Raw genomic sequence first — 57671 nt, forward strand, 5'->3', positions numbered from 1 at the left:
GGCGGGAAGCAACAGATTGGTATCGTAATAGGAAGACAGGTAATTATGAGTGGAAAGATACCAATAAAAAAATTGCAGGTTATGAACATTTAGGTAAAAAGTATCAATTTGGAGAATCCAATAATGGACAGGACAGAATGTATTATTTGCATGCCAACGGTTCTGCTACAGCTAAGACAGGTAATAATAGTGTTACTCTTGCTCATGTTGAAAGCGGTAATTCCATCAGAACCATTAATGGGGAAAAAATTACTTCATCCGCAACAAGTGTGAGTGGTTTGGCTGCTCAGGTTTCATATAATCAAAAATTAGTAGGTCCTGTTGGGGTTACGGGAAGCGTTGGTTATGTAGCAGATTCTTACACGGGTACTTTTGGAGGGAAATTTTATTATTCTTATGGATGGTCATTGTCAAATAGTAGTGGTTTTTCAGCAGATTTTAATACAATAAAATCTACAGATCCAGATACTTTATTTAAAGTTAGTGACTTTAAAGGTTTTGGAAATAGTTTTACTTCTGGATTCGGAGGTGGTGTTTCTTGGGGGGGGGCTTCTATAACTCAAAAACCCGATGGTATAAATATGTTAGATAGTAAAGAATGGGGAAAATATCCAGGAGGATATTCTACTTTTGGGTTTTCATACGGTCTGTCAAAACCTGCATTTGGAGCTTCATTGTCAAGAACACAAACTAAATTTTTTAAAGATAAATAATGAATAGAAATAAGAGTTTATTAATAATGCTGATTATCATTGCAATAGTATTTTTATACAATCTTATTTTTTCTTCAAAAAACGGAGGCGGTTTTTTAGATGAGATGAGAGAAAAGGAAATAAAATCAATAATTAGCAAAAAGTATATTAATTATGAGAATCACAATATACCATTCTTGGTTTATGATAATAAAGACAGTATCGTGATTTACAGAGATTGGTGGGACAAGGTTTCTATTGGAGATTCAATAATAAAACCAAAAGGCTCTTTAGAATTAGTGATAAAAAATTCTAATAAAATTGAAAGATTTAATTATGAAGATAAATTTGGTTTAGAAACTCAATAGTTTTAAATTGATTAAAACCCTCGCTCCTGCACGATTGCATCGTGTGGCAAATAATAACATAAACCCACCGCATTGTGGTGGGTTATAATTCAAAATACTATTTGGAAATACAAGGTTAAGTTTTGCCAGAAACAGCGCAGGAGTTCTTGAATTAGTTGATAACAATGATTATTATCCTTTCGGAATGAATCATTTAAAATCTGGAAACGCATTTTTCGGGGCAGGTTCTTATAAAAATTACAAGTACCAAGGACAAGAGTTACAGGAGACTGGTTTTTACTCGTTTAAGTGGAGAAATTATATGCCCGATGTAGGAAGGTTCTTTAATATTGATCCGCTTGCTGAGAAATACACTTACAATTCTACCTATGCATTCCAGGAAAATAAATTGGGAATGGGTGTTGAATTGGAAGGTTTGGAATTACTGAGAAATCATACCGGATTTTTTGCAATTCATGGTAACGCAATGAGAGTTGTACGAGCTCCGGGATCGCAAGTAAGTAACGGACGAGCAACCTTCACCGCTGCTGATATTGGATTATCTACAAAAGGATATAATCCCGGTGGTGCAAGAATATCGGATGGTTCATCAGGTTTAAGGCTGAACTCGCATAAGTACAGCGGACCTACACCGAATGGTGCAACAATGGAAAACGTACAGGAAACGCCGGAAAGTATGGATAGCCAAAAGTTTACCACTACAAAAAGAGGTTTGGAAATGACCAACAAAATGATCAAGAATTATGATAAGCTCAATACTGCTGCAGGAGGAGCGCAAGAGTTGGTCGGCTTAATGGATTTAGCTTCTAATATTCCTGATGCTATAAAAAGTAATGGGAATTATGTGAATGCAACAAATGACGTTAAAGCAGTCGATTTTCAAGCTACACAAATGGGAAAAGCAATTAAATACGTTGACGGAAGCGGTATAGACATGACATCGCAAACAAGAAATGATGTGGTAAATTATGTTTTTGATGGAACTTTGCCTAATCCTGCAGCGGGATTAATACCAAATTCTTTAATTATATCCAATGGAACACAGATTATGAAAACCAATAACATTCCTATTCAGCCTCTTAATGAACAATTAAACGCTAACAAAAAAGTTTTACCGTAATGAAGCTAACAACACTATATTTAGTTTTATTTTTGTTCTGCATAAATTGTGTATCGCAAGATCAGAAAGATAAAGAACAAATAAAAGAAACAGTTTTTAAATACTGGAAATCTGTACAAGACAATAATTTACAATCGTATAATAGTCTAATTTATGATTCTGAAAATTATCCTGGAGTAACCGCCTCAGAATTATTTTTTTTGAACAAACATTATAATGAAATCAACTCTAAAAAAGATTTGTTAAAAAACATTAAAATAAAAGATACTACAGATATTTTTATTCCAAGTGTTAAAATGAAATATGTTCAGTATATTATAGTTAAAGAAAATGATCCTGATAATTTGAAAAAGGATCTTATCATAACTTTGATGTTTTATAAACCTAACGGACTTAATAAAATATATAATCCTGGGGTTTTAGAAAACCATATTGGTTGGGATAAGTAATAAGAAAAGCCCATACCCGCGCTGCACAAAGTCTCCCTCGCCCAAGACTAATTATGAAAAAAATCATTTTGTTTTTAATCGTATCATTTTTTTGTCAATGTCAACAAAGACATAATTATATTTTAAGCAAAGAAGATACAAAACCTGCTTTGACAGAACTACAAAAAAAGATAGATATAAAGGGAAATTTTATCAACATCTTTTTTGAAAGCTATTTTGATAATGAAAAAGTTTCTCTCCAATGTGACTCTAAAGAAATATTTAATAAAAGTATAACAACAGATAATACTATCAATTTAGCCGATTATTATTTACAAAAATTAAGTTGTGAAAAATTAACAGCTAACATAAGAAATCAGAAAATCCTTTTGAAAAAGAAAGATATTTTGAATTATAAATACCTCTATATTAGTAAAAAGAACGATAGTGTTAGTCTAGTGTTATCAAATGCACCACGAACATATTATTAAATAAAATTGAATATAGAGTATTTGAAACCATTATTCTATTTCATGGAATAATGGTTTCAATACGTAAATTAGAGTATTAAAAAAATTGAATTACACCCTAAAATTTGAACAAAAATTTTTGGGGTGTTTTATGAAATATTTTTATGAAAAAAATAATATTAGTGAGGTTTTTGAGATGATCGAATTTAGCGATTTAGAAGACTTTAAAAAAATTGTAAATGAAAGTAATGTAAATATTTTTATTAACGAATTTGGACAGAATCTTTTACATGAGGCTGTTACACAAGATGCTCCAGAAATATTCAATTATCTTTTATATTGTAATATTGACATTAATAAATTAGATAGAGATGGTAAAACTCCTTTACACTACAGTACCCAGCTAATGATTATTATAGAATATATTCATAAATTATGATTACAGAATTACAAAAAGCCAAAGACTTGATGGATAATGAACAATATGAATTAGCCATCAATATTTTAAATAATTTAATTGATTTGTCTCCAAAAGATGAGCGTTACAAATTATTGTTACTCTCATATTCTCTATATGAAGTTAAAAAATATAACTCGGCAATTCATATAGCCGATATATTGTTGCAAAAAAATAGTAACAATGAGTATGCTTCACAAATTAAATATCTATCCTATCACGAATTGGAAGATGATGATAATGCTTTAAATGAAATAATTAGTTTTTTATCCAATAATAAAGCTAATCTTTATAAAGTAACATTGGAAGAGTTATTAACTGATATAAAAGAAGGATTCATTAACGAAGAAGCAACAGTTTATAAAATACAAGAACTAGCATTAAAAAATAATATTAATATTTAGAAGCTTGCTTTTGAAGTTACAATTTTAGAAGTGAAATACTAAAACCACTGCAACTGCAGTGGTTTTAGTATGTATTTAAAATGATCCATCACCTCCCAGCTTGTCCAGCCCCTTTAATCCTCTCCTCAAGAACCCTCCAGTCATAAAAATGAAAAACCCTTCCATTGCTCATGGCTACGAATACACCCTTTGGAAACTTGGGTCCTAAATTCACATTCGTCACCTCTGAACCATCGCTCTCGCTGGTGGAAACCGGGATCTCTGCAATTTTTCCTTTGGCAGGATCTTCTCTCAGATACACATTGAAAGTATCTTTTTGCTGATTGGAAACCAGAATGTATCCTGTTTGGGGTGAAGTAGGATATATAGAGATTCCTTCCACATCAGACTTAAAATCACCCTTCCCGAAAACAAGAAGCTCCTCATTTCCTTTAGCCGGATCTGCATAATACTGGTGCACTCCAAACTGTTCGTCAGAGTAATAAATATAGCCTATTTCATCATCTACAGCAATGCTTTCGATTTCTTTCAGACCACTGTATTTTCCAAATTTACGGACCACTTCACCCGTTATTTTTCCATTTTTTTCAGACAGTTGATACTGCCACAGATAGCCCTCGGCCGGACCGGATTTTCTTCCCACAACAGCATAGATTTCTCCGGTTGATGGATTTTTATACATCGAAATTCCCATTGGGTCACGTTCCGTTTCACCATCAAACACGGTAAATTCACCCACTTCCTTCAGATCGGGCAGACTGTAAAACTTTACGGTATTCGTTTCCCTTTCCGTAACGGCAGCGATATCTGTTTTTTTTCCGTTTAGCATAAAGCCGTATTCAAGATCTACATTGTTCGGGCGTTTTAATCCCGGAACTTTATGGATGATTTTTCCGTTCAGATCAAAAGCGTAAAGGCCACCGTCAGTATCTTTATCGGTCCCGATAACAATGCTTTTTGAAGCATCTGCCGGATTGATCCATATGGCAGGATCATCGGTGTCATGCCCTACAGTTTCGGTAATGACAGAAGGGATTATCTTTTTTCCTAAATGTTGTGTGCTGCAGCTTCCCACAAAAGGTAAAACCGAAACAGCCAGTATAAATGGTATCTTTTTCATGCGTTTAAAAATCAAATTTCACTCCTAAAGTGAACCTCGGTCTGTAATATTCAACCTGGGCCGTTCTGCTCTGGATTCCCTGGTAATAACGTAACGGCTGATTGGTCAGATTATTGGCTTCCGCAAAAACTCTCAGCTGGCTTGTGATCTTGTACGAAGCGTTGGCATCAAGGAAAACCTGTTTGTCATAATAACGGTCTTCAAATGATTTTCCACCCAATTCATCAATATAATGAGAAGCATAATTCATAGAAACCCTTGCTGAAAAACGTTTGTTTTCCCAGGAAAGCGATCCGTTGAACATGTGTGGAGCAGCTCCCGGAAGTCCTACATCCGTTCTTTCCACACCATCTTCATTGGTGATCCCTTTTGCTTTTGACTTTGTGTAGGTATAATTAACATACACGCCAAGACCTTTCCAGAATGCTCCCGGAATAAAATCAAGCTGACGTTGAAGAGCAACCTCAAAACCGTAAATATCTACATTGTCCCCATTACGCTGCTGATTAAATCTCCAGTTATCTGCTCCCGCAGGAATAGGATTGGACTGTCCCGCAAAATCATTTGCGAAATCATCGGAGGTATAATTTCTTCTCGAATACGTATAAATAAAATCTTTCAGGTTCTTATAAAAAATACCTCCTGAAAGAATACCCACAGACTTAAAATACTTCTCCGCCATAAAATCGAAATTATAAGCATACGTTGCCTTTAAATCAGGATTTCCTGCCGCGATGGTTTCATCTGCCGAGATAACGTTAAGATAAGGAACCAGTGAATAATAATTCGGACGTGCCAAAGCCGTTGTAAAAGCCATACGGAGCACAAGATCCTGAACCGGAACATATTTAAACGATAGATTAGGAAGTACGTTGGTGTACGTATTGGTACGGTTGATCTTCCCTGCAAGATCCTCTTCATCCAACACATAATTTCCCGTATAATCAATTTTTGTTGTTTCAAAACGGGCTCCTACAATCATTGATAGCTTGTCACTGAAGTCCTGGTCCCATCTGATGTATCCTGCATAAATATTTTCTTTTGCGGTATAATTACTGGAAAGGAATTCTTCAGGTTTAGATTCCCCTTTGAATACATTAGGATTAAAAAGATCCAAGCCACCCATATAAGAAGGATTGACGAAAGTTCCCGGAACATAATTCCCAGGCTGGAAATTTTGCCCGTCGAAATGAACGGTCGGAACAGATAATAAACTTCCCATATCATGTAAAGGATCAAAAGCATAATAATCATTGTTTCGCTCCTTTTCCTTTAAGCGGACACGGATACCTGTACGGAGTCGTCCCTTTTGGTTTTCAATCACGGAAAATGGAAAACGTACATTTACCTTTGCCCCAAATTCTTTTTCCTGCGTAAAACTATTCGAATCTGAAAGGTCACTCAGCTTATAAACCCCTAAATTATCGGCCGAAAGGGGAGTGATTATCGGTCTTTCGGGATCACTCAGGTCTGAAGAGAAATTCATCTTTCCGTTTTCAAACTCTATATAGCGCTCATGAGGTTTTTTTTCACTTGCCGTTGCATAGTTCATCGACCAGTCAAGATCGATCTTCGACCCCAGAAGATGTTCTCCCCGTAAAGCATAATTCTGTACTTTCTGTCTTTCAAGACGCGTGTTGTCATTATCCGCATCTCCGCCTTTATTCTGTCTTGTAATACTTCCTTTCCAGCCTGTGATCTCAGTTTCATCATCATTATAAACCGGTTTTACTTTATACCCCAAAGCAAACCGGTTTTCCTTATCTGTTCTGAAATTGTACATCGCTGAAGCATAGATCTTGTTTTTAGAATTAAATTCATAATCCATATTCAGATCAAAACTGTGCCTGATCCGGTGTTCATCATAATAGCGAACACCCATTTTACTGATATAGGCCGTTTGAGCGGCATCCTCGGCAAGACTCCATGTCGGCTCAATATTGTCTGAGCCAAAATGGTTGTTGTTATAAGAAAAACTGAAAACAGCCCCTAATTTCTTATTTAAAAAACGGTTTCCGTAGACAAATCCCGCGGTGTAATTTCCCTTTTCACGAATCGGATTATACCCTCCGGCTAATGTTGCTGAAATTCTCTGCCCGTTAGGAGAGGCCCTCGTGATCAGATTGACAGAACCCCCGATAGCATCGGCATCCATATCAGGAGTCAGGGTTTTATTCACTTCGATGGTGGAAATCATATCCGATGGAATAAGATCCATCTGAACATTACGGTTATCCCCTTCAGCAGACGGAATTCTGTCACCGTTTAATGTTACAGAATTCAGGTTGGGTGCCAAACCTCTGATGATCAGATTCCTTGCTTCACCCTGGTCGTTTTGTATCGTGATTCCGGGAACGCGTTTCAATGCATCCCCGATATTGGCATCAGGAAAACGTCCGATCTGGTCGGAGGAGATCACATTTGTAATATTGGCGTTACTTTTTTGTTTGTTGAGCGCTCTTGCCTGGTTTTTTAATGTAGATCCGCTTACAACCACTTCTGCAATCGCTGTTTCCTTTCTGGTAAAAAGGATGTTCTGTCTCGTATTCTTTTCAGCCTCAACAGTGACGTTGTATTCACTGGTTCCATAACCCAGATAATCGACTTTCATGGTGTAATTTCCCGGAGGAACGTTCAGAAAAACGAAATTACCGTGGTCATCTGAGGTGGTATAAATATTTCCCGGAGCCAGAGAAATCTTTGCACCCGGAAGAGACAGTTTAGAATCATCATTAATATTTCCGGAAAGGGTACCGGTCTGTGCATAGAAAAATAGAGAAGCACAGAATAAAACGGACGTAAAAATTTTCTTCACTTTATTAGTTTATATAAATCGGAACAAAATTAAACGTCTGTTTGGGAAATGAACTGAAATTAAGATTACGATTGTTTTAAGGATTTATGAACAGTTTGGTCTAGCATAATAGGTAATTTAATTAAAGAGGTGAAAGTATTTTTTTTGCAGTCCAAAGTATGAAATTGAAAGACAGTGAAATGGTTATTATTTTAAATAGGCCCGATGAAATAGGCGGGCCTATTAATCAGTTTTTTTCTTTTTACTTCTGTGCTATCACAGGAACATTGCTAATGATGAGCCATTTTCCGTTTTCCTGAACACAAGTAATGAGCGAAGAGAACTTTAGTACCGAACTTTCCAGGGAAACCTGGGCATAGGCGATATTGTTTTTCTGTTCCAGGGCATGATAAATAATAGTCCTCGGTTTGCCTCCAAATACTTTATCACCAATTAATCTTATGTATTCTTCCTTAGAAATAACGAAAATTCCCGGTTGCTCAAAAAAACCATCCTGGATATTTTGGTAATTTGGATGAAGAACCTGTTCTAAAAGAAGAGTGTCCCTGGTATCTCCGCCTTTAATGAATTTTTCTATCGCCTCTCTGATCTTTTCCATAATTAATTTAAATGTTTAATAATCAATGTTTCTACTAATTCCGTTTTCTCTGAAAGCTGACCCGGAATAGCAGTTCCTTCCAATGGAAAATAAGTGATATCACGAATTCCCATAAGATTTAAAATACTGGTTAAATGAGTCTCAAGGGGATTCATCCCACCCGGTATAGAATGAATGCCACCCATAACAGAAATAATATGAGCTTTCTTATCTGAAAGAAGTCCTTTAATTCCGTTTTCAGACACAAATGTTTTCTTTGTTCTGATCACAAGGTCAAAATAAGCCTTCAAGGACGAAGAGATCCCATAGTTATACATAGGGCATGTGATGAGGATCTCACTGCTTTGATAAAGCTCTCCAATCAGTTGGTCAGACAGGAGGAGATCTTCAGAAAAAAGGTTTTCGTCCAAAAATGCATCAAAGGTCTGTTGGGTAAGGTGTGGAGTGGGCTGTCTGGTTGTATCCCTTTGGATAACTGCTCCATCAGGATGCTTGATATTCCACTGTTTCACAAAATAATCGCCTATCCGGCGTGAATGAGAATCTTCAAGTCTTAGACTGCTGTCGATTCGGAGTAGTGTGTTCATATTGCTTTTTCTTTAAAGACACACAGGTATTCGGAAATGTGACAAAAGTGAAAAAAAGTGTTTGAAAGGAGGGAAGTACCTTAAGGCAAGTGATGCAAATGAATCTCTATTTTAATCACTTTAAATTCTTTACATCGTAAGATTTTAAAATTTAATTTCTAAAACTTTCAGTAATTAAGAAGGGAAAGTTAACTTCTATCCTCAGGCTTGCCTCTTCTAAGCCTTAATACACTCTTTTCAATTTTTCCGGATCCACAATAGAATAGATCTCACGAATCAGTCCACGGTTATCAATATCTAAAATATGGCAGTTATAAACCCGTTCTCCCTGCCAGAAACACAAAGCAGGCTGGTGGTTGAAAGTTTGGAAAGTAAAACGCTTTCCTGCAAGAAACTGCTGCTGTACATAAGCAAGAAGCGATGCTGTAGCCATTTTTCCGGTTTCCACAGCTTTGATGACGCGGATGCGTTGTCCACCATCTGCAGAAAGCCTGATATCATCTATCAGAAGTTCTTCTATTTTGAAGATATTTCCTTCACTCAATGCCGTCTGATATCTATGGAGTATATCAGTATCAGCAGAATTGGCAGTGTCTGGAGCGTATTTTACATGTTGCAGCTGTTTTCTGGCACGACTCAGGATCTGGCGAGAATTATCGACAGAAATATCAAGCGTTTCAGCGATTTCCTGGTGGGAATAATCAAATGCTTCTTTTAAAATATAAATGGCTCTTTCTTTCGCATTCAGTTTTTCCAAAAGGACAAGGAGTGTGTAGCAGGCGGTTTGTTCCTTGATCAGTTTATTTTCTGCATGGTCGAAGGAAAGAGGCTCCGGAAGCCATTCGCCGTAGACTATTTTTTTGCTGTGCCTGTTTTTGAAGTTGATGGCATGATTGATTGTACTTTTGATCAGGAAATTAGCTTCATTTCTGATCTCAGATTTATCCAAAGAAATATATTTTTCTATGACATCCTGCACCAGGTCTTGTGCATCTTCATAAGATCCGGTAATATTGTAGGCGTAAGTAAGCAGTTTGTTGTAATTTTCCTGCATGATATTTCTTTTGAAGACAAACTTAATGAATAAAACGTGACAGTTTATTTCAAAAATGTGAGTTTTTTAATGAAAATAAGCCCTTGCAGTCGGGATATTTAATTTTTTTTCGGCATTTTTATACTTTCAAATTTACAGAGCACATATTAATCCATTGAAAAAGCTACTCAACCATTTAAAATTCAGATTGTACCAGATATTCAGAATATTTAACCTCGATATGAAGGTGAGTATCCCTTTTCTGCTTGTATTTGGGACCCTTATTGCTGTAAAACTACCTTCAGAGCATTATTATCCGGGACTTTTTTTCATGGCGGCACTTGTATTTCACTGCAGCAGAAAAGATATTCCTTTTTTGAAGAAGGTATTTGAAAAAAGCTGGAGAGCAGTTATTGTACTGGAATCTGCATTGATTTATACCGTTTTTCTTTTGGGAAATATTCATTATAAGCTGGAAGAAACAGGTCTGGCTTTATATATTCTAATCGCAGCCTTTGCTTTTTTCTTCCCGAAAACCAAGCTTGATCCGGCCCTGAAATGGAATTTTATACCAGATGATTTGTTTGAATGGAAAACTTTCCTGAGAAAAAATACATGGTTCTCAATGATGGGATACGTCATGATGCTGTTGTCATCCTATCATCCGGGATCTCTGATTGTAGCAGGGATTTTTCTGATAGACTTTATTTCTGATATCTATGAGCCTTACGAAAGCAAAGAAATGTTTGAAATGTACTTTAAAAAGTTAAGCTTAAAAGAAAAAATCAGGAAGAATTCTTTGTTTTTTAATGCCCTGCTGCTGCCTGTTTACACTCTTTTTCTGATTATAAATCCTTATGACAGCCTTTATCTGCTGTATTATTTTCTATTCATGAATCTGTATTTTCTATTGATCATTACCAGAAAATATAAACTCTACCATTATAAAGAAAAGAAAGGCTATTACAATATCAGCGTGTATCTGGAATACATTTTCTACAGCATGACGATAATTCCGGCTTTGCTGGTACTCAGGAATAATATAAAAAATGCGGAACAAAATATAAGAACCTATGTTGGAGATTAAAAATTTACAGGTTGAGTTCAAAAACCAAAAAGTTTTACATGGTGTGGAGCTTTCTCTGGAAGAGGGTAGTATCGTCGGAATCCTTGGAAAGAACGGAGCCGGAAAGACGACTTTGTTTGATTCTTTATATCAAAATACTCCATTTTCAGGAAATATCAGCTGGCAGGGTAAGCCCTTGAAGCGGAGTTCTGTTTCTTATCTCGAAACTGAAAATTACTTTTATCCCTACATCACGGGAGAAGAATATTTATCTTATTTTTCTGGTCAAAAGGAAATTGACAGTAAAGAATTCACTGAAAAATTCAACCTTCCACTGAAAAAATATGTACAATATTATTCCAGCGGAATGAAGAAAAAACTGGCACTGATTGGGATGCTGATGCTGGACAAGCCGGTTAATATCCTTGATGAACCTTTTAATGGAGTAGATTTTGAAGGCGTTCATATTCTCTACGATATTATCAAGCAACTTAAGTCAGAGAATAAAGTAGTGATCATCAGTTCTCACATTATTGAAACACTTTTTCATACCTGTGATACAATAGCGGTGCTGAAGGATGGCAGGATTGAAAAAATATACGAAAAGGATGAGTTCAGTGGATTGAACACTTTGAAATTTTAAAATTCTTTTTTGATCGTTATTTTTAGGTATTATTGATCATTTAACTTAAAAAAAGATGAACGAAGTATTTTCAAAAGAATTAATCGAGCTGGCTGAAAAAGATCTTTCAGTAAGGGAAAGATTGGCATCAGAAGGTCAACTTGTTGGAGGCTATCATCCTGAAATGGAACTGATCCATAGACAGAATGCAGAAAAGCTTCGGGAAATAGTTAAAGCCATTGGGTTTCCAACGGTTTCTAAAGTAGGAGCGGAGGCCAGTAATGCTGCATGGTTGATTATTCAGCATTCGATAGGTGAGCCTGAATTGATGAAAGAATACTATGAGCTGATGATAGAGAACGGCAGTGATGTCAATCCATCAAACATAGCCTATCTGCATGACAGGATTCAGGTTTTTCAGAGCAAACCACAACAGTACGGGACACAGTTGACTGTAGAAGGAATACCTTATCCTGTAGAAGATAAAAAACACTTGAATGAAGAACGGTTGAAAGTAAATTTGCCCCCTCTTTCCCAGGAAATAATCAACAGAATTCCCGGCGTGGAAGAGATTCCTGAAATCGATGGGAAAGACGCTGAATACAATGCATGGAGAATAAAAGCGGGCTGGATTTCTGTGTTTTAATATGATCAGATATTTACGGAAACTTTCAGGCAGGGAAGTGGGGTATTTTCGGTTTTTTTCAAGTTTCATGAAAATAATGATGGAAAATTTAAAAGACTGGAAGTGGTCAAGGAAAATAAGCTTGCCTTGTGAATCTTATTCTATATCAGATTATTGTGGATGCTTTCTGCATAAGGGAATTCTGGAAGCAAGCAGAGCAATTTCTCCTTCGTTTCAATTTTTTTTACAAAGAGCTGAAAAATATTTTGTCAGTTCTAAAAAACTTTATATATTTGCACCACTGAAAACGACGGTACAGCCGTTATTCAGGAGAGATGGCAGAGTGGTCGATTGCGATAGTCTTGAAAACTATTGACTGTAACAGGTCCGGGGGTTCGAATCCCTCTCTCTCCGCAAGTTGAGTAATCAAATAAAATCAAAAGTCTTTAAATCTTAGTGTTTAAAGACTTTTTTGTTGTTTCGAGGTTTCAAAATTGATCAAAAACACTCAAAAACTATATGGCAACTTCGTGGCACTTTCAAAATTCCAAAATAATTGCCACAGAAAGTGAAGTAATCGCCTGTAAACCAACGGGTAAAAAGCATTAACGACTTGGCTCAGAGATACTTTAATTCGACATTTACTAACATTTAAAAATTGTTGAATTATGCTGGAAAACAGTTATGGATTAACTTTCTTTCTGAAGACCCCAAAAAGAAAATCTGATATGATCAGATATGTGTACCTGAGAGTTACTGTTGATGGAATACCTAAAGAGACTTCTACTAAAAGAAAATGGAATCTCAAAAGATGGGATCAGGATGCAGAATGGACGATAGGTATCCAATAAGATGCGAGATGTCTTAATTTTTTCCTGGATTTATTAGTAACCAATATCAGCAACCGATATTATATATTTATTATAAATGTGATAGATGTGGTTATTTAAGAATTATATCGCATTAACAATTTGTAGCTGCACCCATTAGGGTGCAGCTACCTGTATTATTGGATGAAGCATTAACTTCTTACTATGCCACTTTTTAAAGTTATGGAAAAGGGCATCATCAAATATCTGTAATTAATAGTTTATTCTAGAAGAATAAACTATTAAGGTATAGGTGAAGCTGTAGCTTGTCCATTACCAACGCTATCAACTGTCCCTGTTTGGTCAGCTATATTGATAACCTGATTCCTATTGATAACCAAAAGATCAAATGTCCACTGGTAATCAGCACCACTGACACCTGGTGCTGCATTATTATAATCAGCATTTAAGCGCCACGTACCACCTGATTGAGAAGAACCTATATTAAGAAACGGTGTTGCAGATTCTGTAGCACTTAGAGTAGCAACACTGTTTGATATATATGAGTTACCAGATGACTTTTTAAACTGAGCAGAGGTTACAATTACAATATATTTAGCTGACGAAATCTTGGTGTCAAAATTTGATACCCAATCTTGTTGTGGTGCTGTGGTTATTACATATTTTACTGTGTAAAAAGGCTTTTCAGTACTTGTAGCTCCCATTGAAATCGTATGATTTACTGTATCCCATACTAAAGGAATAGAAGTGTTAGAATTGTAATTTCCAAGTGTTGATAGTTTAATTTTCCCTGTAACATCTAAGGATTCTGACGGGTTTGTTATACCAATACCGACTTTTCCCGTTGAGGTAACTGTAAAATCATTCAATTGTTGTGCTGCGCTTGGTATTCCTGTTGAGGGATTATCTTTGGCTCCATCAATATTGAAAATTCCTTGCGGGTTGGCTGTGTTTATTCCGACTTGGGAATAAGTAATGCATGAAATAAAAATCATGCTCAAAGGTAAAATGTATTTCTTCATAGGGTTTAATTTAAACGGTTTTTAAGGGGATTGAGTAAAGTAACCGTTGTGTTATTTGTTTGTGTTTTTAGAATATTAAATAGAGACACTGATTATTGATTTCAATTATAAAATTGCTTTTTCCACTTTGCAATTGTATTTCTGCTCATTTTAAAATGTATTGCTAATTGAGCGTTACTTAAGATATTTTTCTTCTGATAATCAAGTATTTTAATCATTGTGTTTTTATTATAAGATCGAAGTTTTTGATTGAAGATTTGCACAGAATGATCTCGATCTCCAAATATTTTTTGATTAATCTCTATTACATCTACTGATGAGAAGTCTTTTTTATCTAAAAGAGATTTTAATTCATTTAATTTCTTTGGAAACTTTTTTGTGATAATGTCGGTATATATCTGTTTGTAATTTACAGGGGTATATTCTTTCATAAAAAAAATGATTAAGTTATTTATTGATTTTCTTCATTTTAATTATTTAGTATGGCAGCAATAATTTCTCTATCATACATTGTATAAAAACGAAGAAATATTGATTTTAAAGTAGAGAAATATTGAGGCTATATTCTAATGATTAGCTGCCGAATTTACTAATCCATTTATACAAGGTGGTTTTAGGAATTTTATATTGCTCAATTATCTCTAATTTAGATTTCTCCCCTGTTTTTATTTGCTCTAAAATAAAATCAATGATCTCTATCGTATATATATTTTTGCGGAACTGTGGCATTTGAGTACTTTTGTTCACAACAATTTTACTATACCCTACAGAGGCTGGGGGAGCATATAAGATGAGATGTTGGGTGTAAAATCTAAAAAAATCATATTCCAGCAGTTTGCTCCAGCGTAATAGAACAATTGTATGTAAACTCTCTTCTGTATACATCTTACTAATCTCGTCTTCGGTCTGGTCCATGAAATTGCATATTCTGCTAATATCAATAGAAGATTCTTTGACGCATTTGAGAATTAAACTGCCAATATGTATAGTTTTGAAATCCATTTGCATATAATTTAATTACTTATTTTATCTAATGTAATAACCAATTCTTCAAATTTTAACCTAAAATAGGGGTGATACTATTACTTGTCTATTTATACCACTATTAACCTAATTTTCATCTTTTAAGATTTTCAGAATCTATTGGCAAATATGCGGTTGAGTTGAATGGAAAATCAAAAATTAAGATGTTACAATGGTATTACATTTTTTATATAGCTGATAATTAATAATTTAAGAGTATAGTGCTATTCAAAGTATTTAAGAATATTACTGATGTGGGATATCTCTATCCCACATTTTGTAACAGCCATACTGACTAAAATACTATGTGGATCCTTTTGAAACCATACATTATTTCTATAATTATTTTTGGTGAGTATGAATACTTATCGTGTTGTTTTGAGATTACAGTACTTTCAATTAGTATAATTTACTAAAGTATTATTCAAACTTAAATTCAGTTTTTAATATCTTTAAAAAAAGCATTTATAATGGAGTGTAAGTGATAAAAATACTCGAATTTGGTCCTGTAGTGTAACTAGGGCTACTAGGTCGATTACATAAAGTATAAATAGAAATTTCTTCATTTGTGTTTAGAATAACAGTTTTTGTTACATTAGCCGTTCCAGCACCATTTAGCCATCGGTCTCCAATCAACTGAACTGCATTATTAGGGCCTCCTGGTGCTACTCTAAGCGTGCACCCGGCCCTACTATCAGTAGTACTTTCAGGAACGTTAGAAAATTGCGTCCAAACTTCAATAGTGTATAATCCATATTTTAGTGCTTTAAAAGTATTTTGGTATCCTGTGGTAGATATATAGCCATTATTTACTTTAGCGACATTATTGAAATTTAAATTATTAGCCAAATTGTTTGCTGAGTGACTTTCTGAATTGGTTGTTGTAGCAAATAATCCTAAAGTAGGTAACCCAACATCTACTTTTTTCAAAGTACCATCGTTTGCTATAGCTAAGTAATTATCTGTAGAATTTACGTTACCATCTGGTACACTTCTGAATCTGGCATTACCATCTACATCTAATCTTTGAGAAGGTGTTACATTTCCTATACTTACCAATCCATTATTTGTAATTCTCATTTTTTCTGCATTATCAGTACCATAAGCAAGGAAAACAGCCTTGGTGGCGTCTTGATTTTGTACCTGAAGTCCTCCAGCGTATTCTGCGAGATCTCCTATATTTATTATACCTCCTATAACATTCAATTTTGAAATTGGAGATCGAGTACCAATTCCAAGGTTTCCGTTATTTTTTAATACGGCTTTAAAAATATTATCAGTACCAACAAAAGTGGCAATATTTTCTGAGGTTACATTATTTTTGATACTTAGAGCGCTGCCATTAGTCAAGTCAGTTCCTACCATCATTTTTTCTCTGATTCTAGCGGTACCGTCCACGTCTAGCTTTTCGGTTGGTGTTACATTTCCTATACTTACCAATCCATTATTTGTAATTTTCATTTTTTCTGCATTATCAGTACCATAAGCAAGGAAAATAGGCTTGTTACCGTCTTGATTTTGTACCTGAAGTCCTCCAGCGTATTCTGTAATATTTCCTATATTTATTGTACCTCCCGTGACATTCAATTTTGAAATTGGAGATCCAGTGCCGATTCCGATCCTCCCAGTCCCAGAAAATGTAGTATTGTAACCCGCCGTAGCTATTTCGGTATTTTTTAAAAGAGTACCGCCAAGCTGTATATTATCTGATGTTTTAGTAATACCATTGTTTGCGGTTACTGTAGAACCCATATTCCCTGATACAATTTTCATCCAAACCAAGCCATCGAAGTAATAATAGCCTTCAGAAGCTATGTTAATTGTCTTAGGAGTCGCTGGGCTTGCAGGAGCTGTTGCGTAAATTAGATTACCTTTTAATTCATTGGTGTATAATGCATCTTTTGCTTTAAGCTGATTACCAGTCAATCTCGGTGCTAAAAAACCATCTGTTTTTGTAGGGTCATTGGGGGAAGCTGCAACATCAAGTGTTACTTTAGCTTGATCGATATTGATACCTACTTGAGAAAAAGCTGCAGTTGAAATGAATAAAGTAGATAGTGCGAATAATTTTTTTTTCATCTTATATTTTTATCGAATTAATAATTAAACTTTAAAGTCTAATTTATTTTGTTATTGAATTTATTGATCTCTTTATCGTTTTTCGCTATACATAAAAGTCTTAATAGTAGTTGCTTACTATTAAGACTAGGGAAGTAATTCGGTCTTATGTTTTTTTTCATCTGTTTTTTGTCTTTAGAAACCATAAGGCAAATTTCTACTTTATCTTATGTTATTCGTTAAGTACAGATGTTACATTGTTATTACATGTTTTATTTTTCTGATTTTCAAGTGTTTAAATTCAATATGTAACATTAGGTATTACATAATTTTATTAAAAAATAAAATTATCTTTGATAATATTTATTATACCTAAAACTGACGTATTTACCACTTATGAAACAGCTGGTTATTATTTTCTATTTTTTATCAATTCTATCATATTCTCAGAAAAGAGAAGTGGTTAGGATAGATTCTTTACTTCAATTGGATTCTAAATATGAAGTTTCAGATACCTATAAATCTTTAACATATGCTAAACAAGCGTGCGATATTTCCAAAAAAATAAATAATAATAATTCTATATTTGAGGCATATCTTCAAATAGCGTTTTGTCTTTACACTTTAAACCTACATGACAAAAGCTTACAATATCTTTTAAAAGCTAACAAAGTCCTGCCGTCTAAAACTAAGGTTCAAAAAGCTAGGATGTATGAAATAAAGTTGAAAAACTTTGCTGCAATAAAGATGGAAAAACTGGAATTACTAACAATCAATGATATTTTAGCGATACTTTCTGATGAACATTCAAATGAATCAAAAGAAATACAAGCGAGAACATTTGCATATTTAGCTGATTACTATGAATATAAAGGGGATTATGAAAAAGCAAATCAATTTATAAATAAAACAATAACCCTTAATAAAGAAATTCTGCATCCAAAAAAGATTGATACTTATATCCAGAAGGCAGATGTATTGATGCAAACAAAACAAATGGATTCAGCTTTTATTTATCTAAATAAAGCTTTTTATGAGAGTAATCTCAAAAAGGCTTCAAACTACAATACTTTTTGGGCATTGGGAGACTATTATATTTTGTTGAATAATGATAAGAAAGCCTTGGAAAGCTATAGAAAAGCTTTGGAGGATATGGATAAATTTAATATTGTTGATATTGAATCTACAATGTGGATAACAGAAAGCATGAGTAAAATTTATGCACATCTAGGAGATGAGATAAACATGCAAAAATATGCTAAAGAATCTCAAAAAAAATTTAATATATATAATGAAAGCAATAATAAAGGACTTACTGAAACAATAAATTTGATATTGGATGAAAAGGAGACAGAAAGTAAAATTCAAAAGTCAAAATTAAGCAAACTGTTCATCATATTAAGCGTTATTTTTATAATTTTCATAATCTTTTTATATTTTAGATATAAAAAATTGAGGAAAAATAAATTACTGGTTTTAAACCAAAAAAACATTTTAATTTTAGAGAATCAAGATTTAGAAGCAGAAAAAGTTATTCTCAATAAAAAAGCAGAAGAAAATCAGTTTACTGAATTGATTTTGTTGGCTAAAAATAATAATCCGGAATTTTTAATTCTTTTTGAAGAATTATACCCGAATTTTGTAAAGAATTTAAAAGCGATTAATCCAAAAATTAAAAATCCTGAAATTTATTTCTGTGCACTTGCATTTATTAATCTTTCAACGAAAGAGATTTCCCAATATACTTTTGTTTCTGTAGCAGCAGTTCAGCTACGCAAACATCGAATTCGGAAAAAATATAATATCCCTTCAGAAAAGGATTTTAATACAGTAATGAGGGAATTAAATAGGACGGGGCCAATTGTCTAGTCCTGAAAATCCGATACAGATTATAAGACAAAAATAATTAATTAAACCAAAGCAAAAACGTTTTTGCTTTGGTTTTTTGTTTTGTAGATTTTCATTTTGATTTCAGACTGGTTGTGCATTTGGCGTGGAGTGAGGTGATGATTTGAAAAATGAGGACGCAATTCATTATAAATTCTAATTGATTCACAAGTGAGTGATAGTGAGTTTTAATACAGGTGATTCATGGAACGATTTGACATCCTGAAAGAGCAAGTGACATCCAATCAATCCAGATTTATAGAGATTGACGGAGAGGTACTGCTTGACAATCAGGATGTATTGCAACTCCTGAAAATCAGTTCAAGATCACTGCAAGGGTAACGAACGGACAAGAAGCTACTATACCATCAGTTTTCATAAGTAATGCAAATGTAAAATGTTTTCAATAAATCTAAGTCTCAACATGAAAACTAAAATTTGGATTCACAGATGCTATTCAAAAATATCAAAAGTGATATTAAGAGTTCGGTTGAAGCACCTCTCTTCGCTAAAAAGCAAGAGTAAAATTCAAAAAATGCTACTAAGGTTTTTTTTGGGTAAATCAGCAATATATTGTATCTGTAGTCTATATAGTGCTGCTTATGTAGCATCTATGTAGCACCTGTGTATTATGTTTTTTTTCTAACATTCTTTATTTAAGGAGTAAGTTTGCATCGAAAAATTAATTTTAAATAAAACACCTTGCATGAAAAAATCTTTTCTATTTATTGTTACAGTTGGGCTATCAATATTTTCAATAAAGACAAATGCGCAGGTTGGTTTAAACACTATGGCTCCTGAAACTACACTGGATATTACAGCAAAAAATGCGAGAGGCACTACAATAAATGTAGAGGGTCTATTAATTCCCCGTGTAGATAGGCAGAGGCCCCAAAGCATGACCTCTGTTCCTACTTCTTTTACTATGATATATGTAAATAGTGTTGCTACAGGAGCGCAAACTGGAACCGCTGTAAATATAGACACTCCAGGATATTATTATAGCACTGCTTGGGTAAACTCAGCAGCGCTGCTGCCAACATCTTGTATAATAGGGTAATAATAGCTAAAGATTTTTAGAAAGAATATATCATTCCTTTCTTTGGTTTAGAATCTAAATAGTTTTTTAAGAGAAATTAGCATAAAATTAAAATTTATTAATCAAAAAATATAAACAGTACAATTATGACAAAAAACATTTTACTTGCAGCAACATGTGCAGCTTTATTTTTAACATCTTGTAATAAAGAAAAAAATACACCGGAAACTGTTACTGCAAATGCAGACTCACTTTTTCAACCTGCAGCTTCTCCCGCTGCTACCACTAAAGATGATATAGTAAAAAGTACAGCGAAAGACAGTAATGGAAAAACACTGGATATGAGTTTCAACAGAACCAATGAAACGGCTACTTTAGTCTTCAATGGTGAAACTATAGAGTTGACCCATACACCATCTGGATCAGGATATTCGTACACAAATGATCATTATGAGTTACGAGGAAAGGGTAGTGGAGAAAAAGAATATGTAGAATTAACTAAAGATGGTAAAACAGTGTTTAAAAAAGACACTTTCTTCAAATAAACCATTTTAATGTTTAAGGCTTAAAACGCAAGCGGAAAAAATCATCATTTTTTCCGCTTCTTTTTTACCTTTTTGAAGTATGATATTTATTACTTATAATGTCAACGGAATCAGATCGGCTTTTACCAAATATTTTTTTTGTGTTACAAACTTCTGACCCTTATATGATTTGTATTCAGGAAGTAAAGCCGGTAACGATCAGATAGATATTGATAGTCTCGAAAAAATTGGCTATTACAGCTATTGGCATTTTGCATTATCTCGGGAGATTTTAATATCTGTCATCAGCCTATTGATATTTATGATCCTATACGGCTAAAGAATGTTTCAGGTTTTCTACCAATGGAAAGATGAATGGGTGGCCAATTTTATCGAAGAATGCGAATTGATTGATGGCTTCAGATGGTTATGGCCAACAACTGTTTCCTGGCTGTGAATGTCATTAGAAATCCTACGTATATGGCCGTCCAATGAAGCATTGGCTTTGGTGAAACAGATTCTACCAAAAATAAAATTTACGAAAAGCTTAAGAAAAAGTGGGGAAATAAATAGTAATGAAAAAGAGACCATCTGCAAAAGAAGACGGTCTCTTTGTTTGAAAAATAGAATTAATTAATAGGAGAGGCGTAAAACCAACGTTCTAAATATTGACTTCCAAACGCATTTCGCCATCTGAATGAAGATGGGACTGTACCAAATGCTAATGATTGAACCCATAAGTAGTATGTTTTATTTGAAGTACTTGTGTTATTGATCGCAATAGTACCACTGATTGTTGATATGTGATCTCCTCTACTATGAGATCCTGCAACTTGACTACCGGAAATTGTTGTCATAATGTCAGAACTTACTGTATATGAGGAATTTGAATTAGAAATCGAAGCGATATTCCAAAGCTGCCCGTCAGTATTAAGAGGAGCAGGAGATGATCCAAGTGGGGTAGTGCTCAGTGTGGTTCCCATATTAAGAAGCCATTTTCCGGGCGGAAGTGTTATGCTGATGTTTGTATTAAACCAGGTGTTCAAACTAGTTACATCAACTCCTGCTGATGGCAGGTCGACGGCTATTGGTGCTTTTGTTGCTGAGCTACTGGTCCATCTTGCATTTCCATTCGCATCTGAGGTAAGAACTTTATCAGTTCCCTGTGTTCCATCTTCCAATCTAAAGGAAGGATTAGTCCCTTGTATGTGCAAAGTAGCAGAAGGATTCTCTGTTCCTATGCCTATTTTTCCTGAAGATTTTATAATTAACCGGGAAGCGTAATTGGAAGCATTTCTTGTAAAAAAGCTCAATCCTGAAAAATTATTGGTTATATCTCTGTCAATGCCCTGAATAGACGCTCCTGATAAATTATCAGAATTATTGCTGGGTACAAAATCAATGGAACCAAAGCTGTATCCTGAAGTATTTTCGTTAAATAATACTATACTTCTGGATACTCCCTGTCCACATGGTATTCCACAATTGGAAATACCAGAAACAAATGTATTGGATGTTACGCCTCCCTGGTTCTGAACATGCAATAAGGACGCAGGAGCTATAGTTCCAATACCCACTTTATTATTGGCCGCATCTACGGAAAAAGCATTATTAACGGAGAAAGCGTTTACTGAATTTGCTTTGAAAGACAGTTTATTTGCTCCCTGAGTTACTGTTCTATTACCGGCAAGACTTCCATCGGAATTATAAATATTAGTACCTGAGAATACTGTAGAATTATCAAGTATTTTTTGCCATAAAGAACCGTCAAAATAATAATATCCTAATGAATTTACATTGACTCTTTGTCCGGCATTGTTTCCTCCGGAAATATCTGTAATATAAATGAGGGCTCCTTTTTGATCACCTCCATAAAGATTATCACCCTTATTGGTGAGAAGAGTACGAGTCAATCGGGGAGCTTGCAATCCGTCTGTATCATTCGTTCCGCTTTTTGCAGTTACATCCAATGTGGATTTAGGTGTTGGTGTGTTGATGCCGACCTGTGCGCAGAGCGGGATTCCTATAAATAGGAAATAAATAGTTTTTCTCATTGTGTGTTTAAAAAAAAAGATAATTTTTACATGATATATTTAATACTTTAGCGAAGTTTCAACATTTGTTAAATGCTTCTATAGATTAAATATTGTTTTTTTAGATTTCTTTAGGGTGTAGTTTTCTTTATCTTTAATAAGTGTGAGTCCTCCTTTTTTATAAACACTTGTGCTTTTATATGACGTTGTTCTGGAAAGTATTACACTTCCTGTAGATGAAGGAAGAAATATTTCGGCTTTTTTATCATCCTCACTGAAAACTATAGCTGCGCTTAATGCATAACTTCCTTTAGGGTCAGTTTCTTTAAGCAGTATTTTTTGTTCAAAAAGTCTGATACAGTCTTTTTTGACTTGTGAGTATGTGTAGCCTGCCGAACCTATGCATCCATGCTTATCTCTATCCGAGCCTAATGCTTTTGGACGAATTTCTTGACCATAACTAACAGAAGCAAATAAGATTGTCATTACTAAAATTTGTTTTTTCATACATTTGAATTTAAAAATTATTGATATTGTAAAAGTTTCTAATTATAAGGTATTCAATTAATATTCGAGGCAGCTCAAAAACGATTTCATAGATATTCATGTTTTCAGAATCTCTTTAAGAATTCGGGAGTTATTATTGGAATTTAGCTAATGATAACTACACTGTAAGTTCTAATCAGTATTGTAATGGATCATTATTATAATAGACCTGTGTTTTTAGTGATGCAAAGGTATTTTTATAGACAAATATTGCAAAAAAAAAGTATACAACATAAGTACAACACAAATACATCGACCCTTATTCAGCGCGGTATAGGCTTTGTTTTACAAATATTTCATATAGCGGTCACATCTTTTATCCTATCATTTTAGATCAATGACTTCTTTCATTAAATATTGGGGATCTGGTTATTCTGATAAATAAATAACTACATGTTTATTCATTGATGAAAGCTTATTTGCGGTCAAAAAGAGAAGTCTTCAATTTCATGTTTTATGATTTTTTTTACTAATTTAAAACCTCTGATGGTTTATGATATCAGTCTGGTCCATTGAGGAAGATATTTGAATAGTTCTGATTTTTGGACATTAAAGTTTAGGGGTATTGTTATACATGCCAATGTATATACACGTATAAATATTGTAATAAAAATGTACGACAGGGATTTAATAAAAATGCATCAATGTTCAAAATGCTTTGGGAATTATAGTAAATTCAATTTGAAGCATCTTGGGTAGATTTTAAATCTATCTACTTCAAATTAATTCTATGGATGAAATAGAATCGTTTAATAAAACGATTATGCTATCTAGCCGTAAAGCAGACTAGATATTTTTCGCTTATTAATTATTGAGTAGCTTGTAAATTCTACTTCGGTTTCTATGTAAATTATTAAGTGGATGTTGTCATATTTCGACAGTGATTCTCAAAATATGCAAGACCTGTTTATCATAAAATATCAGATAAACTAGCTTAAAGTTTTAAAGAAATTATATAAATTGACGTCAGAAGAAATATTGAGCTTTTTTCTTAATCTTCCTTTCTTAATTTGTACTGATCGATGTTGTATAAATGAAAAATCAGCAATATCTTTTGAAGAAAGGCCAAGTAGGATCATCCCACATAATGATAATTCGGATCTTGTCAGTTCAGAGTTATGTTTGAAAAGGTTTTGAAAGAAAGTAGGATGTGTCTCCTCAAATCTATTGAGAAATTTAATGTCATTATTTTTTGCTAAACTAAGTAACTCGGCAAAATATTCATTAGGTATTGTGCTTCTGAGTTCTGGTTGTTTTTCTTCCAATGTAGGAATAGAAGAATCTTTATTTTTTTGTTTTTTTGTGTATTTGAAGAATAAAATAACAAGTACTCCCAGAATTGAAAGAAAGATAATCAGATAAAGTACTGTGTATTTAGTAACCGAATAGTCATTCTTTTCTATAGCTTCGCTTACTGAAATGTCTATTGCTTCATTTCCAGATCTTTTTAAGCTGTCGCTCAATTGATTATATTTTATTAAATATTCATTCTCCTTTTCAAATTGATTAAGTTCTTTATATGCTAGTGCAGTTTTTTGATACACTTCAGGCAGCTTATTTATTCTTCTTGTTTTCTTTAAAATTACAAGAGATTTCTCATAAAACTCTAAAGCTTTGGTATAATCTTTTTGTTTAAAACATAATTCAGCATAATAAAAGTATATAGTACCAGGTCTTATTGTTAAATTATCCCTCTTTTTTAATAAGATGAGCGCATTATTAATATAGAATGAAGCGGAGTCCAGATTATTGGTCTGTCGTAGATGATAATTGCCTATTAAGGCACTGTTAAGAGCAGAAGGATCTACATCAAAACCTTTATGATAATAATGGAGGGCAGAATCTTTATTGGTATTAAGCAGAAAATCAGCTCTCTGTTCATAGATATTCCCTAACAACCATCCTTTTTCATCTAATTTGTTACCATAATAGATTGCTTTAGAATTGTATTTTAAAGCAGTAGATGTCAATCCTATGACATAGTTCATTTGCCCATATTCATGGTATAATCTTGTGTAGACAAAGTTGTCATTGATTCCGGACGCTATTTTTTCAGCTAATTTTAAGAAATGTTGGCTTAATTTATAATTTCCAATGGTCCCAAATATATTAGAAAGATTGATATAAGCTAAAGCTTCCCCTTTTTTATAATTTTCTTCTTTTGAAAGTTTGATTATTTCATTATTAAGAGATATAACCTCTTCCTTTTTTCCCTCTAACCTAAGTCTATCACTTTTGTTTAAGGCAAGGTTTATATCAGTAATATTATTCTTTTCATTACATCCGTTCAGAAATACTAAAACTATTAAAAGCCCCAGGAATAATCTCTTATATTTTAACTTTAATAGTAGACACATGTTATAATTTTAATATTTCTTATGATTTTTTATCATAAAATTGCAAAAATGAAGCCAACTAAATTCATTGTCAGCCTTATTGGAGACGATATTTGACAACAGCTTCGTTGAACCATACTCCTGGCTTTTCCCGCATCATGGATGAAATTGGTGACCTGATCTACCAAAGATAACCCACCTTCCTGTGATGCCAGGCTATCAAATAGAGTATAGCGCTTGTTTCTCTAATCGTCTTTCCCTTTCAAGTATTTTTGACGGCTAATTCCGTTTCTTCATCAATTGTATTCTGTTGACAGTACCTGCATTTTTATTAATTTTCAATAACATGCCTCATAAAACTACGATATATCGTAGTTTATTTTTATTTGGCATGTATTTAAATTTTTGATTTTCAATGTTTTATATTTCTAGTGTACTTCTTGTAATTAATTTTCGTGAATTTAATTATCAATCAAAAATAATCTACAACAATGAGTACACTAAAATTAAAAGACGGAACAGAAATTTTCTACAAAGATTTTGGAACAGGACAGCCTGTTATGTTTCACCATGGGTGGCCTTTATCATCTGATGACTGGGATGCGCAGATCATGTTCTTTTTGCAAAAAGGATATCGGGTAATCGCTTTCGACAGAAGAGGACATGGCCGTTCAGGTCAGACCACTACCGGGCATGAGATGGAAACATATGCTGCTGATGTAGCCGAATTAACTGAATATCTGGATTTAAAAGATGCGATCCATGTTGGACACTCAACCGGTGGAGGTGAGGTGATCCGTTACGTAAACAAATATGGTAAAGACAGAGTTGCCAAAGCAGTTTTAATCAGTGCTGTTCCACCGGTAATGGTAAAAAGTGAAAACAATCCTGATGGTGTTCCCATGGAAGTTTTCGATGATATCAGAACCCAAACTCTTACCAACAGACAGCAGTTTTATATTGATTTAACATTTCCTTTTTACGGCTACAACAGAGAAGGAGCTGTGGTAAAAGAAGGAGTGCAGAGAAACTGGTGGAGACAGGGAATGATGGGAAGTATCCTTGCCCATTATGAATGTATAAAAGCATTCTCAGAAACCGATTTTACAGAAGATTTAAAAGCTGTTGATATTCCTGTTTTAGTATTACACGGAGAAGATGACCAAATTGTTCCTTATCAAAATGCAGGTGTAAAATCTGCCAAATTACTGAAAAACGGGACACTGATTACTTATCCGGGATTTCCCCATGGAATGCCGACTACGCAAGCGGAAACTATTAACAATGATATCCTTGAATTTATAAAAAAGTAAAAGGTTTTATTCAGTATGTGTGTGAAATAGTGATTTATTCTAACCCAGAAAGTTTTATGGAAAATTCAAATACAAAACAAGCAGCATTTAATCCTGAAGATTTTTCAATTGTACCGGCCCGCAGTTTTGATGAACTGGCAGTGGGTGATGTATTCAGGGCTCCAAGCAGAACATTGACAGACGCTCATGCTTCAGCTTTTCAAACCGTATCATGTGATAACCACCCCATACATTATGATGCGGAATATGCCAAAAGATATGGGCACGAGGCGCCGGTGGTTCATGGTTTACAGGTTTTGGCCTTTACCGCACCGGGAGCAACCTTGCTGCCACATTATTTTGGAAAGGTTTTCATCAGCTTTTTAGAACTTTCATGTAATTTCCTGAAAGAGGTTCATTCCGGAGACACTTTATATTCTTCGCTCACGATTACAGATTTGAGTCCGCAGGGAGATCGAGGGATTGTGACGACAAAAGTAACGGTATACAACCAAAAATCAGAACTTGTACTGGAAGGCCAGCATAAATACTTATTGAAGAGATAAATTACAACCTATGACAACAGTTAATATCTGATGTTCTTTTTGAATTCTCTGCCTCATCCTTCCAAAAGAAATCATCTTTCGAATATGGGGCAGCGGATTGAAAAAATCTCTGTCAATCACCACAATACGCATGAGTCGGATGTGACTTTTTAAATAATCTCTAAATACTTTATATCATGAAAATTAAATCAATGATCAGTGCTGTCATTTTATTAACGACACTATTCGTTTCGTGCACTATGAAAGATAAATCTGGAAAAAGCACTGAAAAAACAGCCACAGCAAGAGCAGAATATATAGAAGTTGAACCTAATGTAAGGCTGCATATTACCGATCTGGGCGAAGGAAAACCAGTTGTTTTGATCCACGGATATCCTTTGAGTGACGCTTCCTGGGAATATCAATACCATGCTCTGGTAAAAGAAGGCTATCGGGTAATCGGAATTACTTTGAGAGGTTTCGGACAGTCTGATAAACCTTATGGAAAATACAATTACGATCAATTTGCTGCTGACATCAAAACGGTTCTTGATCAATTAAACATTCAGGATGCCACACTGGGCGGGCATTCCATGGGAGGTGCAATTGCCTTGCACTATGTCGCAAAATATAACAGTGCACACGTCAGCAAATTGGCCTTATTTTCAGCTGCCGCCCCTTGCCACACTAAAAAAACTGATTATCCTTATCCGTTTTTTACCAAAGAAGACATCTCAAAATGGATTGAATTAAACAACACAGACAGACCTGCATTATTGGCAGCCATAGGTGAAAAATTTGTGTATTCTCCAACCTCTGTTTCTCCTGGAATTGGAGCCTGGCTGGGCAGTATCGAGATGCAGTCCTCTCCATATGCAATGGAACAGGCATTAATTGCTTTAAGAGATGAAGACCTGCGTGGCGATCTTCCAAAAATTAAAATACCCACTTTAATTCTGCACGCGAAAGAAGACAAAATTGTGTCTTTTGCCTTAGCGGAACAAATGCATAAAGCGATTTCAGGATCTCAATTGGTTCCTTTTGACAAAAGCGGACACGCTTCATTCCTGGAAGAAAAAGATAAGTTTAATGCAGAATTCATCAAATTTTTGAAACAATAAATACGGCCAATACTTATAGTCTTTAACCAGAAAATATACATAATAACAAACAAATAAATTTATGAAACCATCAACTAAACTACTTTCTCCGGATAATCATGCGCTTGTATTGATCGATTTTGAAGGTCAAATGGCATTTGCAACCAAAAGTATCTCAATGAACGAACTCCGTAATAATGTCGCTGTACTCTGCGGAGCTTCCAAAATATTTAATGTGCCTACGATTGTAACCACCGTTGCCGAAGAAAGTTTCTCAGGACCTGTTTTCCCTGAAATTGAAGAAGCATATCCTATCGCAACTTCAAGGTATATCGACAGAACAACCATGAATACCTGGGAAGATGAGGCCGCTTATAAAGCCATCGTAGCCACTCAGAAACAGAAGTTGGTTTTCGCAGGATTATGGACGGGTGTGTGCATCGTAGGCCCTGCATTATCCGCACTTGAAGAAAATTATGATGTGTACGTAATTACCGATGCCTGCGGTGATGTAAGTGATGAAGCGCATGAAAGAGCCATTCAGAGAATGATTCATTCAGGAGTAAAACCGATGACTTCCATCCAGTATATTTTAGAACTTCAAAGAGATTGGGCACGTCAGGAAACCTATGTTCCTGTGACTGATTTAATGAAAAAATATGGGGGTTCTTATGGGTTGGGAATTCACTATGCTCACCACATGCTGAACCATTAATAGATATATGAAATTTTCAAGGTTGAGATCTGCACATTACATATTGTCTGTAAAAACAATCATCTTTCTGCTCTTTTTATTTTCTGAAAACTTATCTGCCCAGAGTTTCAAGCTCCTGCGTTACGATGAGAATTATGAATATTTAAAAGATTCTTCAGATATTTTTTATAACAGTGTAAAATTTCTTCCCCTTAATGAAAAGAAAGATATCTATCTGTCTTTTGGAGGAGAAGCACGCTATGAATATGCAGATTTCAACAATGAAGATTGGGGAAGACTGAATATCGGCCACAATAACTTTTTTCTACAGCGGTATGATCTTCATGGAGATTTGCATTTAGGAAAAAACATCAGAGTGTTTTCACAAATCAGAAGTGCTTTACAGAACGGAAGGAAAAACGGCTCACGGGGGATTGATGAAGATCAGTTGAGCGTTCAAAATCTTTTTATTGACGCTAATCTGGTTAATAAAACAGATCAGAAATTAACCTTCAGGCTGGGACGTCAGGAACTTGATTACGGTTCGGGAAGATTAATCTCTGTAAGAGAAGGCCCCAATGCAAGACTTTCTTTTACCGGAGCTAAAGTGATGTATTCCCATAAAAATGTTTCTGTGGATGCTTTCGCCATGATGGCAGATAGTATCAATGCCGGAGTTTTCGATAATAAGATTTCAAAACAGCTCAATCTTTGGGGTGTTTATTCTAAAATCATTTTTCCACAAGCCGGAAATCTCGATCTGTATTATATCGGAACACGAAGAGACGAATCCGTTTTTGAATCCGGGACAGCAAAAGAAAAACGCCATACGATCGGAGGGAGATTTTGGAAATATGGCGGCGGATTGATCTATAATCTTGAAGCAGCGTATCAGTTTGGAAGTTTTGGAGACCAGCGTATCAGTGCCTGGACAGCTTCTGTAGATATTGGCTATCTGTTTGAAAATATACCATTCAGACCCAGTATAAATCTTAGGAACGATTATATTTCCGGAGACCAGTCAAAAGATGATGGAAAGCTTCAGACATTTAATCCTCTCTATCCAAAAGGCGGTTATTTCGGGTTCAGCCCACAGATCGGACCGGTCAATCTTATTGATATTCATCCTTATGCAACATTGGACTTAACGTCTAAACTCAAAATGCAGATGGATGTTGTTTTCAACTGGCGGTATTCTCTTCAGGATGGAGTTTACAGACCAAGCGGAGTACTCAATCGTCCGGGTAGCAGTTCACATAAAAGATATATCGGAACAGCATATTTAACCAATTTCACTTACAGCTTTAATCGTTATTTCTCTCTGGTGAGCGGAATTCAGTACTTCAGAAAGGGAGTTTTTATTGAAGAGATTATCCCCAATGCTAAAAGCGGTGTCTTTTACAATATCCGTTTGGGATTCAAATTTTAATCATTACTAAAATCATTTATTATGCAAAATTCAATGTCAAAATATTTTAATTGGTCCAAAGCGATTTTTGTCGCATTGATTCTGACAAGTTCAGCAACCCAGTTCATTTCAGCGCAAACCGTGACTGAAACAAAAGCAACGGTAGGAACAACTACAACATGGGGAAAAGTAGACGGGGTTTCTGTGGTGGGTCTTGTACAGGGACCTTCTGCAGCAGTAGCAGACCTTCAGATTGCCTGTGTTTTTGAATATACGGAGGGAGATATTTTCAATCCACCCGCACTTCCTGCCGAACTGAACGGAATGGTTCACTTGGATGAAGCATTAAAAGGAATCATTACAGAAGTCAGAAAAAAAGGTCAGTTCAAAGGATATGCTTTGGAAACATTACTGATAACCCCACCGAAAGGAAGTTTAGCCTCTAAAAAACTGTTGTTGATAGGGTTGGGCGACAGAAATTCTTTCGATGCCGGATTAATGAAAAAAGTAGGAAGCGTTGCAATGAGAGAAGCTTTAAAACTGAACGTAAAAACCGTTTCTTTTGCCAGCGATATTAAAGATGCCGGAATAGACTCTCCCACGGCATTGGTTGCAGGAAATGTGGTTTTAGGAGCGTTTGATGCTTACCGTACACAATCATACCTGAATATTCAGCATTTATCGGGAAAAATGGAGCTGCAGAAACTGATATTGCTTGCAGGTCCGTCATTTTTCAGTGTTGCAGGAGGCGGAATTAAAGATGCTATTTCAAAACTGAACACCAAATAATTCTTATGAAAGCAGATCTTATTTTATATAACGGGAAGATTCACAGCTTCAGTAAAGAAATTTCTGATATTTCAGCTGTTGCCATGAGTGAAGGTAAAATTATCGCGCTGGGAAATGACGGATTGGTAGACCAGTTTGCAGATGCAGCCACAGAGATTATCGATCTTAAAAAGAAAAGAGTTGTTCCGGGAATTAATGATTCTCATATTCACCTGATCCGGGGAGGATTAAATTATAATCTCGAATTAAGATGGGACGGTGTTCCTTCGTTAGCCGACGCTCTCCGCATGCTTAAAGAACAGGTTGACCGTACACCTTCACCTCAATGGGTACGTGTTGTCGGTGGATGGTCAGAGTTTCAGTTTGCGGAAAGAAGAATGCCTACCTTAGAAGAAATCAATGCGATTGCTCCGGAAACCCCCGTTTTTATCCTGCATTTGTACGACAGAGCATTGATGAACAGAGCGGCATTAAAAGCAGTGGGGTATACCAAAAATACTCCGGCTCCTCCCGGCGGGCAGATTGAAAGAGATTCAAATGGCGAACCAACAGGACTTATTATTGCGACACCCAATGCAATGATCTTATATTCAACATTGGCAAAAGGTCCAAAACTATCATACGAGCATCAGGTAAATTCTACCAGGCATTTTATGAAAGAGCTGAACCGGTTTGGAATCACAAGTGTAATAGACGCGGGCGGTGGTTTCCAAAACTTCCCCGATGATTATCAGGTGGTGAATGAACTGAATGAAAAAAAACAGCTAACGGTACGCATTGCCTATAATCTGTTTACTCAAAAACCAAAAAATGAGTTTGAGGATTTCAGCGAATGGATTGACACGGTGAAGCTTTACCAGGGCGATGATATGTACCGTCATAACGGAGCCGGAGAAATGCTGGTTTTCTCTGCCGCAGATTTCGAAGATTTCTTGCAGCCGAGACCGGACCTTCCGGAAAATATGGAAGCTGATCTCGAAAAAGTTGTCCGTTTATTAGTTGAAAACAGATGGCCTTTCAGACTTCATGCGACTTATAATGAAAGCATCACAAGATTCTTAAATGTTTTCGAAAAGGTAAATCAGGATATTCCTTTCAATGGGCTTCCGTGGATTTTTGATCATGCTGAAACCATTGATGAAAGAAATATTGAAAGAGTAAAAATGCTCGGCGGCGGAATTGCCATCCAAAGCAGAATGGCGTACCAGGGAGAATATTTTACAGACCGGTATGGTTCAACAGCAGCTGAAAATACGCCGCCCATAAAGAAAATGCTTGAAATGGAAGTGCCTGTTGGTGGTGGCTCAGACGCTACCAGAGTCAGCAGTTACAATCCCTGGGTGTCTATGTACTGGCTTACGGTCGGGAAAACGGTTGGCGGACTTCAGTTGTATCACGAAACGAGGCTGGATAGAGCAGTTGCCCTGGAATTGTATACCAAAGGAAGTGCGTGGTTTTCTCAGGAACAGCAGAAAAAAGGAGATATCCAGATAGGAATGTTGGCTGATCTGGCAGTTCTTGATAAAGATTATTTCACAATTGACGATGAAGAAATCAAAAATATAGAATCAGAAATGACCATCGTTAACGGTAAAATTGTCTACGCAAAAGGAGAATTTTCATCATTCGCGCCACCATCCATTCCAGTTCTTCCGGACTGGTCGCCTACTAATTTATACAATGGTTATTATCCTGCGGGCGGACATTTGCAGAAAGAGATTGAAAAAAATGTAAAAGTACCTTTAACTTCACAGGTACACAGCTGTGCCGGAAGCTGCGACATACATCATCACAGTCACGATGCGGCAAGAATGAGTTCTGTCCCGGTTAATAATTATCATTCATTCTGGGGTGCATTGGGATGCTCCTGTTTCGCCTTTTAAACATTAAAAATTATGGAAATTTTAAAACAGATCTTTGAGTCGGATTTAGGATCGTCCTATAATGATTTTGCTTTTCTGATCTTTCGCGTACTCTTTGCCTTTCAGTTATTCAGAGTTCACGGACTGAAAAAATTCAGGCTTGAAAACGGGCAGAAAGAAATCATTCCGAATCCTCTCGGACTTCCGGAAAAAATGAATGCTTTGGTGGCTTCGTTGGCTGATTTGGTGGTTCCTTTTCTCATTATTTTAGGTTTGGGAACAAGGCTCGCGGTATTGCCTACAATTGGCGTAACGGCGATCGGCTATTTCATCGTTCACAGAAAAGATTCTCTGGAAGTACGGGATGTACCTTATATGTACACGTTGTCTTTACTATTAATTCTTGCTTTAGGAGCAGGGAAATATTCACTCGATTATTATTTATTAAATATACTTTAAAATGAAAACCTCAATAGGAATAAAAAATGAAAACTTGGCGAAAGTCGCTGAAGTATTGGTTCAGACATTGGCAGATGAATTTGTGCTCTACACCAAAACAAAAAAAGCCCACTGGAATGTGGAAGGTGCAGATTTCTATAACAAACATCTGTTTTTTGAAGCGCAATACGGGCAGTTGGATGCGATCATTGATGACCTTGCGGAAAGAATCAGAACATTAGGTCATTATGCGCCGGCTACATTAAGAGAATATCTTGCCCTGACTCATTTGTCTGAGCATCACTTAGAATCCAATGACAGCCTTACATATATGAAAGAACTTCTTTCTGATCACGAAAGTATTTTGATCCATCTTCGTGGACACATTGAAAATTTTGCTGTTGAATTTCATGATGCAGGAACCAGCGATTATATCACCGGATTATTGGAAACCCACGAAAAAATGGCTTGGATGCTCCGTTCACATTTAAAATAAAAATATGGAACTAAAGAATAATATAGGTTTTGTCACCTTACTCTTAACCATGATCGCGGGATATTGTGATACGGTAACATTTGTATCGGCGGATGCTGTTTTTTCAGCGCATGTTACGGGAAACTTTATTGTATTTGCCTATCAGTTTGTCAAAGGTTCTGATGTTCACGCATGGGTAAAGCTGCTTACTTTTCCTGTTTTTATTCTGGCAGTCATTACAGGAGGACGAATTGCTAACAGGGTTACGAATCATTATACCATTCTATTTTGCGAAGGATTCTTGCTCTTATTAAGTGGAATTACCGTAGCTATATTGAGTTATGCCGGTATTTTTACGGAATGGATGATGTATGCCGTTGCCATGGTTGCTGTTTTTGCGATGGGACTTCAGAATGCTTTCGGTAAATTGTATGCTAAAGAAACACACGGACCCACTACCATGATGACCGGAAATGTTACCCAGGCATCACTGGATTTTGGAACATTGCTGAAGAATAGCTTTAATGATGCTGATGCAATGACGAGTTTAAAGAAACAGCTTATTTTAATTATAGGATTTCTAACTGGATGTTTTTTAGGAGCTTTTGCAGGAAAACAGTTCGGTCTTGTAACGCTGGTTTTACCGGGTTTGGCGATGATCATCTGCTATCTGTATCACCGTAAAATCCAGTAATAAAAGCTGGCAAATAATTGGATAATGAATTATCTTTAAAAAATGAATTTCACCCTTTATTTTATTAATCAAAATCCACTAAAGGTATTTTATTTTTCACTGGTTTTGTTGTTTTTAAGTATCACATTAAAAGCGCAGACCAGGGAAAATCCTGTCCTGTTGAGAAAGCAGATCTCTTCTTCTAAAAATAACACACAGAAAACAGCTTTATTGCTGAGGTTGAGTGATTATTATATAACCAAACAGGGAGAAGTGAAAAAAGATCTCGACAGTGCAGCAATCCTTACCAAAGAAGCACATCTGCTGAGTGTGAAAACAGGAGATAAGCTGAACAAAGGGAAATCAATGTTTCTGGATGCGAAAATTGATAAAGAAAGAGGAAATAAAACGGCCGCCTTTTCAAAAATGAAACAGGCTGTCAATTATTTTGAAACCAATAAAATGAAGGAACAGACGGGAGAAGGATACGAAGAGCTTTCTTTTATGTATGATAATGATCCCAAAAATAGGGATGCTAAAATAAAGCTTAAAGAAAAAGCTCTTGCGCTCTATGAAAATTCAGGGGCAAAATTAAAGCAGGGTTCGGTTCTGAAAGATCTGGGGGAACTTTATAATATAATGGAAAATCCGGATAAGTCCATACCATTGCTTAAAGAAGCTTTATCCGTGTATCAATCGGTTAAGTTTAAAGAACTGCAGGGGGTTTATAATTTCCTTTCTCAGGCTGAGGTTCAGAAAGCAGATTACGAGGAGGCTTTACGTTACGGACTTTTAGCAGAAAAAACAGCGGAAAGTCTCAATGATAACTCTTTACAGATGAGTTCCATATACAATCATACAGGAATGGTTTACTATTATCTGCGTCAAAATGACGATGCTATAAAATATTGGAAAAAAGCATTAGCCATTGCAAAAAAGAACAGCGATAATTCATACATACGCACAGTAGCCAACAATATTTCTACGATGTTGATCAGGCAAAGGAAATTCGAGGAAGCGATTGCCATGATTAAAGAGTACAAAGCCCGGTATCCGATTACAGACCAGGAATTTGAAATGACTGAAAATTATATTCTCTTCAGTACCTATACCATTCTTAAAAAATTAAATAATGCTGAATTTTATTATAAGATACTGGTGAATTATTATGGTGAAAACGGAGAAAAAAATAACAAGCAGATTTCACTGTTGAGGAGCTTTGTTTTTTATCATTATCAGACCAGAAATTACAATGCCATGTATCGGGAGGCAAAGCTTTTTGATTCAATAGCCAGGAAAAACGGGAATGACATGCTTCGTTCTGAAAACCATTTGATTTGGTTTAAAGCAGATTCTACCCGGGGAAAATATCTTGATGCGATTGGGCATTACCAAATGTATAAAAAACTCTCTGATTCTGTTTTTAACGGCGAAAAAAGCAAGCAGATCAACAGTTTGAAAATCCAGTTTGAAACAGATCAGAAAGATAAAAATATCCAATTGCTTACCCAAAAAGGGAAAGTTCAGGAAATTCAGATTACCAATGATACTTTTGTAAAATACATTTTTATAGGAAGTATTCTGGTACTGATTATTTTTGCCGCCTTGCTTTACAACCGCTCAAGACTGAAAAGTAATGCCAATAAAAAGCTTGAACTGAAACGTAAGCAGATTGATGAACAGAATGAACAGCTGAAAAAACTGCTGGCCGAAAAAGAATGGCTGCTGAAGGAAATTCATCACCGGGTAAAGAACAATCTGCAGATCGTGATCAGTCTTTTGAATACACAGTCAGCGTATCTGGAGAATGAAGATGCTTTAATGGCTATTCAGAACAGCCAGCACAGGATGCACGCCATGTCTTTGATTCATCAGAAATTGTATCAGTCGGATAATCTGTCAATGATAGATATGTCGTGGTATATTTATGAATTAATCAGTTACATCAGGGAATGCTATTCATCAGAAAAGAAGGTCAGCTTTACGATGGATATTGACAAGGTTTTTCTGGATGTTTCGCAGGCTGTACCCATGGGACTTATTGTGAACGAAGCTATAAACAATACCGTGAAATACGCATTTCCTGAAAACCGGAAAGGAGAGGTTATCGTCACTTTTAAAAGTGTTGGAAAAGACGATTTCGAATTGATAGTTTCCGATAATGGAGTAGGACTACCGGAAGGGTTTAACATTGATGAAACCGAATCTCTAGGTATGAATCTTATGAGAGGATTAACCGACCAGCTCGACGGAACTTTTCTCCTGGAAAATAAAAGCGGTTTAAAGATCATCATCACATTTAGGAAAAAAACAGAAATTGATATTTCAAAATAAGAGATTGAAATTTAAATCAAAATGAAAGAAAAAATTTTAATTGTAGAAGACGAATTCATCGTAGCCAATGATCTCAAGATCATGCTGATAAAAGCGGGTTACCAGATCACAGGGATTGCCTCTTCAGTCGTTCAGGCCAGAAAATTAATGGCAGAAAATAAACCCGATTGGGTCCTTCTTGATATTATGCTGAAAGGCGATCTTACAGGAATAGATCTTGCCTGGGAACTACGGGAAATCAGCCTGCCTTTTCTTTATATTTCAGCCAACACCAACCAGTCAACGCTGGAAGCCGTCAAAGAAACCCAGCCTTATGGATTTATGGTTAAACCTTTCCGTGAGCGTGACCTGATCGTCATGCTTGATATTGCCAAATACCGTTTCGATATTGAGAAAGGCAATGAATTGGTGAAAACCATTGATAATGATATCATCGAAGGAATTATCGGAAAAAGCAGCAGCCTTCAGGATGTTGTTGAAAAAATAAGAGTAGTTGCCCCTACCGATACTTCCGTGCTTGTGGTGGGAGAAAGCGGAACCGGAAAAGAAAAAGTGGCGCATTCTGTACACGAGCTTTCGGAACGAAAGGCTCAGCCTATTGTTGTGGTAAACTGTGCTGCATTACCTCATTCTCTCATTGAATCTGAACTTTTTGGTCACGAGAAAGGAAGTTTTACAGGTGCCAATACCATGAGAATCGGAAAATTTGAACAGGCAGACGGAGGAACCGTTTTTCTGGATGAAATTGGTGAATTACCATTGGACTCCCAGGTAAAACTTCTGCGAGTACTGCAGGAAAAGGAAATCGAAAGGTTGGGCGGAAATAAAACCATCAAAGTCAATGTAAGGATTGTTGCAGCGACCAACCGTTCTTTAGAAAAAGAAGTAGCTGAAGGAAGATTCAGACTGGATTTATATTACCGGTTAAATGTTTTCCCTATCGAACTGCCGCCATTAAGAGAAAGAAAAGAAGATATTGAATTGTTAGCTCATTTTTTCCTGACCAAGTATGCATCAGCTTCAAGACGGAATATTACTTCTATAAGTGCAAAAGCTTCAGATCAGCTGCATAGCTACCACTGGCCGGGAAATATAAGAGAACTGGAGCATCTCATTGAAAGAAGTGTTCTCCTGGCAAAGACAACAGAAATTGAAAACTTTGATCTTCCCAACATCACAGAAAAACCTTCTGATCAACCTCAGGGCCAATTAAAGTCGATGGAGGAAATGGAAAGAGATCATATTCTGAATGCCCTGCAAAACTCCAACGGGAAAGTTTCAGGAATAGGAGGAGCCGCTGAATTATTGAAAATCCAGCCCCAGACGCTTTATTCTAAAATGAAAAAACTGGGAATCGATAAGGGATATAAATAAACCTGGATAAAGAAAAATAATTTACACGTTTAATGTTGCTGAAGTCACTTATGGATAAGTGATGCATTTTTCATGCAATTTTCACCCCAATTTAGTTAAAAAATAGTCAACAATTATGGAAAAAGAAACCGTCAGAATAGAGGGATTTAGTGATGCTGTTTTTGCAATTGCGGTAACACTTTTGGTTTTGGATCTTCACTTACCGGAAGAACATTTGATAAAAAACGGAAATGATCTTTTTATCTTCATGAAGAGTCAATGGCCTGTATTTTTAGCCTTTATCCTTTCTTTTTTCAGCATTTTTATAATGTGGGTCAATCATCACAAGATTTTCAAACAGATCTACAGCCGTAATTCAGCCATTATGTTTGCCAACGGACTGATTCTCTTTTTAGTTTCTGCAGTTTCTTATCCTACCGCCTTATTGGCCAGATATTTCAACGGAGAAGCGTCTTCTATGGTTGTGGCTATGTATACGGGAATTTTTGTTCTGATCAATTTTGCCTATAACTTACTTTGGTTTTTAGCCAGCCGCAATAAAAAACTTTTACGTCCGGGAATTACCGATGCCGCCATTAAAAAAATCCGGAACAATTACCTGTATGGTTTCCCGATCTATCTTATTGCATTGATTTTCTCTTTTTGGATTCCTGCGGTCTCTCTAATGATCATTTTAGGGTTGTGGATTTTCTGGGCCTTATCTTCCGGGAAAATTGAAATGAGTATAAATGAATCGGAATGATTAACGGCTTCACAGCAGTTTTTAGGGTTCATTCCTTTTATTGAAATAATGCTCCTTCTGTATTCCTAGTTTTTGCATTTTAGAAATCAGTGTGGTAGCCGGTACTCCTAATAATAAAGCTGCTCCCTGCGGCCCGAAAATTCGTCCGTTGCATTTTTCAACAGTTTTTAGAATATGTTCTTTCTCCACCTCATGTAATGTTTTACTTAGAAAAGGCGGATCAGCTGTTTTTTGCTCAAAAATTTTCGGTAAATCCATTTCTCTGATCGTGCTGTCTTTTGCCGTAAGAATGCTTCTTTCAATCATGTTTTCCAGCTCACGGATATTTCCCGGCCACGTATTTTTACTCATGGCATGGATTACTTTTTGGGAAAAGCCACTGATCTTTTTACCTGTTTTCAGGTTGATTTTTTTTAGAAAATAATGGGCCAGTAACGGGATGTCATCTTTTCTGTCGCGCAATGCAGGTAAGTGAATGGGGAAAACATTAAGTCGGTAGAACAGGTCGCTTCTGAATCTTCCTTCAGCAACCTCTTTTTCCAGAATACGGTTGGTGGCAGCAATAATTCGCACATTAACTTTGATCGTTTTATTTCCTCCGATTCTTTCAATTTCTTTCTCCTGCAAAACCCTCAGTAATCTTCCCTGAAGAGCTAAAGGCAGTTCCCCAATTTCATCCAGAAAAATAGTGCTGTTATTAGCCTGTTCAAATTTCCCTTTACGCTGTTCCGTAGCACCCGTAAAACTGCCTTTCTCATGCCCGAAAAGCTCACTTTCTATAAGATTGGCAGGAATAGAGGCACAATTAATTCTGATCATTGGGTGATGAGACGAAGAAGAAAGCTCATGGATAGCCAGTGCTATCAGTTCTTTTCCGGTTCCTGTTTCTCCATAGATGATCACATTGGATGGTGAAGAGGCTACCTGAGAAATTTGCTGATAAATCTGCTGTATGCTTTCACTGTCCCCAATGATTCCGTTAAACCCTTCTTTATTTTTTCTATCATCTTTTCTAACAGGCTTCATCTCTTTTTGAGGATCGGTTGCAGAGATATGAAAAGCATCCATCTTTTCCGAGAAAAGAATATTTCTGATCGTGATTGACAGCTGTGTAGAGATACCTCCCAATAGCCTTTCTAGCCGTCCATTGAATTCAGTGAAATTTTTATACAAAAGGAAAATCACGTTTTTATGATCTCCGACAGATGGTAAGCAAAATCCCACTGCCGTAAGCATTCCCAGTTTTTTTGCACGGGTAAAGTAAGGTATTGATACTTTCTTTTCAGAGAAGTCCTTAAGGTAAAAAGAAACAGGTTCCGGTGATTGTATGCATTGCTCGAAACACATATCCAGTGAATCGGAATGGGTATCATTCTCTTCAGTGATGAAAGAGCTGTAGAAAATCTGCTGTTTATGATCCTTTGCAGTAAGGATCACCACTTCATTAAACAGAAATTCCTTTTTAAAGGATTGATGCAAAACAAGACTGATATGTTTTTTATCTAAAACTTTCGCAAAGGCAGTATTAATAGATGAAATTACCAGATGATCCTTCTGCATTTCCTGAAGCCGGGTCATTAAATCAATGTTTTGATCAGACTGTTTATTCATAGGGATCTATTGTTGAAAGGCTAAAGGTAGGGAAAACGGAACTATTTTGGAATAACAAGAGATAGGTTATGTGGCCTGCTCTGTCGGATTCACACGTTTTCTTTACTTATAAATTGTTTTTTAGATTTGGAAAATAAAAGAAGCATACATAAAGCATTTACAAAAAGGATTCGAATCCCTTTCTCCATAGAAAAGCCCTGGGAATCTTTGATTCCCAGGGCTTTTTATTTCTAAATGATAAGTATTATTTTTGTAATTCTTAGCTTAATACATCACACGGTACGATACAGATCACCCAGGGGCATCTTTTTATTCCCGGAGGTGGACAACATGCTTCGGAACAACTCAATGCTCCGCCATTGATACTTTTCAACTGATCTCTTGAAATTTTCTTATAATTTTTCATAATAAAGTAATTGGGTTAACATTAAAATTTAGGGCTGGTTTCCGCCGCCACATCCGTCGTATGGCCTGCATTGCCACTTTCCGCCGATCAGGCATAGCTGACCACCCGTGCAGTTGATACCCCCTTTAATGGTTTTCATTTCCTGTCTGTTGATTTTTTTTAAATTTTTCATAAAAATAAGGTTTAGTTCTATTCGAAATTAATAAATTTTCCTCAACTAAGTGAAATAATTCTGAAAATATTGATCCTTTATAGTATTAAAAAATCTTAAAAGACGTAATAGATGCTCCATTATAATTCCTATGTTTCTGGAGAAAGATCCATATCATTTGATTTTCCATATCTTGTCATACCAATCTTTTTTGCTGTTGATAGCCAGCTCAAAATCGGGCTCAATGGGCATTGTTTGTATTTTTTTGAAAGCATAGTTCCCAATTTCTGTTAAGGCAGGTTTTAACTGGGACCAGCATCTTCCTCCCTTTTCATACGCCCAGTTTATTGGGATATCAGGATGATGGGTTTCATCGAAATCTCGGAGTTCAAAATCGGCAGGATTACAGTTTCGCTGTATCCATGTTTCCGGTTTAAATAATTGGGCACTATCGAAATCTCCTTCTGCGATAAACTCTTCATATTGTTGTTGATCAAATTCATTTGACTGCCGTACTTGCAGCACTGAATTCTGTTGGCTGTCGAAACTGATAGCACTTGCAGCTGCATTGGGATCTGTCCAGATGCTGACAGTATAAATGACAAATTCCGGTTTTTCTGCTTTCAGCCTTTCTATTGCTTTATCCACCATAGATTTCATTTCGGTCAGGTAATTTTCTTTGTCAAAGGTCATGTCAGATGTTTTTTGTTTTATAAAATTACATAAAGATTCAATGCCGATTTGAAAATACAATTTCGTCTGGCATTAATATAAAAAAGAGGACCAAAATTAGCCCTCTTTTATTTTTCCATAAAATATGGTATCTAATAAAATATTTTAGTTACGTAAAAACTGACCAATATCTGAAGAGTCAAAAGTAAAAGCCGATTGATTTTCAGATTTGTCTAACTTTTTACTGATCGTCAGCGCCCATAAAACCAATTCTTTGCAGAAATTTTGATCTTCTACGCTTAATTCTGAAGTATTTTCTTCCACGACGGTAACTAAAGGAGTTATGCTGTTGAGTTTAGCATAGAATTCCTCATCTGTATCGGTGTAATTCAGTTCAAGGTGGTTTTTGTTAAACCATTTGATGATGTCGGTGTACGGTGTTTTGATACCTTCTTTTTCCAGTTTGGAGATACGGGGGAATAAACTTTCAAATTGGATCATCACTGCCTGGTCTATTAATATTTTCGCTACATAATCTGCCCCTTCCTGCTCACCCTCATACACCAATTCAATTTTTCCTGTGATAGATGGAATAATCGACATAAAATCTAGCAGGCGAACCGTAGTTTTTTCAACATCTGATTCTATCAGACGTAATTTTGCTGCAGCCACTAAATTTTCCATGGCGCTAATGGTAAGGCGTGCACTTACGCCACTTTTCGCATCTACATATTCGCTGGTACGGGCTGCAAAAGCTACTTCTTCCAAAAGATCTTTTGCCAAACCGGGAATGTGGATCTGTGATTGATCTTCAGCTGAAATCATAGCTTCCTGTTCTGTAATCTGTCTGGCAAGCGCAATAGTTTTTGGATAGTGTGTGAAAATTTGCGACCCGATTCTATCCTTCAGCGGGGTTACAATACTTCCACGATTGGTATAATCTTCAGGATTGGCAGTAAAGACAAACTGGATGTCAAGAGGCATTCTCAGCTGAAATCCACGAATCTGAATATCACCTTCCTGCAAAATATTAAATAAGGAAACCTGAATTCTCGCCTGTAGATCCGGTAGCTCATTCAGAACAAAAATAGAACGGTTGGCACGGGGAATCATTCCGTAATGTAAAACACGCTCATCAGAATATGGCAGTTTTAAAGTCGCTGCTTTTATGGGATCTATATCGCCAATTAAATCCGCAACATTCACATCAGGTGTAGCCAGTTTTTCAAAGAAACGGTTCGAGCGGTGTACCCACGAAATCGGAGTTTCATCACCATGCTCAGCAATAAGATCCCTGGCGTATTTTGAGATAGGCTGAAATGGGCTGTCATTGATCTCAGAGCCTTTTACGATAGGCATATATTCATCAAGAAGGTTCACCATACTTCTCGCAATTCTGGTTTTGGCCTGTCCCCGCAACCCCAGCAGATTGATGTGATGACCGGCAAGAATAGCTTTTTTCAACTGAGGAATTACCGTATCTTCATATCCCCAAAGACCTTCAAATACAGGTTCTTTAGCTTTGATTCTGGCAATTAAATTCGCCTGAATTTCCTGATTAATCGTTTGATCTGTATATCCTGAATTTTTTAATTCTTTGAATGTAATATCGTTTTTCATTTTCTTTTTAAGTAATAATAATTATGTAATGAGAATTTTTTAATTGTAACACCTAGATTGTAAATTTGGCATCTAGCACTAATTATATTCTCTTTATTCTATTTTTCTCGTAATCTTCAAAAATCATTTGTCCTAAACCTGACAGACCTGTTAAAAAGGCTTTTCCTTTATTTTGGGCTGTAAATGCTTCCACAAATTTACGCAGATAAGGATCCTGGGCGATCATAAATGTAGTGATGGGGATTTTCAGTTTTCTGGCTTGTGCAGCTCTGTTAAGGCATTGGGAAACAATCATTTCATCAAGGCCGTTGCTGTTCATATAAAATTCTCCGGTGGGCAACTGGATGCAGCTTGGCTTTCCATCCGTAATCATGAAAATCTGTTTGTTCGTATTTCTTTTTCTGCGGAGAATATCCATCGCCAGTTCTAATCCGGCAACTGTATTGGTATGGTAAGGCCCAACCTTTAAATAGGGGAGATCTTTGATTTTAATGGGCCAGGCTTCATTCCCGAAAACAATAATATCGATGGAGTCTTTCGGATATTTCCGCTTAATTAATTCCACCAGGGCCATTGCCACTTTTTTGGCAGGGGTGATGCGGTCTTCTCCGTATAAAACCATGGAGTGGCTGATGTCTATCATCAACACAGTACTCATTTGCGCTTTGTGCTTGGTTTCTTCTACAATAAGGTCATCCTCCGTTAGTCGTAAATCTGAAATTCCGTTGTTGATCTGTGCATTTTTTAAGCTTTCGGTCATATTCACGGTGGATAGATCATCTCCATATTGAAAAGAACGGTTTTCACCATCCCGTTCGTCACCAACTCCGGTTTTTGTGGTCCGGTGATTTCCTGCACCACTTTTTTTCAGTTTTCCGAAAATTTGGTCAAGGGCATACTCACGTAAAGCTGCCTCCAGTTTAGCCGTCAATATATTTTTGCCTTTTCCCGTTCCGGAATTACCTTCTTTAGGATCATCTTCCTCCTTGATGTATCCTCGTTTTTTTAAATCCTCTTCAAAATCCTGAAGCGTATATTCGTCGCTAAAAATGTCATATTCTTTATCAAGCATATCAAGCCATTCGAAGGCTTCCTCAATATCACCGGAAGTATGGGTAAGCAAATCTTTGAAAACATCAAAGACCCGGTCAAAATGCGAAATATCTTCCGGGATGTGTTTACTGAACGTAAATCCTTTTTGATAGTTAAAATCTTTATTCTTCATAAGATGCTGCTGCTGTTTTCAGGTACCTGTTTTAAACCTTTAGATAGAAGGCTGGAGCTTAAAAATTACCTGCAGGTATTCTGTATTTCTTTACTTTATTTAAGCATACAAGTTAGGGAAATATCACATCATGAACACCTTATGAAAAATAGAAAATACTAATAACAGCGATACGAAATGAGATATAGCTTTAATGAAAAATTTAATTATCAGCCGTTATTAATTTATTCTACATAGTGATGAATAGTATTATAAAGAAAATTTCTGGGGTTGATTCTTGTAATCAGCTCGAGCTCATTGTCGGTCAGTCTTCCCGCGGTATCCGCCCACATCTGTTTATCACTTTTCTGGCTGCGTACTACATAAAAGTCACTGCCATACAGGATGCGGTCGCTAATACCACTGTCCTTCTTTAAAAGCGATTTTAACATAGGAAATATGCGGTCATCATGAAGAATATAGCTGATGTCTGCATACACATTAGGATACTGTAGCATCATGCTGTAAATAATGGCAAACCACGTATTATGCCTCCATGAGTTTTCCAATGCCGTAGGAATGAAATTGATCCCCTTACCTTGTGGAGTTGTAAAACCGTTTTCAGAGAGGTATCGGTCGCGTTCCATATATTTTGCCCATTCCTCCTCTCCGCCGAAATGTCCAAAGCAAATTTTAAGCTCACTGAGGTTCTTCTTAAGGGGCTGATCGCTGGTAGTATAACCAAATAGTGAATACAGTGCCTGATCATTATAATGTTCCAGCAACAGTTTCAGATAGTATTCATCCAGCAGGCAAAGGTAGTTCAGGGGATGGGTGAAGTTCGTAGAGAAGTCACTGTTGTTGAGTTCGTAGAGCCTTAAAGGTTCCTGCTTTCCTTTTTCTCCGGTCGACTGTGAAAATACGGGGTGAGTGTTCCATTCCTTTTTCTTGTTCCCACGGTAGTAGATGGTACCTTTAATACAGTGATTGAGTACCGGAATCTGGTTTTCACAGGCCCATAACATCAATGGAAGTATGTCTCTGTCAAAAGGATAATAGCCAAGGGCAGGATAGGTTTTAATTCCTCTGAATCCCTCGTTGGTTATACAGTTCCTGATCTCGTCAAAATAAGTATGATCATCTCTTATTCTCCTTGGATCAGCAAAGACAAAAGGAAGACAGGTTTTAGATTTGATGCGCTTGAGTGCCTTTAGCTCATCAAGCTGTTTCATATAGTTAGATTGAGGAATACCAGCTTCCATATAATCCATATCCATTGGAAGAACAACGAAGCGCCCGTCTGAAGGGTATTGCTTTTCCAGCATCCGGAATATGGTCATTTGTTTTTTATGGAAGGCAAATCGGCCAATACTGATATACCGTTTCAGATAAGCTGATGTTTCTGATCCCGGCAGGAATCTTAGAAACTGAAACAGACCTTTGGAAATAAAAACGACGAGATTCCGTCCCGATTTGTTGAGGACAAAGAGCAGCAGTACAATCAAAAATCTTAAGGTTACCTGTTGAGGGGGTGGTAAAAGAAAAATCTGCTGCATGAAACTATTTAAACCTTCCACATATCCAAACCAGGCCTGGTCATGAAATTTTCCGGATAGAGTTCCAAAGAAGAGTATAAAAAGGGTGTCTAAAGTTAGAATCACCCCAATAGGAAAGGTCAGATAGGGAACTTTCTGAAGGAACCAGCTAATGTGGAAACGTAGCGATTGCCAGAGTTTGTACGGACGCTGGTACCTCCATTTTGCCGGAACCCTATAGTACCATCGGAAGTAGCCGACAATAAGTTTTATAGTTAGTACAAATCCAAGTCCCAGGGGCAGGAGTTTTTTACCTAAAAATGGCGGAATATGCTCTCCGGTAAAGGTGTGGGTATGACAGTTAATGAAAGGTGGCCTTTTATCGGCAAGTGAATCCTGCGCTTGTATTGGCGCAAGTGGCGTAGGGGGAGTATTCATTATTCAGGGGGTTCGTTTTCGGCACAATTTACAAACAAATAGTGAATCTGAATCCCTTTTTTAACAGACGTTATTGTGTTGCTTAATTACACTGCTTTTTTTTGAGGAATAATAAAACTGTTTGGCGAATTCATGGTAGTTTTTCTCATTAGAATACGATATAATGATAAGGTTGTTAAAACAAAACGGATCTTTCCCCTTTGGAATTCAGGGCTTCTTTTAATTAGAGAAGCTCTTTTCTAAATTTCAATAAGACCGTGATAACCATTATTTATTGGCAGCTGGTATATAATCAGGAATGTAGGCATGCTCATTTCTCAGGATCTGAATAAAATCTTTGGAATATACCTGTAAGCGAATATCAGTAATATTTGTGATTTTCGAATTTTTATTTCCTGAAAGGTCATACGATAGGATCTCTTCTTCCTGTCCGTCTTCTTTAGACAGGACGTAATAAAAATCTTTATTTTCCCAACAGCTTATCTCGTCTGAGGAATTATCTTCAATAGTAACACGGGTGAAATTTTTCTGCAGGAAACTCAGAAGATTTGAAGTGTCATTTTTATTTTTTGAAGTTTTATGGGCATTTAAGTAAACAAATTCTCCTTTATTGTTTTCTGTCATGTCCAAAGCAGGAAATGCCACCTTATTTAAAATGGCTAAAGTATCCTTTGCCTCATCGTACGCAACCGTGTGATATTTGTACCCAAAATATTTGACGGGTTTCTCTTTTCTGGACATCCAGTCATTAGTTGATTCCAGATAGAATTCGGTTGGTAATCTTCCATTCGATTGATAAAAAGCAAGCGTATCTTTTGCAAACATAGCTGTTTGAAGAGCTTTTTTCGCTGCCTTTTTATCCAACTTTTTTATGTCAGTGGATAAAAGCTCATCCGTTTTCTGCAACCTGGGTTTAAAAAAGCCCGAAACATCAAATGTTTTGTCCAGTTTCTCAATTAAAACAACGTTGGAATCCTGAGACTGACACGAATAAAAAAGATTCAGTAAGATAATTGAAGCAATTATTTTTTTAACCATAATCCAAATATAAAAAATAAAGTCATTGAAATATAGGTCGAAAGGAGTTCTCATCTTTTTTACACCATTCGTAGGGCTCAGGTTGATGGCTTTAGAATTAATTTCTTTAGAATTTCCCCTGCACTTTCGACTTCAAAATTCCTTTTATTAATTTGATGTGATTATCAAGGGTTTATGTTTGTGTAATATCTATGTCATATGTTTTACTTAGTTCAACTTCAACTCTTTTTGTAATGTTGTATAAGCAATTAATGGAATCCAGAATAGGATTCATATTTCATAAAATAGATTTAGAAATTATAAAATAAACTATTTAGTTGCAGATATGAATGAACATTTTTTAATAGTTTTATAGATTGACCGTAGTTCATTTTTCTTGTATTGATCTTGGAAGAATTAAAATAGGAGAAAGGTGATCATTAGGTTAATCGAGAGTAGATGGTCTTTAGTTATTATTTTACTATTGCAATAATGAGGAAGTTGGCTTACTAAGATATAATAGGGTGACTGCGATCATATTGCAATAGTATTTTTTAATTTGAAGAGGATTTTTACTGATTATTTCTGAGGTTTCCAGATCCTGTACAACTTCAATATAGATCTTAAAAATCACCCATATTGCAGTATTCTTTTCTTTTCTCGTCATAGAAGGTATTTCTGCTTATATTCAAGACCCCTCACATAGCTTTTCGACAGAAACACGAGATTTATACTTTCTCCTTCTGATAGGCATGTAAAAGTTAATATAGATTACAGTTTTTAATTTATAATATGACTCCAGGTGAAGAATACAAAAAGAAACTCCTCAGGATTAATCTGAGGAGTCTTTCAAAATATCTTATAAAGGTTATTTGTGTGTTTAGAATCGTAAAAAATAAAAAAATGAGGGGGTTGAAATTGAGATTATCCTTACTAAGCTTGACCTCCTTTAATTATTATACACTAATACCTGCATTTTAGTAAGCATCGCTTCTGTGTCTCCATTGTATCCGGAGAAAGTGGAGGGAACTACATTCACTCTGGCGGTCCCTGCCCAAGCAACATACTGAACCTTAAAAGCATATGTTCCTGCAGTTAGAGTGACAGATTTTAGAAAGGTTACAGGCACAGGCATATTGACTAATCCTCCCGTGCTACGAGGTATAGGAAAAGTATAATTATTATTAAAGGCAGGAATATTAACAGTAACAGATAAATCTGATTGAGCATTATTAGGAAAGATACCCGCTTTTGAGACATACGCTGAGGAAATTTTAGTTCCATTTTGCAGAAGCGTAAAAACCCCCTGAGATGATACCCCGGTACCGATATCTAATGCATATCCTAAAATAGTAAACAAAAGGGTTTGGGTTTTACCAGCAGGAACAGTTACATTAAGAGTGACTCCCGGTACATCAATTGTCTGTCCTGCTGTAGCTGTAGCTTCGGTAGTTCCCTGGACATACCTAGCACTATTTACAGTTCCACTTACCGTATTCAAGGTCTGCCATGCGGGCGCAACACTTGGTCCCTGAGAAGTCAGGATTTGTCCGGATGTTCCTGCCGAACCAGCTGTACTAGCATCACCCCCAACGTTCAATTCATTAACGACCTGAAGCGAACCGTTAACATGTAATGCTTTTTGAGGAGTAGTAGTATTAACCCCTACCTGGGAATGGGCGGATATAGACGCCATGAGAATTAAAGAAAAGATTAATTTTTTCATTTGAGTGTAGATTTATAAATTATAGGATTGATTTGAAATGTGAACTATTGTTTGAGAATCTATAAAATTTGATAGAGCAATATTACATCAGAAAATAATATTTTTTCAAAATCTCGCCTATTACATGGGTATTACATCGTTTTAAGTAATTGATAATTAGTTTTTTAATTTATTTTTTTAAAAAAACCTGCCCGATGAATTTTAACCTAGTCACATGGTTTTGTTGTAAAAAACAAAAAACACACTATTATTTTAATAATATTTTCTGTTCGGTTGGAGGATATTTAGATTATTTTTTTAGTTCTCAGTAAAGTTGATCCGGAAATGGAGCAGGATGATTATCAGAAATGGGATTTTACTTGTATATGACACATTTATTGTATGTATTATTAGAAGAAAATACAGACTATTTATTTAATCCGATGAAGGTAACGTATTGTGGTTTGAATATACAGAGAAACCCCATAGATTCTAAGATGTAATATCTGTGTAATATGCTTTAGTAGGGACTTATACAATATAAATTTTTATTATTGCCCGAATTAAATCGTTAATGGAATTTTATTTTAACAGATGATATCAATAGCTGATGTTTTAAAAAATCTATAGAAACAATTTAAAAATATTGCAAAATAGTGTTGTGATATTATTAATTTAGTATAGTAATTTAAATTTCAATTATGATTTAATAGTATTTTAATTTTATGCTTATAATATAATTAACACATGATGAAATTTTTTATTATTTTTTTTTCCATTTTATTGTCCGGCCAGCAACGGATTTCCACGAAATATATTGATTCAGGGTTTGCGAAAACTGAGGTTTTAGCCAGAGAAGGGAAGTATGATGAGTACATAAAAAAAACGATGCTACTGCTGAAAAATTCTAAAGCAATCAATTATTCTAAAGGAATTGCATTAGCTTATTTAAATCTTTCTTGTGGCTATTCCTACGCAAGTGATTATAAAAAGGGACTGGAATATTTAAGACTGGCAAAAAATCAAGAATATGCTCAAAATGATTTCGACTTTCAGATTTTGATTAAAAATTATTCAGGGTTTAATTATTATAATATGGGACTTTATCAGGAGGCAATCGCTGAATTTAAAGAAATCACCATACTGTCAGACGAAATTTCTACTGATTCATTAAGAATATTTCATAAATCTTATGCCTACTGTGAAATAGGAGCTGTGTATAAAGCTAAAAATCAGCTGGATTCATCTAAATTCTACATAAAAAAGGGAATTAATATTTTGCGACGTGAGAAAAAAATGACAGCCAGATCAAAATCAATGTTATTATGGTATTCTTTAGGATTAATAGAAATCAATATTGATGAAAAAAAGATTGATTCAGCGGAAATCAACCTTAAACCGCTGGAAGCTCAATCAAAAAGAATATTGGGAAACAGTAATTCCAAATTGTATAAGATAAAAGGTTTGATTAATGAACATAAAAAAGAATATGATTCTGCAATTGTTAATTATCAAAAGTCTATTCAGCTGGCTAAAAAAGGGAGAAATATTGTTGAAGTACAATGGCTGTATAATGCTGTTTCTAAAGTTTATAAGCAAGTTGGGAACGAAGAATCTGCCAGAGAATACCTCCAGAAATATACTTCTGTTAGAGATAGTTTAACAAATGCCAAGCAGTCTGCTATTGAAAGCACAGTAAAAGAATTAGTAGTACAAAAAGAAAATAAAATAAAAAACAGTAATAAATTTTTATTTTACGGAATATGTACCGGAGCTCTTGGTTTATTTATCCTGATTTTTCTTATTGTAAGAAGATTACACAAAAACAATACAATACTGAATAGAAAAGAGCAGGAAACCAGATTATTAAGTCAAAAGCTCAATGTTGCTTTTGAGGAGGTGGTACAGTTGGCAAAAAATAATGATTCCGAGTTTCTTACCCGGTTTCAGGAGGTTTATCCCGAATTTTTCCCAAAACTACTGGAGATCGAGCCTCAGCTGCTCAACACTGAATTAAAGTTTTGTGCACTATTGTTTCTCAACTTTTCTACGAAGGATATAGCCACTTATACATTTGTACAACCTCAGTCCATACAGACCAGAAAAAACAGGTTGAGGAAAAAGTTGAAAATATCCTCTGACGAAGATATTTATGTCTGGATGAAAAATGTTAATAAGACATTTAATATTTTAAAATCTGTTTCATAGACTGTTTATCTATGTTTTTTTATTGTCATATCTAAGTAATATCTCTTTTTTTTGAAAAACACACAGGATAAAGCAAATTTGTGGTCTGAAAAATAGTATTATGATCAATTTAAAAGACATCCACATTGGAAATTTAGTTGAAAAAAAATGGCAAGAATTGGATATTCCTTTAGACAGGGTATGTAATTTCTTTAGATGTGATGAACAAGAGATCAAAAATATGTTTCAACAAAAGGAACTTGATACAGGAAATCTTCTAAGATGGTCCAAATTATTGGAATATGATTTTTTTAGATTATACTCTCAGCATTTGATTTTCTATTCACCTCCTGCAGTTAACAATAAAAATGAAAAACAAATACCCTGTTCACTTCCTGTTTTCAGGAAAAGTCTCTATACACAAGAGCTTATTGACTTTATCATAGAGCTTATTAATATAGGAGAAAAAACAAAGCAAGAGGTCATCACTGATTATAAAATCCCTAAAACAACACTCTATAAATGGATTAGCAAATACAGAAGCTACGAAAGAGAATAATAAAAGCATATGGAAAAATCATACCCGGATTATAAAAGAATTTATAATGATATTATTACAAAGAGATATCCTCAGAAAAAAAAAATATGTAGGGGTATTTTAGAAAAAGAGGAATTATCCGCTCTGGATGTAATAAAACTGAATTCATTAATATTTGAGACAAAAAATAAAGAAGCTACCATCTTTAATCAGCAGCACCGTTCTTATGATAAATCTGCCATCTTGGATATTTTAAATTATCAAAAAAAGAATAAATTAAATAATACCCAAATAGCTCTTCATTTTAAACTGAGCAGGAATTCAATCGCCAAATGGAAGAAAATGGCAGAGTTTGATAAAAGTTTATAAATAGAATGATCTCAATTAAATCAGATACCAATAGTTAAAAGAGAAGCAACATCTAAAATCAGCGATCAAAGTAGGGATTTTGCCAGATGCCGGATAATTAGAGTCTAAAATTGAAGGAGAACTAAAAAATTAGACTCCTGCCTGGAACAGGCAGGAGTCTAACCGTCTAAATTGATATTGCCACAAGATCATCAGATAATAAAATAACCATCTTTTATTGAATAGTGTCCTACTAATTTTTGCTCTTCAGCAGGTCAATTAATTTTTGAGCAACGGCTATCGATGATCCTGGGTTTTGTCCTGTAATTAAATGTCCATCCTGTAAAACGTAGCTGTGCCAGTCTTCCGTTTTACTGTAAATTCCACCTAGTTTTTTCAATTCATCTTCCACCAGGTACGGAACTATTTCGGTCAATTGCACAGCCTCTTCTTCTGTATTGGCAAACCCGGTCACTTGTTTTCCTTGTACCAATGGAGAACCGTCTTCATTTTTCACAAATCTGAATACTCCGGGAGCATGGCAAACGGCTGCTACAGGTTTACCTTTTCTGTAAAATGCTTCAATCAGCGCAATAGAATTTTGATCATTGGTAAGGTCCCAAAGAGGGCCATGACCTCCGGGGTAGAATACGGCATCGTAATCCTCCTCTTTCACTTCGCTAAGCTTCAGGGTGTGGGAAAGTTTTTCCTGTAAGGCTTCATCCGCATCAAAACGTCTGGTTGCTTCTGTCTGGAAGTCTGGAAGTTCACTTTTAGGATCGAGTGGGGGTCTGCCACCAAGTGGTGAAGCCAAAGTTACTTCCGCACCTCCTTCAGTAAGGGAGTAATAGGGAGCTGCAAACTCTTCTGACCAAAAACCTGTTTTAAGTCCGGTGTCCCCTAACTGATCATGTGATGTAAGCACAATAAGTACTTTAAAATCTGTTGTGTTCATTATTTTGAATTTTAAAATTTATAAATTATTATGAGGTATAAAAGACAGAATTTAAAGCAGGGAATACCATAAAACGCAACCTTCTGTTTCAATTAGGGCGTCTGAACCATTTAAATTGGTGGTATTGATTTCGTATGCCTCCATTTTTACTGTCTTTAAATAACAATACGAATTTGGGGCAAAAAGAGAAGATGATGGTGTGACCTACATCACTTTACGGGAAAAAACTGTTTTTTGTGATATAGATCACTTTACTAAGGTTGATACAGACGGCTCAGGGTCTCTCTTGAAACACCGAGGTATGCTGCTATTAACTGTTTGGGTACGAGATTGTACAATTCGGGATGTTGCATCATTAATTCTTCGTATCGGCTACGTGCATTATTATTTAAAAGAGAGAGGATTCGTTTTTGTAATCCAACATAGCCCCTGTTTGAGCGCCAGCGGAGAAAATGTTCCACTTCATGGATTTCCCGGCATGCTTTTTCCCGGTCTTCACTGTAAAGGCAAAGGGTGTGAGCATCTGCGACACAATCAATACTGAACGTGGCTTTTTCATTGTTGTACAACGCATTATAGTCCGAAGCCCACCACATGCTTGTTGCAAACTGAAGAATGTGCATTTTAAGGCTGTCGTTGGTATAAAATGTTTTTAAGCAACCATCGAGAACGAAATATTCATGATCAACTTCATCGCCTTCGGTAATTAGGGTTTCACCTTTTTTAAAAGATTTAGGTTTAAATAACGAAAAGAAATAATCAAACTGTTCATCCGTAAGATCAACCACTTTACTCATATGTGTTCTCAGAATTTCTTTTGCATTCATAACGTAATACTATGATGCAAATATACTTTATGTTGGCATGTTCTGAACAAATTTTCGGGGGGATAACAAAAAATTTTGGTAAGGAATTTGTTAATAATCAGGCTGGAATTTAAAATATCATATTAAAAATACATACACTGAGTGAAATCCTCAATTTTTATGAAGTTTTTTGATGTAAAGTGAAATTAAATTCTCTTGGTTTTATCATGTATTTACTGTTATAAAAAGACAAAAATTACTTTAACTTTGCTAAACGAATGATATACCTGCACTACCTGATTTCTGGTCGTGCTGTTATATCCTTTAAAACTAATACCGGAAAGACTTAAATAATCAGAAAATTAATTTAGCTGATAAACAGATATGAAAAATAAATTCTTAAATTTTAAATTGAGGAAAATTGTTCATTACTCATTGATCGCCTGTATTCTATTGATACAGGTCATTATCGCCGTTTTTTTTTATAACGAATTTGTGAATGAAAAGAAACTGAAGTTTATCAAGGACCAACTGGAGGAAAGCAGAGCTTTGGGTGGGCTGACGGATGATTCGCGAAAAGATTTCATGGATGCGCAGAACTACCTTCAAAAGTATATGGTCAGCCAGGATGACAAAGATCTGAAATTATATTTTCAGTCCCTTAGAAAACTGAAGGGCAATTTTGATAAAATAGGAGCGTATGAAAGCATAAAGCCGAGATTGAAAAACAATCTAACCCTGCAGAAAAAAGATACGCTGCAGATTAAAAGGCTGAAAACATTAATAGATTCCGCTTATCAGTCTTCTCTGAACCCTCCTGAAAAAGTTGAGGATACACCCTATGAGCTGAAAAAGTATAAGAATAATTTCGATAATCTGAATATCGAAACGCGTACCTATTCTGATACCATCAAGAAGAAAGGCTTTATGGGACGTTTAAAAGATGCCATATCCGGAAAGGTGGAGGTTCAGAAAGAAAGCACGGTCATTACAATGACGAACAATAAAGCACTAGACCTTTCTAACATAAAATCAGAAATGGATAATGCCATAAAATCTATGGATAAGCATTATTCGGATGAGGTGAAAAAGGTTCAGTTGCATGTCGCTAAAAATCAACGGGATAATGCTCATTTTTACAGCAATTTCAGTAAGCTATTGGTGTATAGCAACGGGCTGATCAAGGTGTACGAAAATGCCATTAAAGACTTTAAATCAGAATTAGAAAAAGAATATAACAAGCAAAGCTCCGATAATAGTAAAATCAGAACCTATCTGGTACTGGGATTAATGGTTTTAATGTTTATTGTATCCATTCTGATCATGTACTTTACAAGAATGGCATTCATCTATGAACTGAAACTGAATGCAGCGAATGACGAGATTAAAAAGAGTCTTACTTTCAAAAACAGAATTCTGGGAATGTTGAGCCACGAATTAATGTCTCCGCTTAAAATTGTTAATATTTTTATCGATAAGATCAACAGAACGACCAAGGATGAAACTACAAAAGACTATCTGAAGTCCATTAAGTTTACCAACAGTACCTTGCTGATACAGTCTAAACAGATCCTTGAATATACGAAGAATCAGGAAGCTGAAAACAAACTGACAAAAACGGTCTTTAATCTTAAGGATGAAATTAATTCTATTGTAAAAGCTATTACGCCCTATATCGAAACCAGAAATAATAAATTTTTGGTGACGGACAGGATACCTGAAAACCTTGTGGTGAATTCAGACCCTATAAAAATCAACCAGGTTTTTATGAATATTCTGGGAAATGCCAACAAGTTTACAGAAAACGGTCAGATTGATCTTACCATGGCAACGGAACAGATAGATGACAACAGAATTTCCCTCATCACAACAGTAGGGGATACTGGGGTGGGAATATCTGATTCTGACCTGGCGAAAATTTTTGAACCCTATTATCAGGGAATGATATCTGATGAAATTGATAATTTTGGTGCAGGATTGGGACTAAGCTTGTGTAAGGAAATTATAGAACTTTTCAATGGTGAAATATCTGTTTCAAGTAAGCTGCATAAAGGAACAAAAGTAACATTCAGTATTAATTTAAATATCAGTAATAATGGGAATGCCAATGGAAAATAAAGAGATTGTATTCCTTTTAGCGGATGATCATAGTATCGTAAGACAGGGAATGGAGATCCTTATCGATGAAATTGTGCCCAATGCTAAGGTATATCACACTTCATCTTTACTACAGATTGTAGAACTGATACAATCAAAGGAAATTGAAATCGCCATCATTGATGCTCACTTTCCGGACGGAAACAGTCTGCATGTTTTGCCAAAGATGAGAATCGCCAATCCCAATATTAAAATTTTAGTCTTCACCGGTCTGGAAGAAGATCTGCATGTGCTCAAATTTATAAAAGCCGGCGCTAATGGATATGTAAGTAAATTAAGTGAAGAGGATGAGATAAGACAGGCGATCTCAGATATCGTACACAAAGGCGAATATTTTTCTGCTCTTTCCAGGAACTTAATGGTGCAGTTTGTTCACAATCCGGATTTAATCAATCCTCTCAGCCGCTTATCGAATAGGGAGTTACAAATTGCCGAAATGTATGCGGAAGGACTTGGCAACCTGGAAATCGCCAATCATCTGGATATCAAACAGAATACAGTCAGCACGATCAAGAAAAATATTTTCGATAAATTGAAAATTGAAAATCTCGTTGAGCTGATTGATATCGTCAAAACCCATCATAAAATGTAGGATTTCCAAAATCCGTTTTTTACTTCCAGACTGTCCCAATCTTTTGCCAATAAAGATCTAGGTGTTTATCGATATATATCGGTGTCTATTGTAGGATATTTTATTCTGCGATGTTGTTACTTTGTACCAGAGAAAAAAACCAAATGAGAAATGTATCTGAACAGAAAATGCTATTTAGCCTTTGAAGTTCTGTACAAACATACAAATGATGGTAACTGTAAAAATAACACGTTATGGTTGCACAAAAACAAATGATGAAATTAAAATAAGTGTATGCATAACCTTGGCCTGACTTCTTGA

At 35.6% G+C, this 57671-nt stretch carries 55 protein-coding genes, 1 tRNA gene and 1 pseudogene (1 of these 57 only partly in view); 34 read left to right on the forward strand and 23 right to left on the reverse strand.

Features of this window, described 5'->3' with window-relative positions:
• The 7 genes from NZD88_RS17170 to NZD88_RS17200 all read left to right on the forward strand — a co-directional run.
• Positions 1-713 carry the 3' portion of an RHS repeat-associated core domain-containing protein gene (locus NZD88_RS17170; RefSeq protein ID WP_259830758.1) on the forward strand. It extends 313 nt beyond the left edge of the window, so 713 of the gene's 1026 nt are visible here — the last part of the coding sequence; its start codon lies beyond the left edge, outside the window; it ends in the stop codon at positions 711-713.
• Positions 713-1060 carry a hypothetical protein gene (locus NZD88_RS17175; RefSeq protein WP_259830759.1) on the forward strand — a complete coding sequence of 116 codons (348 nt, stop codon included), beginning with the start codon at positions 713-715 and terminating at the stop codon, positions 1058-1060. The genes NZD88_RS17170 and NZD88_RS17175 overlap by 1 nt, the downstream gene beginning before the upstream one ends.
• Positions 1061-1154: 94 nt before the next feature.
• Positions 1155-2180 (forward strand): RHS repeat domain-containing protein, encoded by a 1026-nt coding sequence (locus tag NZD88_RS17180; RefSeq protein ID WP_259830954.1) that lies wholly within the window; start codon positions 1155-1157, stop codon positions 2178-2180.
• Positions 2180-2629, forward strand: coding sequence for a hypothetical protein (locus tag NZD88_RS17185; RefSeq protein WP_259830761.1), 450 nt, complete (start codon positions 2180-2182; stop codon positions 2627-2629). Before NZD88_RS17180 ends, NZD88_RS17185 begins: the two co-directional genes overlap by 1 nt.
• A gap of 53 nt (positions 2630-2682) precedes the next feature.
• Positions 2683-3099 (forward strand): hypothetical protein, encoded by a 417-nt coding sequence (locus tag NZD88_RS17190; protein ID WP_259830763.1) that lies wholly within the window; start codon positions 2683-2685, stop codon positions 3097-3099.
• Positions 3100-3229: 130 nt separating this feature from the next.
• On the forward strand, positions 3230-3517 hold the full coding sequence (locus NZD88_RS17195; protein ID WP_259830765.1) for an ankyrin repeat domain-containing protein: 288 nt from the start codon (positions 3230-3232) through the stop codon (positions 3515-3517).
• A complete protein-coding gene (locus tag NZD88_RS17200; RefSeq protein WP_259830767.1) occupies positions 3514-3939 on the forward strand; it encodes a hypothetical protein in 426 nt (141 codons plus the stop codon). The genes NZD88_RS17195 and NZD88_RS17200 overlap by 4 nt, the downstream gene beginning before the upstream one ends.
• Positions 3940-4027: 88 nt before the next feature.
• On the opposite strand, the gene NZD88_RS17205 is transcribed toward NZD88_RS17200, so the two are convergent.
• From NZD88_RS17205 to NZD88_RS17225, 5 genes are all read right to left on the reverse strand, one after another.
• Positions 4028-5059: a phytase gene (locus NZD88_RS17205; RefSeq protein ID WP_259830769.1), complete on the reverse strand. Its 1032-nt coding sequence runs from the start codon at positions 5057-5059 to the stop codon at positions 4028-4030.
• A 4-nt stretch (positions 5060-5063) separates the two neighbouring features.
• A complete protein-coding gene (locus NZD88_RS17210; protein ID WP_259830770.1) occupies positions 5064-7874 on the reverse strand; it encodes a TonB-dependent receptor in 2811 nt (936 codons plus the stop codon).
• A 241-nt stretch (positions 7875-8115) separates the two neighbouring features.
• Entirely contained in the window at positions 8116-8472 is a 357-nt protein-coding gene (locus NZD88_RS17215) for a nuclear transport factor 2 family protein (protein WP_259830771.1), read from the reverse strand.
• Positions 8473-8474: 2 nt separating this feature from the next.
• Positions 8475-9059, reverse strand: coding sequence for an FMN-dependent NADH-azoreductase (locus NZD88_RS17220; protein ID WP_259830772.1), 585 nt, complete (start codon positions 9057-9059; stop codon positions 8475-8477).
• A gap of 223 nt (positions 9060-9282) precedes the next feature.
• Complete coding sequence (locus NZD88_RS17225; protein ID WP_259830773.1) at positions 9283-10113, reverse strand: sigma-70 family RNA polymerase sigma factor; 831 nt, start codon at positions 10111-10113, stop codon at positions 9283-9285.
• Positions 10114-10267: 154 nt separating this feature from the next.
• On the opposite strand from NZD88_RS17225, the gene NZD88_RS17230 reads away from it, so the two are divergent.
• From NZD88_RS17230 to NZD88_RS17250, 5 genes are all read left to right on the forward strand, one after another.
• Positions 10268-11179 carry a hypothetical protein gene (locus NZD88_RS17230; RefSeq protein ID WP_259830774.1) on the forward strand — a complete coding sequence of 304 codons (912 nt, stop codon included), beginning with the start codon at positions 10268-10270 and terminating at the stop codon, positions 11177-11179.
• On the forward strand, positions 11166-11801 hold the full coding sequence (locus NZD88_RS17235) for an ABC transporter ATP-binding protein (protein ID WP_259830775.1): 636 nt from the start codon (positions 11166-11168) through the stop codon (positions 11799-11801). The genes NZD88_RS17230 and NZD88_RS17235 overlap by 14 nt, the downstream gene beginning before the upstream one ends.
• Positions 11802-11856: 55 nt before the next feature.
• A complete protein-coding gene (locus tag NZD88_RS17240) occupies positions 11857-12426 on the forward strand; it encodes a DUF6624 domain-containing protein (RefSeq protein ID WP_259830776.1) in 570 nt (189 codons plus the stop codon).
• A 308-nt stretch (positions 12427-12734) separates the two neighbouring features.
• Positions 12735-12819 (forward strand) — tRNA-Ser (locus NZD88_RS17245).
• A 254-nt stretch (positions 12820-13073) separates the two neighbouring features.
• Positions 13074-13256 (forward strand): hypothetical protein, encoded by a 183-nt coding sequence (locus NZD88_RS17250; RefSeq protein ID WP_259830777.1) that lies wholly within the window; start codon positions 13074-13076, stop codon positions 13254-13256.
• Positions 13257-13516: 260 nt separating this feature from the next.
• On the opposite strand, the gene NZD88_RS17255 is transcribed toward NZD88_RS17250, so the two are convergent.
• The 4 genes from NZD88_RS17255 to NZD88_RS17270 all read right to left on the reverse strand — a co-directional run bounded on the left by NZD88_RS17255 (position 13517) and on the right by NZD88_RS17270 (position 17359).
• Positions 13517-14257, reverse strand: a complete 741-nt coding sequence (locus NZD88_RS17255; protein WP_259830778.1) for a hypothetical protein — start codon at positions 14255-14257, stop codon at positions 13517-13519.
• Between the two features lie 101 nt (positions 14258-14358).
• Positions 14359-14688: a helix-turn-helix domain-containing protein gene (locus NZD88_RS17260; protein ID WP_259830780.1), complete on the reverse strand. Its 330-nt coding sequence runs from the start codon at positions 14686-14688 to the stop codon at positions 14359-14361.
• A 142-nt stretch (positions 14689-14830) separates the two neighbouring features.
• Complete coding sequence (locus NZD88_RS17265) at positions 14831-15172, reverse strand: hypothetical protein (protein ID WP_341483026.1); 342 nt, start codon at positions 15170-15172, stop codon at positions 14831-14833.
• A 573-nt stretch (positions 15173-15745) separates the two neighbouring features.
• Positions 15746-17359 (reverse strand): hypothetical protein, encoded by a 1614-nt coding sequence (locus NZD88_RS17270; protein ID WP_259830782.1) that lies wholly within the window; start codon positions 17357-17359, stop codon positions 15746-15748.
• 375 nt (positions 17360-17734) lie between these two features.
• Between NZD88_RS17270 and NZD88_RS17275 the strand changes: the two genes are divergently transcribed.
• The 4 genes and pseudogenes from NZD88_RS17275 (at position 17735) to NZD88_RS17290 (ending at position 20809) form a co-directional block, all read left to right on the forward strand.
• Positions 17735-19207, forward strand: a complete 1473-nt coding sequence (locus tag NZD88_RS17275) for a tetratricopeptide repeat protein (RefSeq protein WP_259830783.1) — start codon at positions 17735-17737, stop codon at positions 19205-19207.
• A gap of 222 nt (positions 19208-19429) precedes the next feature.
• Positions 19430-19564, forward strand: a pseudogene (locus NZD88_RS17280) (helix-turn-helix domain-containing protein); the annotation flags it as partial.
• Between the two features lie 367 nt (positions 19565-19931).
• Positions 19932-20285 (forward strand): hypothetical protein, encoded by a 354-nt coding sequence (locus NZD88_RS17285; RefSeq protein ID WP_259830785.1) that lies wholly within the window; start codon positions 19932-19934, stop codon positions 20283-20285.
• 125 nt (positions 20286-20410) lie between these two features.
• Complete coding sequence (locus tag NZD88_RS17290; protein ID WP_259830786.1) at positions 20411-20809, forward strand: MliC family protein; 399 nt, start codon at positions 20411-20413, stop codon at positions 20807-20809.
• A 608-nt stretch (positions 20810-21417) separates the two neighbouring features.
• On the opposite strand, the gene NZD88_RS17295 is transcribed toward NZD88_RS17290, so the two are convergent.
• The 3 genes from NZD88_RS17295 to NZD88_RS17305 all read right to left on the reverse strand — a co-directional run bounded on the left by NZD88_RS17295 (position 21418) and on the right by NZD88_RS17305 (position 25724).
• Positions 21418-22842, reverse strand: a complete 1425-nt coding sequence (locus NZD88_RS17295; RefSeq protein WP_259830787.1) for a hypothetical protein — start codon at positions 22840-22842, stop codon at positions 21418-21420.
• 78 nt (positions 22843-22920) lie between these two features.
• Positions 22921-23328 (reverse strand): hypothetical protein, encoded by a 408-nt coding sequence (locus NZD88_RS17300; RefSeq protein ID WP_259830789.1) that lies wholly within the window; start codon positions 23326-23328, stop codon positions 22921-22923.
• 968 nt (positions 23329-24296) lie between these two features.
• Positions 24297-25724, reverse strand: a complete 1428-nt coding sequence (locus NZD88_RS17305; RefSeq protein WP_259830790.1) for a LuxR C-terminal-related transcriptional regulator — start codon at positions 25722-25724, stop codon at positions 24297-24299.
• A 470-nt stretch (positions 25725-26194) separates the two neighbouring features.
• On the opposite strand from NZD88_RS17305, the gene NZD88_RS17310 reads away from it, so the two are divergent.
• The 13 genes from NZD88_RS17310 (at position 26195) to NZD88_RS17370 (ending at position 39429) form a co-directional block, all read left to right on the forward strand.
• A complete protein-coding gene (locus NZD88_RS17310) occupies positions 26195-27016 on the forward strand; it encodes an alpha/beta fold hydrolase (RefSeq protein WP_259830793.1) in 822 nt (273 codons plus the stop codon).
• A 56-nt stretch (positions 27017-27072) separates the two neighbouring features.
• Positions 27073-27561 carry a MaoC family dehydratase gene (locus tag NZD88_RS17315; RefSeq protein ID WP_259830794.1) on the forward strand — a complete coding sequence of 163 codons (489 nt, stop codon included), beginning with the start codon at positions 27073-27075 and terminating at the stop codon, positions 27559-27561.
• 176 nt (positions 27562-27737) lie between these two features.
• Positions 27738-28661, forward strand: a complete 924-nt coding sequence (locus NZD88_RS17320; RefSeq protein WP_259830796.1) for an alpha/beta fold hydrolase — start codon at positions 27738-27740, stop codon at positions 28659-28661.
• Positions 28662-28722: 61 nt separating this feature from the next.
• Positions 28723-29355, forward strand: a complete 633-nt coding sequence (locus NZD88_RS17325) for a hydrolase (RefSeq protein ID WP_259830798.1) — start codon at positions 28723-28725, stop codon at positions 29353-29355.
• Between the two features lie 7 nt (positions 29356-29362).
• Positions 29363-30763, forward strand: coding sequence for an alginate export family protein (locus NZD88_RS17330; RefSeq protein WP_259830800.1), 1401 nt, complete (start codon positions 29363-29365; stop codon positions 30761-30763).
• A 21-nt stretch (positions 30764-30784) separates the two neighbouring features.
• Positions 30785-31531, forward strand: a complete 747-nt coding sequence (locus NZD88_RS17335) for a M17 family peptidase N-terminal domain-containing protein (protein ID WP_259830802.1) — start codon at positions 30785-30787, stop codon at positions 31529-31531.
• Positions 31532-31536: 5 nt separating this feature from the next.
• A complete protein-coding gene (locus NZD88_RS17340) occupies positions 31537-33414 on the forward strand; it encodes an amidohydrolase (RefSeq protein ID WP_259830804.1) in 1878 nt (625 codons plus the stop codon).
• A gap of 12 nt (positions 33415-33426) precedes the next feature.
• Positions 33427-33852, forward strand: coding sequence for a DoxX family protein (locus tag NZD88_RS17345; RefSeq protein ID WP_259830805.1), 426 nt, complete (start codon positions 33427-33429; stop codon positions 33850-33852).
• 1 nt (position 33853) lies between these two features.
• On the forward strand, positions 33854-34327 hold the full coding sequence (locus NZD88_RS17350; RefSeq protein ID WP_259830806.1) for a Dps family protein: 474 nt from the start codon (positions 33854-33856) through the stop codon (positions 34325-34327).
• A 4-nt stretch (positions 34328-34331) separates the two neighbouring features.
• Positions 34332-35000: a YoaK family protein gene (locus tag NZD88_RS17355; protein WP_259830807.1), complete on the forward strand. Its 669-nt coding sequence runs from the start codon at positions 34332-34334 to the stop codon at positions 34998-35000.
• A 42-nt stretch (positions 35001-35042) separates the two neighbouring features.
• Entirely contained in the window at positions 35043-37313 is a 2271-nt protein-coding gene (locus tag NZD88_RS17360; protein WP_259830808.1) for a tetratricopeptide repeat-containing sensor histidine kinase, read from the forward strand.
• Positions 37314-37334: 21 nt separating this feature from the next.
• A complete protein-coding gene (locus NZD88_RS17365; RefSeq protein ID WP_259830809.1) occupies positions 37335-38687 on the forward strand; it encodes a sigma-54-dependent transcriptional regulator in 1353 nt (450 codons plus the stop codon).
• 115 nt (positions 38688-38802) lie between these two features.
• The gene (locus NZD88_RS17370; protein WP_259830810.1) at positions 38803-39429 is read left to right on the forward strand and encodes a TMEM175 family protein; all 627 of its coding nucleotides are present in this window, start codon (positions 38803-38805) and stop codon (positions 39427-39429) included.
• Between the two features lie 21 nt (positions 39430-39450).
• On the opposite strand, the gene NZD88_RS17375 is transcribed toward NZD88_RS17370, so the two are convergent.
• From NZD88_RS17375 to NZD88_RS17410, 9 genes are all read right to left on the reverse strand, one after another.
• Positions 39451-41040 (reverse strand): sigma-54 interaction domain-containing protein, encoded by a 1590-nt coding sequence (locus tag NZD88_RS17375; protein ID WP_259830811.1) that lies wholly within the window; start codon positions 41038-41040, stop codon positions 39451-39453.
• Between the two features lie 259 nt (positions 41041-41299).
• Complete coding sequence (locus NZD88_RS21385; RefSeq protein WP_423738669.1) at positions 41300-41446, reverse strand: bacteriocin-like protein; 147 nt, start codon at positions 41444-41446, stop codon at positions 41300-41302.
• A 28-nt stretch (positions 41447-41474) separates the two neighbouring features.
• Positions 41475-41618 (reverse strand): bacteriocin-like protein, encoded by a 144-nt coding sequence (locus tag NZD88_RS17380; protein ID WP_259830812.1) that lies wholly within the window; start codon positions 41616-41618, stop codon positions 41475-41477.
• 153 nt (positions 41619-41771) lie between these two features.
• The gene (locus tag NZD88_RS17385; RefSeq protein WP_259830813.1) at positions 41772-42290 is read right to left on the reverse strand and encodes a hypothetical protein; all 519 of its coding nucleotides are present in this window, start codon (positions 42288-42290) and stop codon (positions 41772-41774) included.
• 144 nt (positions 42291-42434) lie between these two features.
• On the reverse strand, positions 42435-43889 hold the full coding sequence (locus tag NZD88_RS17390; RefSeq protein ID WP_259830814.1) for a sigma 54-interacting transcriptional regulator: 1455 nt from the start codon (positions 43887-43889) through the stop codon (positions 42435-42437).
• Positions 43890-43971: 82 nt separating this feature from the next.
• A complete protein-coding gene (locus tag NZD88_RS17395) occupies positions 43972-45114 on the reverse strand; it encodes a vWA domain-containing protein (RefSeq protein ID WP_259830815.1) in 1143 nt (380 codons plus the stop codon).
• Between the two features lie 224 nt (positions 45115-45338).
• Positions 45339-47066, reverse strand: coding sequence for an amidohydrolase family protein (locus NZD88_RS17400; protein ID WP_259830820.1), 1728 nt, complete (start codon positions 47064-47066; stop codon positions 45339-45341).
• A 267-nt stretch (positions 47067-47333) separates the two neighbouring features.
• Complete coding sequence (locus NZD88_RS17405; protein WP_259830822.1) at positions 47334-48104, reverse strand: hypothetical protein; 771 nt, start codon at positions 48102-48104, stop codon at positions 47334-47336.
• 928 nt (positions 48105-49032) lie between these two features.
• Positions 49033-49809: a hypothetical protein gene (locus NZD88_RS17410; RefSeq protein WP_259830824.1), complete on the reverse strand. Its 777-nt coding sequence runs from the start codon at positions 49807-49809 to the stop codon at positions 49033-49035.
• A gap of 726 nt (positions 49810-50535) precedes the next feature.
• On the opposite strand from NZD88_RS17410, the gene NZD88_RS17415 reads away from it, so the two are divergent.
• The 3 genes from NZD88_RS17415 to NZD88_RS17425 all read left to right on the forward strand — a co-directional run bounded on the left by NZD88_RS17415 (position 50536) and on the right by NZD88_RS17425 (position 52882).
• Positions 50536-51996, forward strand: coding sequence for a hypothetical protein (locus NZD88_RS17415; RefSeq protein ID WP_259830826.1), 1461 nt, complete (start codon positions 50536-50538; stop codon positions 51994-51996).
• Between the two features lie 100 nt (positions 51997-52096).
• On the forward strand, positions 52097-52534 hold the full coding sequence (locus tag NZD88_RS17420; RefSeq protein WP_259830829.1) for a transposase: 438 nt from the start codon (positions 52097-52099) through the stop codon (positions 52532-52534).
• Between the two features lie 9 nt (positions 52535-52543).
• Positions 52544-52882, forward strand: a complete 339-nt coding sequence (locus NZD88_RS17425) for a helix-turn-helix domain-containing protein (RefSeq protein ID WP_259830831.1) — start codon at positions 52544-52546, stop codon at positions 52880-52882.
• Positions 52883-53114: 232 nt separating this feature from the next.
• Here NZD88_RS17425 and NZD88_RS17430 read toward each other — a convergent pair whose 3' ends face one another.
• Positions 53115-53816: a type 1 glutamine amidotransferase domain-containing protein gene (locus tag NZD88_RS17430; protein WP_259830832.1), complete on the reverse strand. Its 702-nt coding sequence runs from the start codon at positions 53814-53816 to the stop codon at positions 53115-53117.
• A gap of 254 nt (positions 53817-54070) precedes the next feature.
• Positions 54071-54643, reverse strand: coding sequence for a Crp/Fnr family transcriptional regulator (locus tag NZD88_RS17435; RefSeq protein WP_259830834.1), 573 nt, complete (start codon positions 54641-54643; stop codon positions 54071-54073).
• Between the two features lie 363 nt (positions 54644-55006).
• Here NZD88_RS17435 and NZD88_RS17440 point away from each other — a divergent pair, with 363 nt between their 5' ends.
• Entirely contained in the window at positions 55007-56740 is a 1734-nt protein-coding gene (locus tag NZD88_RS17440) for a sensor histidine kinase (RefSeq protein WP_259830836.1), read from the forward strand.
• Entirely contained in the window at positions 56730-57371 is a 642-nt protein-coding gene (locus NZD88_RS17445) for a response regulator transcription factor (protein ID WP_259830838.1), read from the forward strand. Before NZD88_RS17440 ends, NZD88_RS17445 begins: the two co-directional genes overlap by 11 nt.
• The last annotated feature ends 300 nt before the right edge of the window (positions 57372-57671 follow it).

It is taken from the genome of Chryseobacterium pyrolae (assembly GCF_025153485.1).
GTDB lineage: Bacteria > Bacteroidota > Bacteroidia > Flavobacteriales > Weeksellaceae > Chryseobacterium > Chryseobacterium antibioticum.

What these genes read in the sequence shown, in the direction of transcription:
- NZD88_RS17175 (WP_259830759.1), top strand. Translation starts at nt 713, where the DNA reads ATGAATAGAAATAAGAGTTTATTAATAATGCTGATTATCATTGCAATA.
- NZD88_RS17185 (WP_259830761.1), top strand. Translation starts at nt 2,180, where the DNA reads ATGAAGCTAACAACACTATATTTAGTTTTATTTTTGTTCTGCATAAAT.
- NZD88_RS17190 (WP_259830763.1), top strand. Translation starts at nt 2,683, where the DNA reads ATGAAAAAAATCATTTTGTTTTTAATCGTATCATTTTTTTGTCAATGT.
- NZD88_RS17195 (WP_259830765.1), top strand. Translation starts at nt 3,230, where the DNA reads ATGAAATATTTTTATGAAAAAAATAATATTAGTGAGGTTTTTGAGATG.
- NZD88_RS17200 (WP_259830767.1), top strand. Translation starts at nt 3,514, where the DNA reads ATGATTACAGAATTACAAAAAGCCAAAGACTTGATGGATAATGAACAA.
- NZD88_RS17205 (WP_259830769.1), bottom strand. Translation starts at nt 5,059, where the DNA reads ATGAAAAAGATACCATTTATACTGGCTGTTTCGGTTTTACCTTTTGTG.
- NZD88_RS17215 (WP_259830771.1), bottom strand. Translation starts at nt 8,472, where the DNA reads ATGGAAAAGATCAGAGAGGCGATAGAAAAATTCATTAAAGGCGGAGAT.
- NZD88_RS17220 (WP_259830772.1), bottom strand. Translation starts at nt 9,059, where the DNA reads ATGAACACACTACTCCGAATCGACAGCAGTCTAAGACTTGAAGATTCT.
- NZD88_RS17225 (WP_259830773.1), bottom strand. Translation starts at nt 10,113, where the DNA reads ATGCAGGAAAATTACAACAAACTGCTTACTTACGCCTACAATATTACC.
- NZD88_RS17235 (WP_259830775.1), top strand. Translation starts at nt 11,166, where the DNA reads ATGTTGGAGATTAAAAATTTACAGGTTGAGTTCAAAAACCAAAAAGTT.
- NZD88_RS17240 (WP_259830776.1), top strand. Translation starts at nt 11,857, where the DNA reads ATGAACGAAGTATTTTCAAAAGAATTAATCGAGCTGGCTGAAAAAGAT.
- NZD88_RS17250 (WP_259830777.1), top strand. Translation starts at nt 13,074, where the DNA reads ATGCTGGAAAACAGTTATGGATTAACTTTCTTTCTGAAGACCCCAAAA.
- NZD88_RS17255 (WP_259830778.1), bottom strand. Translation starts at nt 14,257, where the DNA reads ATGAAGAAATACATTTTACCTTTGAGCATGATTTTTATTTCATGCATT.
- NZD88_RS17260 (WP_259830780.1), bottom strand. Translation starts at nt 14,688, where the DNA reads ATGAAAGAATATACCCCTGTAAATTACAAACAGATATATACCGACATT.
- NZD88_RS17265 (WP_341483026.1), bottom strand. Translation starts at nt 15,172, where the DNA reads ATGGACCAGACCGAAGACGAGATTAGTAAGATGTATACAGAAGAGAGT.
- NZD88_RS17270 (WP_259830782.1), bottom strand. Translation starts at nt 17,359, where the DNA reads ATGAAAAAAAAATTATTCGCACTATCTACTTTATTCATTTCAACTGCA.
- NZD88_RS17275 (WP_259830783.1), top strand. Translation starts at nt 17,735, where the DNA reads ATGAAACAGCTGGTTATTATTTTCTATTTTTTATCAATTCTATCATAT.
- NZD88_RS17285 (WP_259830785.1), top strand. Translation starts at nt 19,932, where the DNA reads ATGAAAAAATCTTTTCTATTTATTGTTACAGTTGGGCTATCAATATTT.
- NZD88_RS17290 (WP_259830786.1), top strand. Translation starts at nt 20,411, where the DNA reads ATGACAAAAAACATTTTACTTGCAGCAACATGTGCAGCTTTATTTTTA.
- NZD88_RS17295 (WP_259830787.1), bottom strand. Translation starts at nt 22,842, where the DNA reads ATGAGAAAAACTATTTATTTCCTATTTATAGGAATCCCGCTCTGCGCA.
- NZD88_RS17300 (WP_259830789.1), bottom strand. Translation starts at nt 23,328, where the DNA reads ATGAAAAAACAAATTTTAGTAATGACAATCTTATTTGCTTCTGTTAGT.
- NZD88_RS17305 (WP_259830790.1), bottom strand. Translation starts at nt 25,724, where the DNA reads ATGTGTCTACTATTAAAGTTAAAATATAAGAGATTATTCCTGGGGCTT.
- NZD88_RS17310 (WP_259830793.1), top strand. Translation starts at nt 26,195, where the DNA reads ATGAGTACACTAAAATTAAAAGACGGAACAGAAATTTTCTACAAAGAT.
- NZD88_RS17315 (WP_259830794.1), top strand. Translation starts at nt 27,073, where the DNA reads ATGGAAAATTCAAATACAAAACAAGCAGCATTTAATCCTGAAGATTTT.
- NZD88_RS17320 (WP_259830796.1), top strand. Translation starts at nt 27,738, where the DNA reads ATGAAAATTAAATCAATGATCAGTGCTGTCATTTTATTAACGACACTA.
- NZD88_RS17325 (WP_259830798.1), top strand. Translation starts at nt 28,723, where the DNA reads ATGAAACCATCAACTAAACTACTTTCTCCGGATAATCATGCGCTTGTA.
- NZD88_RS17330 (WP_259830800.1), top strand. Translation starts at nt 29,363, where the DNA reads ATGAAATTTTCAAGGTTGAGATCTGCACATTACATATTGTCTGTAAAA.
- NZD88_RS17335 (WP_259830802.1), top strand. Translation starts at nt 30,785, where the DNA reads ATGCAAAATTCAATGTCAAAATATTTTAATTGGTCCAAAGCGATTTTT.
- NZD88_RS17340 (WP_259830804.1), top strand. Translation starts at nt 31,537, where the DNA reads ATGAAAGCAGATCTTATTTTATATAACGGGAAGATTCACAGCTTCAGT.
- NZD88_RS17345 (WP_259830805.1), top strand. Translation starts at nt 33,427, where the DNA reads ATGGAAATTTTAAAACAGATCTTTGAGTCGGATTTAGGATCGTCCTAT.
- NZD88_RS17350 (WP_259830806.1), top strand. Translation starts at nt 33,854, where the DNA reads ATGAAAACCTCAATAGGAATAAAAAATGAAAACTTGGCGAAAGTCGCT.
- NZD88_RS17355 (WP_259830807.1), top strand. Translation starts at nt 34,332, where the DNA reads ATGGAACTAAAGAATAATATAGGTTTTGTCACCTTACTCTTAACCATG.
- NZD88_RS17360 (WP_259830808.1), top strand. Translation starts at nt 35,043, where the DNA reads ATGAATTTCACCCTTTATTTTATTAATCAAAATCCACTAAAGGTATTT.
- NZD88_RS17365 (WP_259830809.1), top strand. Translation starts at nt 37,335, where the DNA reads ATGAAAGAAAAAATTTTAATTGTAGAAGACGAATTCATCGTAGCCAAT.
- NZD88_RS17370 (WP_259830810.1), top strand. Translation starts at nt 38,803, where the DNA reads ATGGAAAAAGAAACCGTCAGAATAGAGGGATTTAGTGATGCTGTTTTT.
- NZD88_RS17375 (WP_259830811.1), bottom strand. Translation starts at nt 41,040, where the DNA reads ATGAATAAACAGTCTGATCAAAACATTGATTTAATGACCCGGCTTCAG.
- NZD88_RS21385 (WP_423738669.1), bottom strand. Translation starts at nt 41,446, where the DNA reads ATGAAAAATTATAAGAAAATTTCAAGAGATCAGTTGAAAAGTATCAAT.
- NZD88_RS17380 (WP_259830812.1), bottom strand. Translation starts at nt 41,618, where the DNA reads ATGAAAAATTTAAAAAAAATCAACAGACAGGAAATGAAAACCATTAAA.
- NZD88_RS17385 (WP_259830813.1), bottom strand. Translation starts at nt 42,290, where the DNA reads ATGACCTTTGACAAAGAAAATTACCTGACCGAAATGAAATCTATGGTG.
- NZD88_RS17390 (WP_259830814.1), bottom strand. Translation starts at nt 43,889, where the DNA reads ATGAAAAACGATATTACATTCAAAGAATTAAAAAATTCAGGATATACA.
- NZD88_RS17395 (WP_259830815.1), bottom strand. Translation starts at nt 45,114, where the DNA reads ATGAAGAATAAAGATTTTAACTATCAAAAAGGATTTACGTTCAGTAAA.
- NZD88_RS17400 (WP_259830820.1), bottom strand. Translation starts at nt 47,066, where the DNA reads ATGAATACTCCCCCTACGCCACTTGCGCCAATACAAGCGCAGGATTCA.
- NZD88_RS17405 (WP_259830822.1), bottom strand. Translation starts at nt 48,104, where the DNA reads ATGGTTAAAAAAATAATTGCTTCAATTATCTTACTGAATCTTTTTTAT.
- NZD88_RS17410 (WP_259830824.1), bottom strand. Translation starts at nt 49,809, where the DNA reads ATGAAAAAATTAATCTTTTCTTTAATTCTCATGGCGTCTATATCCGCC.
- NZD88_RS17415 (WP_259830826.1), top strand. Translation starts at nt 50,536, where the DNA reads ATGATGAAATTTTTTATTATTTTTTTTTCCATTTTATTGTCCGGCCAG.
- NZD88_RS17420 (WP_259830829.1), top strand. Translation starts at nt 52,097, where the DNA reads ATGATCAATTTAAAAGACATCCACATTGGAAATTTAGTTGAAAAAAAA.
- NZD88_RS17425 (WP_259830831.1), top strand. Translation starts at nt 52,544, where the DNA reads ATGGAAAAATCATACCCGGATTATAAAAGAATTTATAATGATATTATT.
- NZD88_RS17430 (WP_259830832.1), bottom strand. Translation starts at nt 53,816, where the DNA reads ATGAACACAACAGATTTTAAAGTACTTATTGTGCTTACATCACATGAT.
- NZD88_RS17435 (WP_259830834.1), bottom strand. Translation starts at nt 54,643, where the DNA reads ATGAATGCAAAAGAAATTCTGAGAACACATATGAGTAAAGTGGTTGAT.
- NZD88_RS17440 (WP_259830836.1), top strand. Translation starts at nt 55,007, where the DNA reads ATGAAAAATAAATTCTTAAATTTTAAATTGAGGAAAATTGTTCATTAC.
- NZD88_RS17445 (WP_259830838.1), top strand. Translation starts at nt 56,730, where the DNA reads ATGGAAAATAAAGAGATTGTATTCCTTTTAGCGGATGATCATAGTATC.